The organism is Jiella pacifica (genome assembly GCF_010500815.1).
Classification (GTDB): Bacteria; Pseudomonadota; Alphaproteobacteria; order Rhizobiales; family Rhizobiaceae; genus Jiella; species Jiella pacifica.
The window spans coordinates 1-57,163 of sequence record NZ_JAAAMG010000025.1 but is presented as its reverse complement, the minus strand read 5'-3'; the positions used below and the strand labels follow the sequence as shown (position 1 = coordinate 57,163).

General features: G+C 65.0%; 50 protein-coding genes (1 of these 50 cut by a window edge). 26 read left to right on the top strand and 24 right to left on the bottom strand.

What is annotated here, in order from left to right; translation table 11 throughout:
- On the top strand, window positions 1-771 hold the 3' portion of the coding sequence (locus GTK09_RS22650; protein ID WP_163465680.1) for an undecaprenyl-diphosphate phosphatase. The gene continues 174 nt to the left of window position 1, outside the view; 771 of the gene's 945 nt are visible here — the last part of the coding sequence; the start codon falls outside the window, past its left edge; its stop codon occupies window positions 769-771.
- Here GTK09_RS22650 and GTK09_RS22645 read toward each other — a convergent pair.
- Window positions 755-1,513, bottom strand: coding sequence for a sulfite exporter TauE/SafE family protein (locus GTK09_RS22645; RefSeq protein WP_163465679.1), 759 nt, complete (start codon window positions 1,511-1,513; stop codon window positions 755-757). The two genes, GTK09_RS22650 and GTK09_RS22645, sit on opposite strands and share 17 nt — an antisense overlap.
- Window positions 1,514-1,543: 30 nt before the next feature.
- Complete coding sequence (locus GTK09_RS22640) at window positions 1,544-2,551, bottom strand: complex I NDUFA9 subunit family protein (RefSeq protein WP_163465678.1); 1,008 nt, start codon at window positions 2,549-2,551, stop codon at window positions 1,544-1,546.
- Between the two features lie 263 nt (window positions 2,552-2,814).
- Here GTK09_RS22640 and GTK09_RS22635 point away from each other — a divergent pair, with 263 nt between their 5' ends.
- Window positions 2,815-3,258: a RusA family crossover junction endodeoxyribonuclease gene (locus tag GTK09_RS22635; RefSeq protein WP_203561171.1), complete on the top strand. Its 444-nt coding sequence runs from the start codon at window positions 2,815-2,817 to the stop codon at window positions 3,256-3,258.
- Window positions 3,231-3,857 (top strand): hypothetical protein, encoded by a 627-nt coding sequence (locus GTK09_RS22630; protein ID WP_163465676.1) that lies wholly within the window; start codon window positions 3,231-3,233, stop codon window positions 3,855-3,857. The genes GTK09_RS22635 and GTK09_RS22630 overlap by 28 nt, the downstream gene beginning before the upstream one ends.
- Before the next feature lie 14 nt (window positions 3,858-3,871).
- Here the strand turns inward: GTK09_RS22630 and GTK09_RS22625 are convergent, their stop codons facing one another.
- From GTK09_RS22625 to GTK09_RS22600, 6 genes are all read right to left on the bottom strand, one after another.
- Entirely contained in the window at window positions 3,872-5,443 is a 1,572-nt protein-coding gene (locus GTK09_RS22625) for a SpoVR family protein (RefSeq protein ID WP_163465675.1), read from the bottom strand.
- Window positions 5,443-6,747 (bottom strand): YeaH/YhbH family protein, encoded by a 1,305-nt coding sequence (locus GTK09_RS22620; protein ID WP_163465674.1) that lies wholly within the window; start codon window positions 6,745-6,747, stop codon window positions 5,443-5,445. The genes GTK09_RS22625 and GTK09_RS22620 overlap by 1 nt, the downstream gene beginning before the upstream one ends.
- Window positions 6,748-6,779: 32 nt before the next feature.
- Window positions 6,780-8,717: a PrkA family serine protein kinase gene (locus tag GTK09_RS22615; RefSeq protein ID WP_163465673.1), complete on the bottom strand. Its 1,938-nt coding sequence runs from the start codon at window positions 8,715-8,717 to the stop codon at window positions 6,780-6,782.
- A 372-nt stretch (window positions 8,718-9,089) separates the two neighbouring features.
- Window positions 9,090-9,788, bottom strand: coding sequence for an NAD-dependent deacylase (locus GTK09_RS22610; RefSeq protein ID WP_163465672.1), 699 nt, complete (start codon window positions 9,786-9,788; stop codon window positions 9,090-9,092).
- Entirely contained in the window at window positions 9,785-10,417 is a 633-nt protein-coding gene (gene pncA, locus GTK09_RS22605; RefSeq protein ID WP_163465671.1) for a bifunctional nicotinamidase/pyrazinamidase, read from the bottom strand. The genes GTK09_RS22610 and pncA overlap by 4 nt, the downstream gene beginning before the upstream one ends.
- Window positions 10,418-10,549: 132 nt before the next feature.
- Window positions 10,550-10,900 (bottom strand): hypothetical protein, encoded by a 351-nt coding sequence (locus GTK09_RS22600; RefSeq protein WP_163465670.1) that lies wholly within the window; start codon window positions 10,898-10,900, stop codon window positions 10,550-10,552.
- A gap of 534 nt (window positions 10,901-11,434) precedes the next feature.
- Between GTK09_RS22600 and GTK09_RS22595 the strand changes: the two genes are divergently transcribed.
- The 7 genes from GTK09_RS22595 to GTK09_RS22565 all read left to right on the top strand — a co-directional run bounded on the left by GTK09_RS22595 (window position 11,435) and on the right by GTK09_RS22565 (window position 18,275).
- Entirely contained in the window at window positions 11,435-11,803 is a 369-nt protein-coding gene (locus GTK09_RS22595) for a hypothetical protein (protein ID WP_163465669.1), read from the top strand.
- A gap of 238 nt (window positions 11,804-12,041) precedes the next feature.
- The gene (locus GTK09_RS22590) at window positions 12,042-12,656 is read left to right on the top strand and encodes a hypothetical protein (protein ID WP_163465668.1); all 615 of its coding nucleotides are present in this window, start codon (window positions 12,042-12,044) and stop codon (window positions 12,654-12,656) included.
- A 456-nt stretch (window positions 12,657-13,112) separates the two neighbouring features.
- A complete protein-coding gene (locus GTK09_RS22585) occupies window positions 13,113-13,259 on the top strand; it encodes an ABC transporter (protein WP_163465667.1) in 147 nt (48 codons plus the stop codon).
- Window positions 13,260-13,567: 308 nt separating this feature from the next.
- Entirely contained in the window at window positions 13,568-14,197 is a 630-nt protein-coding gene (locus GTK09_RS22580; protein WP_163465666.1) for a hypothetical protein, read from the top strand.
- 154 nt (window positions 14,198-14,351) lie between these two features.
- Complete coding sequence (locus GTK09_RS22575) at window positions 14,352-15,149, top strand: enoyl-CoA hydratase (protein WP_163465665.1); 798 nt, start codon at window positions 14,352-14,354, stop codon at window positions 15,147-15,149.
- A 58-nt stretch (window positions 15,150-15,207) separates the two neighbouring features.
- Window positions 15,208-16,443 carry a lytic murein transglycosylase gene (locus GTK09_RS22570; protein ID WP_163465664.1) on the top strand — a complete coding sequence of 412 codons (1,236 nt, stop codon included), beginning with the start codon at window positions 15,208-15,210 and terminating at the stop codon, window positions 16,441-16,443.
- A gap of 908 nt (window positions 16,444-17,351) precedes the next feature.
- The gene (locus GTK09_RS22565; protein ID WP_163465663.1) at window positions 17,352-18,275 is read left to right on the top strand and encodes a Hint domain-containing protein; all 924 of its coding nucleotides are present in this window, start codon (window positions 17,352-17,354) and stop codon (window positions 18,273-18,275) included.
- Window positions 18,276-18,342: 67 nt separating this feature from the next.
- On the opposite strand, the gene folD is transcribed toward GTK09_RS22565, so the two are convergent.
- Together folD and GTK09_RS22555 are read right to left on the bottom strand one after the other, a co-directional pair.
- The gene (gene folD / locus GTK09_RS22560) at window positions 18,343-19,263 is read right to left on the bottom strand and encodes a bifunctional methylenetetrahydrofolate dehydrogenase/methenyltetrahydrofolate cyclohydrolase FolD (RefSeq protein ID WP_163465662.1); all 921 of its coding nucleotides are present in this window, start codon (window positions 19,261-19,263) and stop codon (window positions 18,343-18,345) included.
- A gap of 95 nt (window positions 19,264-19,358) precedes the next feature.
- A complete protein-coding gene (locus tag GTK09_RS22555; protein ID WP_163465703.1) occupies window positions 19,359-20,795 on the bottom strand; it encodes an alanine/glycine:cation symporter family protein in 1,437 nt (478 codons plus the stop codon).
- A gap of 444 nt (window positions 20,796-21,239) precedes the next feature.
- Between GTK09_RS22555 and GTK09_RS22550 the strand changes: the two genes are divergently transcribed.
- The gene (locus GTK09_RS22550) at window positions 21,240-21,626 is read left to right on the top strand and encodes a hypothetical protein (protein WP_163465661.1); all 387 of its coding nucleotides are present in this window, start codon (window positions 21,240-21,242) and stop codon (window positions 21,624-21,626) included.
- A 78-nt stretch (window positions 21,627-21,704) separates the two neighbouring features.
- On the opposite strand, the gene GTK09_RS22545 is transcribed toward GTK09_RS22550, so the two are convergent.
- The 8 genes from GTK09_RS22545 to GTK09_RS22510 form a co-directional block, all read right to left on the bottom strand.
- On the bottom strand, window positions 21,705-22,952 hold the full coding sequence (locus GTK09_RS22545; RefSeq protein ID WP_163465660.1) for a saccharopine dehydrogenase family protein: 1,248 nt from the start codon (window positions 22,950-22,952) through the stop codon (window positions 21,705-21,707).
- Between the two features lie 35 nt (window positions 22,953-22,987).
- Complete coding sequence (locus GTK09_RS22540; RefSeq protein WP_163465659.1) at window positions 22,988-24,091, bottom strand: carboxynorspermidine decarboxylase; 1,104 nt, start codon at window positions 24,089-24,091, stop codon at window positions 22,988-22,990.
- 134 nt (window positions 24,092-24,225) lie between these two features.
- Window positions 24,226-25,059 (bottom strand): ABC transporter permease, encoded by an 834-nt coding sequence (locus GTK09_RS22535; RefSeq protein ID WP_246218077.1) that lies wholly within the window; start codon window positions 25,057-25,059, stop codon window positions 24,226-24,228.
- A 96-nt stretch (window positions 25,060-25,155) separates the two neighbouring features.
- On the bottom strand, window positions 25,156-26,214 hold the full coding sequence (locus GTK09_RS22530) for an ABC transporter substrate-binding protein (protein WP_163465657.1): 1,059 nt from the start codon (window positions 26,212-26,214) through the stop codon (window positions 25,156-25,158).
- 49 nt (window positions 26,215-26,263) lie between these two features.
- Complete coding sequence (locus tag GTK09_RS22525; protein ID WP_163465656.1) at window positions 26,264-27,319, bottom strand: ABC transporter ATP-binding protein; 1,056 nt, start codon at window positions 27,317-27,319, stop codon at window positions 26,264-26,266.
- A gap of 4 nt (window positions 27,320-27,323) precedes the next feature.
- Window positions 27,324-28,166: an ABC transporter permease gene (locus GTK09_RS22520; RefSeq protein ID WP_246218076.1), complete on the bottom strand. Its 843-nt coding sequence runs from the start codon at window positions 28,164-28,166 to the stop codon at window positions 27,324-27,326.
- Window positions 28,163-29,431, bottom strand: coding sequence for a metal-dependent hydrolase family protein (locus GTK09_RS22515; RefSeq protein ID WP_163465655.1), 1,269 nt, complete (start codon window positions 29,429-29,431; stop codon window positions 28,163-28,165). Before GTK09_RS22515 ends, GTK09_RS22520 begins: the two co-directional genes overlap by 4 nt.
- A gap of 46 nt (window positions 29,432-29,477) precedes the next feature.
- Window positions 29,478-30,710 carry a metal-dependent hydrolase family protein gene (locus tag GTK09_RS22510; RefSeq protein ID WP_163465654.1) on the bottom strand — a complete coding sequence of 411 codons (1,233 nt, stop codon included), beginning with the start codon at window positions 30,708-30,710 and terminating at the stop codon, window positions 29,478-29,480.
- 192 nt (window positions 30,711-30,902) lie between these two features.
- On the opposite strand from GTK09_RS22510, the gene GTK09_RS22505 reads away from it, so the two are divergent.
- The 6 genes from GTK09_RS22505 to GTK09_RS22480 all read left to right on the top strand — a co-directional run bounded on the left by GTK09_RS22505 (window position 30,903) and on the right by GTK09_RS22480 (window position 37,455).
- Window positions 30,903-31,928 carry a CobW family GTP-binding protein gene (locus tag GTK09_RS22505; protein WP_163465653.1) on the top strand — a complete coding sequence of 342 codons (1,026 nt, stop codon included), beginning with the start codon at window positions 30,903-30,905 and terminating at the stop codon, window positions 31,926-31,928.
- 69 nt (window positions 31,929-31,997) lie between these two features.
- Complete coding sequence (locus GTK09_RS22500; RefSeq protein WP_163465652.1) at window positions 31,998-33,221, top strand: M24 family metallopeptidase; 1,224 nt, start codon at window positions 31,998-32,000, stop codon at window positions 33,219-33,221.
- A gap of 190 nt (window positions 33,222-33,411) precedes the next feature.
- Window positions 33,412-34,116 carry a GntR family transcriptional regulator gene (locus tag GTK09_RS22495; protein WP_163465651.1) on the top strand — a complete coding sequence of 235 codons (705 nt, stop codon included), beginning with the start codon at window positions 33,412-33,414 and terminating at the stop codon, window positions 34,114-34,116.
- A 104-nt stretch (window positions 34,117-34,220) separates the two neighbouring features.
- Window positions 34,221-35,162: a dihydrodipicolinate synthase family protein gene (locus tag GTK09_RS22490; RefSeq protein ID WP_163465650.1), complete on the top strand. Its 942-nt coding sequence runs from the start codon at window positions 34,221-34,223 to the stop codon at window positions 35,160-35,162.
- Window positions 35,163-35,182: 20 nt separating this feature from the next.
- Window positions 35,183-36,439, top strand: coding sequence for an NAD(P)/FAD-dependent oxidoreductase (locus GTK09_RS22485; protein ID WP_163465649.1), 1,257 nt, complete (start codon window positions 35,183-35,185; stop codon window positions 36,437-36,439).
- 14 nt (window positions 36,440-36,453) lie between these two features.
- Window positions 36,454-37,455 (top strand): 4-hydroxyproline epimerase, encoded by a 1,002-nt coding sequence (locus GTK09_RS22480; RefSeq protein WP_163465648.1) that lies wholly within the window; start codon window positions 36,454-36,456, stop codon window positions 37,453-37,455.
- A gap of 131 nt (window positions 37,456-37,586) precedes the next feature.
- Here GTK09_RS22480 and GTK09_RS22475 read toward each other — a convergent pair whose 3' ends face one another.
- Window positions 37,587-38,588, bottom strand: a complete 1,002-nt coding sequence (locus tag GTK09_RS22475) for an AraC family transcriptional regulator (protein WP_163465647.1) — start codon at window positions 38,586-38,588, stop codon at window positions 37,587-37,589.
- Between the two features lie 132 nt (window positions 38,589-38,720).
- Here GTK09_RS22475 and GTK09_RS22470 point away from each other — a divergent pair, with 132 nt between their 5' ends.
- Complete coding sequence (locus GTK09_RS22470; RefSeq protein WP_246218074.1) at window positions 38,721-39,815, top strand: DUF3047 domain-containing protein; 1,095 nt, start codon at window positions 38,721-38,723, stop codon at window positions 39,813-39,815.
- A gap of 87 nt (window positions 39,816-39,902) precedes the next feature.
- Window positions 39,903-40,436, top strand: coding sequence for a DUF2380 domain-containing protein (locus GTK09_RS22465; protein ID WP_163465646.1), 534 nt, complete (start codon window positions 39,903-39,905; stop codon window positions 40,434-40,436).
- Window positions 40,437-40,517: 81 nt separating this feature from the next.
- Here GTK09_RS22465 and GTK09_RS22460 read toward each other — a convergent pair whose 3' ends face one another.
- The gene (locus GTK09_RS22460) at window positions 40,518-42,104 is read right to left on the bottom strand and encodes a gamma-glutamyltransferase family protein (RefSeq protein WP_163465700.1); all 1,587 of its coding nucleotides are present in this window, start codon (window positions 42,102-42,104) and stop codon (window positions 40,518-40,520) included.
- Window positions 42,105-42,666: 562 nt separating this feature from the next.
- Here GTK09_RS22460 and GTK09_RS22455 point away from each other — a divergent pair.
- Complete coding sequence (locus tag GTK09_RS22455; protein WP_163465645.1) at window positions 42,667-43,998, top strand: L,D-transpeptidase family protein; 1,332 nt, start codon at window positions 42,667-42,669, stop codon at window positions 43,996-43,998.
- Window positions 43,999-44,246: 248 nt separating this feature from the next.
- On the opposite strand, the gene GTK09_RS22450 is transcribed toward GTK09_RS22455, so the two are convergent.
- From GTK09_RS22450 to GTK09_RS22440, 3 genes are all read right to left on the bottom strand, one after another.
- Window positions 44,247-44,978, bottom strand: a complete 732-nt coding sequence (locus tag GTK09_RS22450; RefSeq protein ID WP_163465644.1) for a proteasome-type protease — start codon at window positions 44,976-44,978, stop codon at window positions 44,247-44,249.
- 215 nt (window positions 44,979-45,193) lie between these two features.
- Window positions 45,194-46,147 carry an alpha-E domain-containing protein gene (locus tag GTK09_RS22445; RefSeq protein WP_163465643.1) on the bottom strand — a complete coding sequence of 318 codons (954 nt, stop codon included), beginning with the start codon at window positions 46,145-46,147 and terminating at the stop codon, window positions 45,194-45,196.
- Between the two features lie 3 nt (window positions 46,148-46,150).
- Window positions 46,151-47,545: a circularly permuted type 2 ATP-grasp protein gene (locus tag GTK09_RS22440; RefSeq protein WP_163465699.1), complete on the bottom strand. Its 1,395-nt coding sequence runs from the start codon at window positions 47,543-47,545 to the stop codon at window positions 46,151-46,153.
- Between the two features lie 278 nt (window positions 47,546-47,823).
- Between GTK09_RS22440 and GTK09_RS22435 the strand changes: the two genes are divergently transcribed.
- The 6 genes from GTK09_RS22435 (at window position 47,824) to GTK09_RS22410 (ending at window position 55,081) form a co-directional block, all read left to right on the top strand.
- The gene (locus tag GTK09_RS22435; protein WP_246218073.1) at window positions 47,824-48,777 is read left to right on the top strand and encodes a sugar-binding transcriptional regulator; all 954 of its coding nucleotides are present in this window, start codon (window positions 47,824-47,826) and stop codon (window positions 48,775-48,777) included.
- A gap of 296 nt (window positions 48,778-49,073) precedes the next feature.
- Window positions 49,074-50,396 (top strand): ABC transporter substrate-binding protein, encoded by a 1,323-nt coding sequence (locus tag GTK09_RS22430; RefSeq protein ID WP_163465642.1) that lies wholly within the window; start codon window positions 49,074-49,076, stop codon window positions 50,394-50,396.
- Between the two features lie 301 nt (window positions 50,397-50,697).
- Window positions 50,698-51,570 (top strand): carbohydrate ABC transporter permease, encoded by an 873-nt coding sequence (locus GTK09_RS22425; protein ID WP_163465641.1) that lies wholly within the window; start codon window positions 50,698-50,700, stop codon window positions 51,568-51,570.
- A gap of 13 nt (window positions 51,571-51,583) precedes the next feature.
- Window positions 51,584-52,414 carry a carbohydrate ABC transporter permease gene (locus GTK09_RS22420; protein WP_163465640.1) on the top strand — a complete coding sequence of 277 codons (831 nt, stop codon included), beginning with the start codon at window positions 51,584-51,586 and terminating at the stop codon, window positions 52,412-52,414.
- A gap of 11 nt (window positions 52,415-52,425) precedes the next feature.
- Window positions 52,426-53,451: an ABC transporter ATP-binding protein gene (locus GTK09_RS22415; protein WP_163465639.1), complete on the top strand. Its 1,026-nt coding sequence runs from the start codon at window positions 52,426-52,428 to the stop codon at window positions 53,449-53,451.
- Between the two features lie 157 nt (window positions 53,452-53,608).
- Window positions 53,609-55,081: a mannitol dehydrogenase family protein gene (locus GTK09_RS22410; RefSeq protein WP_163465638.1), complete on the top strand. Its 1,473-nt coding sequence runs from the start codon at window positions 53,609-53,611 to the stop codon at window positions 55,079-55,081.
- 159 nt (window positions 55,082-55,240) lie between these two features.
- On the opposite strand, the gene GTK09_RS22405 is transcribed toward GTK09_RS22410, so the two are convergent.
- Entirely contained in the window at window positions 55,241-56,920 is a 1,680-nt protein-coding gene (locus GTK09_RS22405) for a glycosyltransferase (RefSeq protein ID WP_163465637.1), read from the bottom strand.
- Window positions 56,921-57,163: the final 243 nt, after the last annotated feature.

Genomic DNA, 57,163 nt, shown 5'->3' with positions numbered 1-57,163 from the left:
CTGCTGGTCTATTTCGCCAAGCTTTGGCAGCTCTTCGTCACCCTGCCGACCAGCCCGCGCAGCCGGCATTTCGTCCTCGGCATCCTGATCGCCTTCCTGCCGGCAGCCGTCGTCGGCGTCATCGCCCACGACTTCATCAAGCGTGTCCTCTTCGAAACGCCGATGGTGATCTGCATCGCCCTCGTCGTCGGCGGCATCCTGCTCCTCGTCATCGACAAGCTGCCGCGCAAGGTGCGCTACGACGACGTGATGGATTATCCGCTGTCGCTGTGCCTGGCCATCGGCATCTTCCAGTGCCTCGCCATGGTCCCCGGCACGTCGCGCTCGGGCGCCACCATCGCCGGATCCCTGCTGATGGGCACCGACAAGCGCTCGGCCGCCGAGTTCTCCTTCTTTCTGGCGATGCCGACCATGGCCGGCGCCGTCGCCTACGACGTCTTCAAGAACCGCGACGTCCTGTCGATGGACGATGCCGGTCTGATCGCCGTCGGCTTCGTTCTCGCCTTCGTTTCGGCCTTGTTCGTCGTCCGCTCGCTGCTCGACTTCGTCTCCCGCCACGGTTTTGCGCCCTTCGCCTGGTGGCGCATCGCCGTCGGCACGCTCGGCATGGTGCTGCTCCTGACCGTCGCGCCGGCGGCCGATGCTGGTCGGCCTTCCCCCGTCCAGCTGGACGGCTCGCTCAGCGTCGAGGACGTGATCGGCGAGGAGGTCGGACTGCCGACGGACCATGCAGCGGCCGGCAAGAGCCCGCGCGTCACCAGAGCCCAGTGATCCCGCGGCGGATCAGGTCGGCCGCGAGAACGGCGAGGATGACCTTCAGGACGAGGCGGAAGATCCGCTCGTCGAGGCGCTGCAGGAGATGGGTGCCCGCCAGCGTTCCGGCAAAGCCCGCAACGACGAGAAGAACGATCAGGCCGAGATAGGCCGACAAGGCGACGCCGAGCGCGAAGAAGGCCACGGCCTTCAAGGCATGCTGGATGGCGGTGATCGCGGCGAGCGTCGCGACGAGCGACCTGCGGTCGGCGAAGATCTTCGAAAACATCGCGACGTTGATCGGCCCGGTGGCGCCGACGAACATCGACAGGAATGTCGTCGCAAGGCCGGTGAGCCCGAGGCCGAGCGGTCCGATCGCGGCAAGCTGCGGCAGTCTGGCGAAGGTGACGATCAGCAGGAACACGCCGAGCGTCAAATGCAGGACCGGCTCTGGCAGGGCGACGACGAAGCGGGCGCCGATCGCCGCCCCGATCACCGCGCCGACGAAGAAGGGCGTGATCACCCACCATTCGACCGCCCGGCGCTGGACCATCACCCGGCCGAAATTGGAGGCGAACTGGACGATGCCGTGGACTGGGACGAGCACCTGGATCGGCAGGAACAGGCTCAGGATCGCCAGCAGCGTCACCCCGCCGCCGAGCGCGAAGGCTGCCGTCAGCGCCGAGGTGAGGAAGCTGACGACGGCAAGGAAGATCGCGGCGCCGGGCGACAGGCCCGCGGGCAAGAGCGCTGCCGTCATCGCCGCATCATGCTTCGATCATGATCTGGATCAGGCGAGGCCGTCCTGATTCTCGGCGTCGAGACCGCCGGCCTGCGGCTGCGGCTGGGTGAACTGGCCCTGCGGGCGGAAGCGAACGAGATAGGTCGGCAGAATGGCGTCGAGGGTGCGCGGCATCCGTTCGAAGGCGTCGAGCGTCCGGCCTTCGGCCTTCGCCTCCTCCGAAACGACGTTGTCGCTCTTCAAGAGTTCGACCTGATCCTCGGTGAGCGGAGCCCCCGGCAGGAAGCGCATCAGCCCGGCCATGGTCGATGCGGCGCCGAAGGGAATCGTGACGAAACGGCGCTTGCGGCCGATCACCCGCAGCATCTCCTCCATCATCTCCTTGAAGGTCAGCACCTCCGGCCCGCCGAGCTCGTAGATCCGGCCGTTCGGCACCTTGCCTTCGACGGTGTCGGCGACCGCCTCGGCGACGTCGCCGACGAAGACCGGCTGATAACGTGTCTTGCCGCCGCCGATCAGCGGCAGGAACGGCGAAAACCGCGACATCTGGGCGAAACGGTTGAAGAACTGGTCCTCGGCACCGAAGACGATGGAAGGGCGCAGGATCGTCGCTTCGGGGATCGCTTCAAAGACGGCCGCTTCGCCGGCGGCCTTGGAGCGGGCGTAGCGCGACTTGGACCCGGCATCGGCACCGATCGCCGAGATCTGGGTCATGCCGGCGCCGACGCCTCTGGCGGCTTCCGCCACGGCCCGGGCGCCGGATTTCTGCACCGCGTCGAAGCTCTGGCGTCCGCTTTCGGCCAGAATGCCGACGAGGTTGACGACGTGGTCGGCGTCTTCCACCGCCCGGTCGACCGACCAGCGATAGCGCAGATTGGCCTGGATCGGCAGGATCTGCCCCATGTTTCCGGCGACCTGCAGATGATAGGCGAGATCCGGCCGGCGGCACGCCACCCGGACCCGGTGCCCGCGCCGACAGAGCGCCCGCGCGACGTAGCGCCCGAGAAAGCCGGACCCGCCGAACAGAACGACTGTTTGCTTCAAACCGATCGTCATCCAATCCGCTCCTTCGTCATCGCTGCCGCGGGGCCGCGCCAGTGCGACGACCCGCCTGCGTGCTGCGGCCGTTCCCATCTGATGGGATGATCTTCCGGCACATAAACTGAGATCGGCTCATAGCCGTTTCGCTCGGCGAGGTGAAGGCGCGATTTCGGCCTATCGCTCGCCTGTAGGGGGGCGATGCACGCATGAGGAATGGTTTGCCAGTGTGTAACCAGAACGTTAATCTCGGCGCATGTTCGATCGCAAAGGAGGTTCAATTGTCTCTCGAACCTCCTCTGCCGTTGGAGTTCCTTGTCCAGGGCACGCCGACAAGCCTGCAAGGGTCGGCGCGATCACGCGATGAGTGGCAGGAGCGCGTTCGGCAGGCGGCGCGTGCCGTCATTCCGCTCGATGCCTGGCTTTTACTTCAACCACTCGCGGTGACCATCTATATTTTTCCGGCAACGGTTCTTCCGGGAGACATCGACAACCGCGTGAAGCACATACTCGATGCGATGACGCGAGTTGTGTATTTGGAGGACAGGCAGATACATCGGATTGTTGTGCAAAAATTCGAACCTGACGCCATCTTCTCGTTCTCGGCCGCGAGCAGGGATCTTGCTGAGGCGATGAATTCGGAAGGGCCGGTCGTCTATCTGAGAATCACCGACGATCTTCACGAGGAGTTGCAGCGATGCTCGCCATTACCGAACGGGGCGTAATCGACGCGATGGAGCCCCACTGGACGGCGCGAGGCTATACCGTAATCCGGGAGCCGACGGAGGCGCAGGTGCCAAAGTTCTTCGGAGGATTTCGCCCCGATGCAATCGCCGTGGGGCGTGATCCATCGCTTTTGATCGAGGTCCAGCGGCCCGGCAGCAACGCAGCTGAGTACCAGCTTCGTATGCTTCAAGAACTTCTCAAGGGCCGCAACGATTGGCGGCTCGAAATTCTCTATGCACCATCCGAGACGCCGCTCGTTGAGCCGGTCGCGACCGAGTGGATCAAGAGCGCCTTTTTCTCTGCCGCTCAACTCTTGGCGCAAAATGCGCGGGCGGCGTTCCTTCTCGCGTGGGCCGCCTTTGAAGCGGCTCTCAGACAAAGGTTTCCGGCCGAGGCGAAAGGGCCGGTTTCGACGCGATTGTTGGCCCTTCTCGACGCTGGCGAGATCAGTCAGGACGAACACCGGCGGCTGCTGGAACTCTCCCGCAAACGGAATGCACTGGCGCACGGACAGCTTGATGCCCCGATTACGGGTCAGGACGTGTCAGTGATCGTCGAACTCGGCGACCGGATCGCCTCGGACCATCCGCAGCAGTAGGTTCGAAGCCACCCCTACCGGAACGCCCGCGACGGCGAGCCGTCGTGCGCCGCGACGGTCTCGCCGTCCTCGATCTCCAAGAGCTTGACGTCGTAGCCCCAGAGATTGGCGAGGTGGTGGAGCACCTTGGCGGCGTCCTTGCCGTCGAGGGTGATGCCGTCGACGACGTTGTGGTGGAGGATCAGCTTGCGGTCGCCGGCAAGGTCCACGTCGGCCACCTGGATGTCCGGATCCTGCCGCCCGACGTCGAACTGCCGCGACAGGGACTGCCGCACCGCCTTGTAGCCGCGCTCGTCGTGGATCGAGGCGACGACGATCTCGTCGTCCTCCGAATCGTCGACCAGCCGGAAGAGCTTCTGCTTGCGGATGACGTTGGGGCTGAGGAACTGCAGGATGAAGCTCTCGTCGCGAAAATTCTCCCAGGCGTCGCGCAGGACGCCGTAGCCGTCGCCGCAGCCGGCGAAGTCGGGGAAGAAGGCGCGGTCCTCCGGCGTCGGGGCGATGGCGATCCGCTCGATGTCCTCCATCATGGCGAAGCCCAGCGCATAAGGGTTGATCCCCGAATAGCGCGGGTCGTCATATTCGGGCTGGAAGACGACGCTGGTGTGGGAGTGCAGGAACTCCATGAAGGAGCCGTCGGTGATCTGGCCGCTCTCGTGCAGCCTCGTCATCAGCCGGTAATGGCTGAAGGTGGCGCAGCCCTCGTTCATCACCTTGGTCTGGCGCTGGGGATAGAAATACTGGGCGATCTGCCGGACGATGCGGATCAGTTCGCGCTGCCACGGGGCGAGGCGCGGGGCGTTCTTTTCGAGGAAATAGAGGATGTTCTCCTCGGGCAGGCCGAGCATCTGGCGCCGCCGCTCGTCCTCGCCGTCGCGCTTCTTGCGGCTGGCGGTCTTCGGCAAAGTGCGCCAGAGGTCGGAAAAATGCTTTTCGGCGAAGGCCTGGCGCTCTTCCAGCCGGCGCTGCTCGGATTTGAGGTCGAGCGCGTGCTTGCCGGGATAGCGGTGGACGCCGTGGCTCATCAGGGCATGGGCGGCGTCGAGGATCTGCTCGACGCTCTCCTGGCCGTAGCGGTCCTCGCAGGAGGCGACGAATTTCTTGGCGAAGGACAGGTAGTCGAGAATGCTGGTCGCGTCGGTCCACTGCTTGAAGCAGTAGTTGTTCTTGAAGAAGTGGTTGTGGCCGAAGGCGGCATGGGCCAGGACCAAAGTCTGCATCGTCGCGGAGTTTTCCTCCATGACGTAGACGATGCATGGCGAGGAGTTGATGACGATCTCGTAGGCAAGGCCCTGCCAGCCCTTGCGATAGAGCGTCTCGTTGCGCACGAAATGCTTGCCGAAGGACCAGTGCTTGTAGAACAGCGGCATGCCGGTCGAGGCATAGGCGTCGAGCATCTGTTCCGACGAGATCACCTCGATCTGGTTGGGATAGGTGTCGAGCTTCAGCTCGGTCTCGGCGATTTCCTGGATCGCGCCGTAGACGCGGTCGAGCAGGTTGAAATCCCAGTCCCGGCCGGTGAAGAGGGGCTCGCGCTTCGCTGTCGTCGGAGCCGCAACCGGGGGCGTCGTCTTGGCTCTTGCCATCAGCGTGCCTCCGCCGCCTCGTCGCGGCGCTCGAAGAGTTCGCGGAACACCGGATAGATGTCGCGCCGGTCGTTCACCTTGCGCATCGCCATCGGCAGGTTCGGCCGGATGAGTTCCTGATAGGCGCGCCAGAGCGTCGTCTCCTGGCGGGCGAAGACGCCGTCCTCGCGGTCGTAGTCGCCGCGCCCGACCTGCAGATAGGCGTAGTACTGCGCCATCGGCAGGATGGTCTCGCGCAGGATCGCCAGAGAACGGGCGTTGTCCGAGGAGAGGTTGTCGCCGTCGGACGCCTGGGCGGCGTAGATGTTCCACTGATCGGCCGGATAGCGAGCCTTGGCGATCTTCGCCATTTCGATCAGTGCCGAGGAGATCACCGTGCCGCCGGATTCGCGCGAGTGGAAGAAGGTTTCCTCGTCGACCTCCTTGGCCTCGTGGGTGTGGCGGATGAAGACGATCTCGACCTGCTTGTAGCGCCGGGTGAGGAACAGATAGAGCAGCGAAAAGAACCGCTTGGCGAGATCCTTCATGTGCTCGTCCATCGACGCCGAGACGTCCATCAGGCAGAACATCGCCGCCCTTGCGATCGGCTCCGGCGTCACCTCGATGCGCCGGTATCTGAGGTCGACCGGGTCGATGAAGGGGATGACCTTGGCGCGACGCTCCTGCCGCTCGATCTCGGCCTTCAGCGCCGCGATCCGCGTATGATCGTCCGCGTCCGCCTCGAGTTCGGCGAGTTCGCGGCGCATCGCCTCCAGCTCTCGCGGGTTCGGCCGCTTCAGCGCGACCCGTCGCGACAGGCTGCGCCGCATGGTCCGGCCGACGGACAGCGAGGAGGGCGGGCCGGAGGTCTTGAAGCCCGCGGGATGACGCCTCTCGATGGCATCACCCATCACCTGGCGCTTGGCGAGATTGGGCAGTTCGAGATCTTCCAGGAACAGGTCGAGAAACTCCTCCCGCGACAGGACGAAGCGGAAATTGTCCTCGCCTTCGCCGTCGGCGCTGCCCTGCGAGCCGGAGCCGCCGCCCTGTTTCGGGCGCTCGATGCGGTCGCCGGAGACGAACTTCTTGTTGCCGGGCAGGACGTAGTCGCGCATCCCGCCGTCGCGGCCGGCATGGAAGCTCGGCTCGTGGACGCCGTCGGCCGGGATGGTCACGGCGCCGCCGCCGTCGATCTCGCGGATCTTGCGGCTGCCGGAAGCCTCGCGCACCGCCTGCTTCACCAGAGCCCTCGCCCGCCGCATGAAGCGCTGGCGGTTGGCGAGGCTCTTGCCCCCGGGGTCGGGACGACGGTCGATGATGTGCATGGTTGATCCCGTGGAAAGCGTGAGGTTGCCGCTCAGCTCGCCTGCCTCACACGCATATACCATTCGACGAGACGTCGCACCTGCCTCGGCGTAAACCCGCGCTCGACCATCCGCTCGACGAACTCGTTGTGCTTCTTCTCGGTCTCCGAATCCTTCTTCGAACCGAAGGAGATGACCGGCAGGAGATCCTCGACCTGGCTGAACATCCGCTTCTCGACGACGTCGCGGATCTTCTCGTAGCTCGTCCAGGAGGGGTTGTGGCCGCGATTGGCCGCCCGCGAGCGCAGCGAGAACTTCACCACCTCGTTGCGGAAGTCCTTCGGATTGGCGATGCCCGCCGGCTTCTCGATCTTGGTCAGTTCCTGGTTGAGCAGATCGCGGTCGAGCAACTGGCCGGTGTCGGGATCCTTGTAGTCCTGATCCTCGATCCAGGCGTCGGCATAGGAGACGTAGCGATCGAAGAGGTTCTGGCCGTAGTCGTGATAGCTTTCCAGATAGGCCTTTTGGATCTCGTTGCCGATGAACTCGGCATAGCGCGGCGCGAGCTCGGCCTTGATGAATTCCAGATAGTCGCTCTCGACGTCTTCGGGGAACTGCTCGCGGCGCACCGCCTGTTCGAGCACGTACATCAGATGGACGGGATCTGCCGCCACCTCCTCGGTGTCGTGGTTGAAGGTCGCCGACAGCGCCTTGAAGGCAAAGCGCGTCGAGATGCCGTTCATGCCCTCGTCGACGCCCGCGGCGTCCCGGTATTCCTGCAGGGTGCGGGCCTTGGGATCGACCTCGCGCAGGCTCTCGCCGTTGTAGACGCGCATCTTGGCGTAGAGCGAGGAGTTCTCGTGCGGCTTCAGCCGGGAAAGGACGGCAAAGCGCGCCAGCATCGACAGCGTGTCGGGCGCGCAGGGCGCCTCGGCGAGTTCGGAGCCCGACACGAGCTTCTCGTAGATCTTGGTCTCCTCGTCCACCCGGAGGCAGTAGGGCACCTTGATCACGTAGATGCGATCGATGAAGGCCTCGTTGTTCTTGTTGTTCTTGAAGCTCTTCCACTCCGATTCGTTGGAGTGGGCCATGATCATGCCGGTGAAGGGGATCGCGCCGATATTCTCCGAGCCGACATAGGAGCCTTCCTGCGTCGCCGTGAGCAGCGGATGCAGCATCTTGATCGGCGCCTTGAACATCTCGACGAATTCGAGCACGCCCTGGTTTGCCCGGTTGAGGCCGCCGGAATAGGAATAGGCGTCGGGATCGTTCTGCGCAAAGGTCTCCAGCCGCCGGATGTCCACCTTGCCGACCAGCGAGGAGATGTCCTGGTTGTTCTCGTCGCCGGGCTCGGTCTTGGCGACGCCGATCTGCTTCAGCCGCGAGGGCGTCAGCTTGGCGACCTTGAACTTGGAAATGTCGCCGCCGAACTCGTCGAGCCGCTTGACGCACCAGGGGCTCATCAGGCCGGACAGCCGGCGGCGGGGAATGCCGTATTCGGCCTCCAGCATCTCGCCCATGGTTTCGGGATCGAACAAGGCGAGCGGGCTTTCGAAGACAGGCGAGAGTTCGTCGCCGGCCTTCAGCACGTAGATCGGCTGGTTCTCGATCAGCGCCTTGATGCGCTCCGCCAGCGACGACTTGCCGCCGCCGACCGGACCGAGCAGGTAGAGGATCTGCTTGCGCTCCTCGAGCCCCTGCGCCGCCTGGCGCAGGAAGGCGACGATCCGCTCGACCGTCTCCTCCATGCCGTAGAAGTCCGGAAACGCCTTGTAGGTCCGGATCGTGCGGTTCTGGAAGATCCGCCCGAGCCGGGAATCCGTGGACGTATCCACCAGCTCCGGTTCGCCGATCGCCGCGAGCAGCCGCTCGTGCGGGCCGGCATAGAGGATCGGATCGGTCCGGCAGTCGTCGAGATATTGGGACAGCGACATCACGGTCTCGCGTCGCTGCTCGTAGCTCCTGGCGTACTGGTCGAACAATGCGCTCATCACCCACCTCCATTCGCCTCGTCGGAAAGCGCTTGCGCCTCCGAAGCCCCCTCGGGGTTAGGCTAGTGTGGGCACAGGACGGGCTGAGCGCAAGTCAAATGACTGATTCAAATCATTAAATCGCAACTGTGTGAGGGCTGGTCGACACGCCTCGTCCGGGGGCGGGCAGGCGCTCCCCCCAGGCAACCGGGCGTTGGACCCGGCGCTTTGTGCGATGCGAAAGAGTCTCGCGTAGAGCCGGTGACAAATCAAGCTGGCGAAGCGTCGCACGGAAAAAGTGATCGCTGAAAGCGGCACTTTCGCGGCGTCGGCCGGCTGATCGGCTTGCTTTCGGAAGGGCAGCGAAGCGCGGCGACGGACACCACGGACCCGCTACGACGCGAGCGCCGCCTCGACGAACGCCGGCACCAGCTTCGAGGCGGGGCCGTGCCGGGCCTCGTCGAACAGGAAGGTGCCGTCCGACGGCTCGAGATTGAGTTCGAGGCTGCGGATCCCGGCCGTGCGCGCCTCGGCGACGAAGCCCGCCGCAGGATAGACCGCTCCCGACGTCCCGATCGAGACGAACAGGTCGGCATCCATCAGCCGGTCGTAGATCTCGTTCATTCGGTAAGGCATCTCGCCGAACCAGACGACGTCCGGCCTGAGGCTGCTTGCGGTGCCGCAGGCGGCGCAGGAAAGGGTGAGAGAAAGGTCGCTTTCGGCCTTGGCCCTGGCGCCGCAATGGGCGCAGAGGGAAAGGCTCAACTCGCCATGCATGTGGATGACCGACCGGGAACCGGCCCGCTCGTGTAGATCGTCGATGTTCTGGGTGACGAGGGTCACCTCGCCCTCATAGTCCCGTTGAAGCCGGGCGAGGGCGTAGTGGGCGGCGTTCGGCTCGACCTCGCGGAGGTTCGCCCGCCGGGCGTTGTAGAAGGCGTGTACCGCCGCCGGGTCGCGAAGAAAGCCTTCCGGCGTCGCGACGTCCTCCAGCTTGACCTTCGACCACAGGCCGCCCGCGTCGCGAAAGGTCGCGACGCCCGATTCGGCCGAGATGCCCGCACCGGTCAGGATGAAGATCGAAGCCGTCATGCCGCCACGAGGTCGCTCGCTCCGATCCGTCCGACGCCGAGCCGGGTCATGTCGTCCCATGCCTTGGCGAGCGAGCCGTCCAGATCGATCGCCCGGCAGGCGTCCTCGATGACGATGACGTCGAAGCCGGCGTTCCGCCCGTCCATCGCAGTCCATGCGACGCAGAAGTCGGTGGCGAGGCCGCAGATGAAAACGCGTTCGACGCCGCGCTCCCGCAGGTAGCCGACAAGGCCGGTGGGGGTCCGGCGATCGGCCTCCACGAAGGCGGAGTAGCTGTCCACCTGCGGGTGGAAGCCCTTGCGGACCACCATCTGGGCTGTCGGCACGGCGAGTTCGGAATGGAAGGCTGCGCCCTCAGAGCCCATGACGCAGTGATCGGGCCAGAGCACCTGGGGGCCGTATCCCAGTTCGAGCGTGTCGAAGGGCTCTCGACCGTGGGTCGAGGCGAAGGAGGCGTGGCCGGGCGTGTGCCAGTCCTGCGTCAGGACTGTGACGGGAAAGGCCGTGGCGAGGCGGTTGACGATCGGCACCACGGCGTCGCCGTCCGGCACGGCGAGCGCTCCACCGGCGCAGAAGTCGTTCTGGACGTCGACGATGAGGAGGGCGTCGCCGGAGCGGATCTCGATCATGGCCGAAGAATGCCAGCAAAAGTGCCGGGACGAAAGCGTCGTTGCGGGCGGGTGGCGCCGTCCGCGAAGAAGCCGGCCGGCGCGCGCCCCTTCGCGCCGGCCAGGAGGGAGTGGCGGCGTCGCCCCTCCCGATCAGTCGATCATCGCGGCGCGCAGGTCCGGGGCGCCCTCGACCACGACATGGTCGCCGACCCGCTTGAAGGTCAGGGCCTCGGCGTTGTGGTCCGCGGTCCGGGGAACTTCGATGACCATCGTCTGGCCGTCGGACAGGGTGGAGACGAAGCGGACGGAATCGCCGGCTTCGCCGCCGGCGACCGTCGCCACCAGCCGAAGGCCGTCGTCTTCGACGGTGTAATAGGCCGCGCCCTGGACGTTGCCGAGATGAATCGCGTGGCCGGCCGTCGGCTTCAGGTCGCCAGCGGCGGCACCCGTCGTCGCGGCGGCGATGATGAATGCAGTTGCGGTGATGAATTTCGTCTTCATCGGATACCTCGTTACTTCAGTGGGACGGTGTTGAAGCCAGAGATATCCCTTCATGCTGCGGTGCACAATGGCATGGCAGCCATGATATTTCGCCCGAACGGCCAATCTCTATTGGGTGATCGAGCCGATCGATCAAGCCGGGACGGCCGCTTCTGCGCGTCATCCCATTGCAAGCAAGGGCATCCCTCGATGATGCGGCGCAGCATGACGACCGGAAATTTCCTCTAGGGAAGATTGACTTTACGACCGCGAGCGCCAGCCTTGGCGCGGCATGAACCGGCCGGACGATGGAGCGATCGACCCTCGCGGGCGCTCTGCCGGTGGTGACCGCCGCTCGGCAAACTTACCTGCCACGAACTTGCCAACGGTCCCGTCGATCCCGACATTTGTCGGCGCTGATGAGGCCAAACCAAAGGTCGATGTCGCCTCGCCCGGCGAGGCAACGACGAGACGAAAGGTCCCCCCTTCGTGGGACGCAACACTGTATGGAGCGCGGAGGCGATGGACACGCTGATTGAGGATGGGCGGAAAAGAATGCCGCAAGCGCGCCGCCGGCTCGTTGGCGTGGCGCTGGCGTTCGCGTTCGCGGCATCGCCTGCCTCGGCCCAGACGGAGACGTCCTCGACGAGTGATCCCCTCGCTTCCGACGAGCAGTCGATGCTGGTGGAGGTTTCGCTCGGCGATTGGGGGGTGAAGACCTCTCTCGCCTCGAAGCTGTCGCGCAAGGTCTCCGAGATCCCGTTGACGGTCAAGGTGCCGTCGCGCGTCGCCCGCGAGGTCTGCCCGATCGATCGGGGGGACCTCGAGCAGCAGGCGGTCGTCAGTCCGACGCGCACCTGCGCCGCCAAGAAGATGACCGACGCGCTGGAATCAGCCGTGCGCGACGTGGTTCCCGCGCAATAGCCGAAGTTTTTCCTTTTGATTCAAGGCGCGGAGGCGTGCAGCGCCACACCTTCGCCGCAATGAACTTCACGAGGTCTGGCCCCGGCCGCCGACCCGCAGGGTCGCGGCTGTGTCCTGATCGCGCGGGCTTCGGGGCAGGGATCCAGGACGGCCATTCCCGAAGGGTGGCCGGCCGCTCGCCTCGTCTCGAACAACTGCTGGCCGTCGGAGGGACCGACGCCCCTATGGATTGACCGCCATGCGCCTGATGGCCTTCGCCGCCGCTTCCCTGGTTCTCTCCGGTGCCCTGTCCGGGTGCCTCGCCACTGGCGGCGATCTCGACGAGGTGATGAATCCCGAGGATCCGGCCGACGACGCCCATTGCCAGAGCCTTCTCATCCGACCCGGCGAACTGGTCTATGCCCAGTGCCGGCTGGCCCTGCGCAAGACCTATCTGAACGACTACAACGCCCGCAAGGCGCTGATCGCCCAGCGCTACGGCCCGGTGACGGGGGATCTCGACATCGCCCTTCGCGCCGACGCCTTCTGCAACTACGACGAAAGCGTCAAGCAGGTGACCTCGGGGCTTCCCGACGACGTCGTGGCGGCCACGGCCTATCAAAACTGCGCCAAGACCCGCGAGGAACTCGGCACCGCATTCACCGCCGCCACGGCTCAGCCCGCCGAGGTACTGCTCGCTGCCGAGCGCGACATGGTCCTCGACCAGAACCGGGCGGCCGTCCGCGAGGCGCATGTCGTCATCAAGGGACCGCCGGGCTCGGTGCTCACAACCGAAGCCGAAGTGGCCGAGCGGGGCGGGCTATCGCCGGCAGCGCCCGTCGAGATCCTGCCTCCGGCACCGCTTTCGCGCTGAGGCCGAAGCGCGGGCCGACAAATAATCGCCAAGCAAAAGAGCCGCCGTTGCTTGCCGCCGGTGTCGCCCTGTTGCGCGGCAACGCCCCGATTCGTCATGTTCTCGGCTTGCGTGCCAAGTTGTCGCAGCTTCTTTCGTCGCCGGTCAGGTCGTTGATTCGCAACGCGCGATTTGTCTGCCGCTGCGGCCCGCCGGCCACGCCCCGCCGGAGCGCCCCGAGCGCCGGCCAGACCGCGTAAAACCCCCGCGATGAGGGCTGTTCTGACGCCGAAAAGCAGGTCTGAAACAAATTGTTAACTACGCGTAGGTTAGAGTTCTGACGTTCGGCGGTAACTGTGGCTTTTGGGCACTTGCCGGTAGCGTGTTTTGGCAACAGGTTCCGAACGCACCGGCCGCAATCGCGTCGGGAATTTGAACTGCGGCAACCAAACCGACAGACACGAATAGGTAGTCACTATGAAGAAAGTCATCATCGCATCGGTCGCGTGCTTCGCTCTCGCAACCTTCGCTGGCTGCATGGGCAAGGGCATCGGCAAGGGCAAGGGCAAGGCCCCGGTCGCCGAGCCGGTCTACTCCGAGCCGGCTTACGTCACCAAGGGTTGATCCCCTACAGGCGTTGGGGGAGGTCGCTTGCGGCCTCCCTCATCTGATTTTCCGCCGTGGTCCCATGACCGGCGGTCGTCGGTGACGGAACCGACACGACTTGAGCGCATTCTTGGCCATGTGATCGGATGAGATCTTCGGCAAAAAGACTGCGCTGCGCTCCATGGCTGGAGTACCGATAGCGTGACATGACGCCACGCCGCACTCTCAAGTGACGGTAAACGCTATAGATGCGTCATGATTGTTGCTCGACAGACTGAAAGACCGGTCGGAGTAACCACGTTTCGTTTTCGAGAAAGGCGGGCACGATGCTTCCCTCATTCCTTCGGCTCGCGGCCGCGGCTCTCCTGAGCCTCGCCGTCGCCGGATGCACCTCCACGGCCTCTACCCACAGCAAGGTGATGGCGAATGCCCCCGTCACCTCCGCGAGCCTCATGCAGCCGGCGGCCTATGCGCCGACCGAGACCCAGGCCAAGCCGTATTTCATCTCCTTCCGCGCCCGAAACGCTCTGAGCTACGGCCACACTTTCGTGGTCTTCGGCAAGTTCGATGCGCGCGGCAACGTCCCCTATGATTCCACCGGTACGCTGATTCCGAGCATGACCGAGGTGGCGGGTCTCCACCCCGCCTCGACCAGCAACGTGCCCTACATGATCGGCCACATCCTGCCGGTTCCCTCGGAAACCGGCGCCAGCGACGGCGACACCGAGAAGGCCTATCTTCTGGCGGAATGGACCATCCCGCTGACCGCCGCCCAGTACAACGAGATCGTCGCCTATATCCACGACCTCCAGGACCGCAGCCCGGTGTGGAACGCCGTCACCTACAACTGCAGCTCCTTCGTCGGCGACATCGCCCGTCACATGGGCTTCAAGACGCCGAGCCCGTTGCACCTGCCTGAGCAGTACATCACCGATCTTCGTGAGATGAACACCTGAAAAGCAGGCGGCCCGAAAGGCTTATGCCGATTTACTGCGGCCCGGCATCCCTGATGCCGGGCCGTTGTTCGTCGGCTTGCCGGGTGGAACGATGCGTGCTGATGTCGTGAGCGGTTTTTGACGCGCCGCAGGCGCCGGGGTTCGAGGGGGGAAGATGCCGGACGAGACGCCCAGCCTTCAGACGCTCAGCTTCGAAAAGGCCGGTTCCACCGGCTGGATCACCCTCGACCGGCCGCAGGCGATGAACGCGCTGACCCTGCCGATGTACGAGCGGCTCGCCGAGATCTGCGAGGGAGTGACCCTGGACGGCGATCTTCGCTGCCTCGTCATCCTCGGCGCCGGCGAGAGGGCGTTTGCCGCGGGCACCGACATCGCCGCCTTTCGTGACGTCACGGAAGAGGCGGCGGTTCTCGCCTACGAGGCGCTGATGGAGCGGGTGTTCGGGGCGATCGAGGCCTGCCCGGTGCCGGTTATCGCGGCGATGGCCGGCGCTGCGACCGGTGGCGGCGCGGCGATCGCCTGCGCGGCCGACATCCGCATCGCCTGCGACAATCTCCGCTTCGGCTTTCCCATCGCCCGCACCCTCGGCAATGCGCTGTCGGTGGAAAATCTCGCCCGGGTGGGCGAACTGATCGGCATGGGTCTCACCCGCGAACTCCTCCTCACCGCCCGGCTGGTCGATGCGCGCGAGGCTGCAGCCTGCGGCCTCGTCTCGCGCGTCGTGGCCGACCGGGAGGCCCTCGTCGCGGCCGCCGCCGAAATGGCCGAAGCCATTGCCGGCCTCGCTCCGATCACGCTGTCGGCCACCAAGGAGGCGCTGCGGCGACTTCGCCGCGACGGCGCCGGGGCGAGCGACCGCGACCTGATCCTGAAGGCCTATCTCAGCGAGGATTTCCGCGAAGCCGTCGCCGCGTTCGGCGAGAAGCGAAGGCCGGTCTTCAAGGGACGTTGACCGGGCGCTCGCGGAAAGAGGCTTTCGGCGAGCCCGCCGCGCCGTTATCACTGCCGGCATGACCGATCGTCTCTGCCGCCTCTGTGCCGCCATTCTCCTCCTCGCGCTCTCGGCCGCCGCGCCGGTCCGCGCCGCCTCGCTCGACGCCGGCTTCCGCGCCTTTCTCGAAGCCGATATATGGCCAGCGGCCAAGGCCGAAGGCGTGTCGCGCGCCGTCTTCGAGGCCGCCTTCAGGGGCGTCTCGCCGAACACGAAGCTGCCCGACCTCGTCCTGCCCGGCGGCAAGGACACCGTTGCCGAGATCAACTTCCAGGCCGAGTTCAAGAGCGGCGCCGACTATCTGTCGGAGCGCGCCGTCGCCGGCAACGTCGCCACGGCACGAAAGCTGCGGTCCCGCCATGGCGACCTTCTGGCGCGGATCGAGCAGCGCTACGGCGTGCCGGCGCCGATCATCCTCGCCATATGGGGCCGCGAATCGGCTTTCGGCGCTGCGAAAATCCCGATGAACGCCTTCGAGGTGCTCGGCACCAAGGCCTATCTGTCGCGTCGCAAGGCGATGTTCCGCGCGGAACTGATCGCCGCCTTGAAGATCGTCGCCGACGGGCACCTGAAGGTGTCGGAGATGAAGTCCTCCTGGGCCGGCGCGCTCGGCCAGCCGCAGTTCATGCCGTCGAAATTCCTGAAGTTCGCGGTCGATTTCGACGGCGACGGGCGCCGCGACATCTGGAACTCGGTGCCCGACACGCTCGCCTCGATCGCCAACTACCTGCAGGCCGCCGGCTGGCAGCGTGGCCGGGACTGGGGCTTCGAGGCCGAGATCCCGGCGTCGCTCTCCTGCCGCGGCGAGGGGCCGGACAAGGCCTTCCGGATCGCCGATCTCGTCGATGCCGGCGCCTCGCGCGTCGCCGGCCGCAAGTTCCCGCAAGGCGAACTCTCGACCACCGGCCATCTCCTGTTTCCCGCCGGCCGCTTCGGCCCGGCCTTCGTCGCCACGCCGAACTTCTACGTCATCAAGGAATACAACAACTCCGACCTCTACGCCCTGTTCGTCGGCCATCTCGCCGATCGGATCCAGGGTGCCGGGCCGCTGGTGCGGCAATGGCGAAAGGCCGATCGCCTGACCCGCGGTGACGTCTACCGGATGCAGGAGAAGCTGGTCGCGCGCGGCATGGACGTCGGCGCGGTGGACGGGCTCGCGGGCTTCAAGACCCGCCGCTCGATCGGCGAGGCGGAGGCAAGGCTCGGCCTGCCGGAAACCTGCTGGCCATCGAAGGCGCTCGCCGGTCGTCTGTAAGGGCGGCCGCCCGTGCTGCCCCCGCTCCACATCGCCCTGGATGGCAGGGCCGGCAGCATTTGCCTGTGGATGAATTAGGCATTCATTAACGAGAGTTGCCAAATCCTTGGGGAAGGGGATTCCTGTCACTACCCCAGGGTGGCGGGCCATAGTATTGACGAGATCGTGGAAGCCCACGGAGAGCAACGAGCAAATGCGTTGCCGCGGCGGGAGTTGCCGGGGAGGCGACTCGGACGGTCCGGCCTCGAGGGGGCGGACCGTCCCCCTCATAGCTCGACTGGCTCGCGCCAAGGCGTGTGCGAGGCGTTTGAAGATCTTCTCACTTTATTCATGCCGCGCGGGCTGGGCCTTCATCGCTCCACGAGGCCGTTTCGTCCGATACGAAGGCCGTGCTTTCTGCAAGGGCGGTTCTCCGGTTCTTGTTGCCGCGTTTTGGGCCCGTCGGCACGGTCTCCTAATCTGGGGGCTAGAGGAGCTAGCCGATTCCTTTGCCGAATCGAGAACCGGTGGAAGAAGGTTGCCATGAGCGATCTATGAGTACCGTGTTGAACCGATGACGCCCACATCTCGATTCAGAGCGTGAGAGACGGTCGGAACACGCCGGGTGGTGACGCCCTACGAAGAGCCGAAACGACGCTGCGGGCGGGGTTTTTGCGATACAGCATCGTTGGCGATTCAACCCGTCCCCCTCTGCAAGAAGGTTTACATTTCGTAACAACAAGATAATATGCCGACATGAAAGTCTATGGCTTTAACTAAGATTGGCGCGGTGCTCGGCAATTTCGAACCTCAAGCCAGCAGTGCGACCCACAGCCACCTGTCTGGTCGAAAAACGGCAGCCGGTTCGCGCCATATCATTTTAAAATGTCAGCTTGCATCTACCGGGTCGCAGCAGCAGGAGGGGCAGGATGGCAACGAAATTCTACAATTTTTATGTCGAGTCAAACAATGACGGTACCTATACGGTTACGAGTTACTGGGGAATCCCTTACTATATCAGTGAATACGATGACGGAAATGGCGATGATTTGACTGTTATCGGCGATATAGTAAATGAACAGGTCGATCTTTCAGGAAGCGGCGCCGTTGACACCTATATTTTTAACTCAAACAGCTTATCTATTACTCCTATAAGTTCGCTAACTTGGATTTATTCCAAAGTGTACTACGCGAATGGTAATATCCTCACTTTGGATACGGATGCGGAGATTGCCATTTGTTTCTCCGCCGGCACCCGGATAGAGACCGTCAATGGTCCGAAACCCATCGAGGAACTGGCCGTCGGTGATCTGGCCGTCACCGCTTCGGGGGCACGACGTCCGATCGTCTGGATCGGCAGGCGTGTTCTCAACTGTGCCGGGGAACGGGCTCACATGGCACCGATTCGAATTAGGGCAGACGCCTTCGGTGCCGGCGTCCCTGAGCGCGACGTTTTCCTATCGCCCGGCCACCCTGTGCTGGTGAAGCAGGACGGCGTCGAGGTGCTGGTGCCGATCATGAACCTGATCAACGGCACGACGATCGAGCGAACCACGCTGAGCCGCGTCACCTATTGGCATGTCGAGCTCGACCAGCACGACGTGCTGCTCGCGGACGGCCTGCCGGCGGAGAGCTTCTTCGACATGGGCTCGCGGGCCTGGTTCGACAACGACCTCGACGACGTCCTCGCCAATCCAGACCTTGTCCCCGCCGGCCAGCACGGCCGCTGCCGGGACGTCGCCATCGACGGCCCGCTGGTCGAGGCTGAGCGCAGGCGCCTCGCCGACCTGTTCTATGCCGGTCTCTCGGCCCAGTGCGCCTGGCCGACGGCGGGACAATACGCCGCCCTTTGATCTTCCGGGTGCTCGGGCGGCGCGATCCTCGCTCGGCACGGGCCCTGTTGATCGTCGGTGAGCTCGATCAGAGTGCCGGCGGCTCCATCCCCGCCGACCGGCAGGCCGAGCGCAGCGTGTTGGCCATCAGCATGGCGATGGTCATCGGCCCGACGCCTCCCGGCACCGGCGTGATCGCCGCGGCCTTTGCGGCGGCCTCGGCGTAGTTCACGTCGCCGACGAGCTTCGTTTTCGGCGTGCCATCCTCCTTCAGGCCCTTTTCCGCCGCCTCGATGCGGTTGATGCCGACATCGACGACCACCGCCCCGTCCTTCACATACTCCGCGGTCAGCATCTCCGGCCGCCCGACCGCCGCGACCAGGATGTCGGCGCCGCGGCAGACGGCGGCGAGATCCTTGGTGCGCGAATGGGCGATGGTGACGGTGGCGTTGGCGGCGAGCAGCAGCTGCGCCATCGGCTTGCCGACGATGTTCGAGCGGCCGACGATGACGGCGCTCTTGCCGGAAAGATCGTCGCCCAGCACCTCGCGGATCAGCAGCATCGAACCCGCCGGCGTGCAGGGCACGAAGGCGGCGGCGGTGTCGCCGGTCGACAGCCGCCCGACATTGATCAGGTGGAACCCGTCGACGTCCTTGTCCGGATCAACGGTCTGGACGACCTTGGCCTCGTCGATGTGCTTCGGCAGCGGCAGCTGGACGAGAATTCCGTGGACCTGCGGGTCCGCGTTGAGATCGCGCACGACCTTCAGCAGCGTCTCTTCGCTGGTCTCGGCCGGCAGCTCGTGCTTGATCGACTTGAAGCCGCACTCGCTGGCCATCTTCGCCTTGGAGCCGACATAGACCTGGCTCGCCGGATCCTCGCCGACGATGACGACCGCAAGGCCGGGGACGAGCCCGGTCTTCTCCGTCAGCGCATTGGTGCCGGCCTTCACCGTCTCGATGATCCGCGCCGCCGCCGCCTTGCCGTCGATCCTCTGTGCCTCTGCCATGGCGCTCTCCCTGTCGTTTTGGTCCGTTGCGTGAGGGAGCGTGATAGGGGCACGCGGCCGGAATGAAAAGGCGGCGGCCGATACGGCACGGCCCCTCACGCCTTTTCGATGTCCCCCCGCTGCGTCCAGATCGTGCCGTCGATCTTGCCCCGCAGTTCCGGATAGTCGTCGTTGTCGAAGCGCGGCTCGAGCCCGCTCGCCTTCTGGCGGAAATAGTCGCGGGTGAGCTTCACCACGGTGCCGGACAGAGCGACGATGGCGATGAGGTTGATCGTCGCCATCAGGCCCATCGAGGCATCGGCGGTGTTGAACACCGTCTCCACCTTCACCAGCGAGCCCCAGATCACCATCGCGAGAAGGCCGATCTTGAGGATCGACAGCCAGATCCGGTTGCCTGCCCGCAGGAACGTCATGGCGTTTTCGGCATAGGAGTAGTTGCCGATGATCGAGGTGAAGGCGAAGAAGAAGATCGCCACGGCGACGAAGATCTGGCCCCAGTCGCCGATATGGGCCGACAGGGCGTTCTGCGTTAGCTCGGTACCGGTGACGTCCTGACCCGGGGTGTAGACGCCCGAGAGGAGGATCATCAGCGCCGTCGCGGTGCAGATCACCAGCGTGTCGATGAAGACTCCGAGGCCCTGGACGAGCCCTTGTGACGAGGGATGGTGCGGGTCGGGCGTCGCGACGGCGGCGATGTTGGGCGCCGAGCCCATCCCGGCCTCGTTGGAGAACAGGCCGCGCTTGACGCCGTTCAGCATCGCGGCGGTGATGCCGCCGGCAACACCCCAGGTGGCTTCCTGATAGCCGAAGGCGCTCTTGACGATCAGCCAGAGCATCGCGGGAATCTCGGTGAAGTGGACGGCGAGCACGTAGAGCGCCACGGCGAGATAGGCGATCGCCATGAAGGGGACGACGACCTCGGCGACGTTGGCGATCGAGCGGATGCCGCCGAAGATGACGACGGCCGACAGGACGGCGAGGGCGACGCCGATCCAGAGCTTCTCGAAGCCGAAGGCGGCCTCGACGGCGTCGGCGATGGAATTGGCCTGGACGGCGTTGAAGATCAGGCCGTAGGCCAGGATCAGGCTGAGCGAAAACAGCCCGCCGAGCCAGGGCAGACCGAGCCCGTGCGACATGTAGAAGGCCGGGCCGCCGCGATACTGGCCTTCGTCGTTGCGGATCTTGTAGAGCTGGGCCAGCGTCGATTCCGCATAGGCGGTCGCCATGCCGACCAGGGCGACCATCCACATCCAGAAGATGGCGCCCGGGCCGCCCAGCGTCAGCGCCACGGCGACGCCTGCGAGATTGCCGGTGCCGACGCGGCTGGCCAGCGAGACCGTCAACGCCTGCAGCGGCGAAATGCCCGCCTTGTCGCCGCCGCGGCTGCCTTTGACGACCCGGAAATATTCCGGGAAGTGGCGGATCTGGATGAAGCCGAGACGCAGCGTGAAGAAGATGCCGACGGCCAGCAGACCGTAGATGAGGACATAACCCCAGAAAATGTCGTTCATGAAATTGATGATGGGATCGATAAAGGCCATGCCGGTCTCCGCTGCTGGCCTCGCGGCCCGTCCTTACGTCAATAGGTTTGATCGACGGGAAGGGAAGAGTCCACCGCCGCCGAACGGCTTCTCCCCTGTGTAAAATCGGGGGCAGCGGTCGTTTGCGGGGTCGTTCCGGCAGGCGCGCGGGCGGGGCGGGCCCTGGGTGGCCGGGGCGAGGAGACGAATGGCGACCGGCAGGCGTGTCGGACGTTTCGCCGCGGGGGTAGACCCGGCGCGCCGATGGCGTTGGCATGATCGTTCGAAGGCGGTTCGCTTTCACCACCTCCCATTACCTCCCACGACCAGAGCGCCCGGTGCCGATGGGACCGGCCGGGCGGTTTGACGAGGGCCGGCACTGGGCCTTGCATTGCATGCCGCCGACGTGGAAAGGCTCGGGCCGAATCTGGAAGACTTCGAGAACAAGGACGCGACATGTATGAAACTCTGGTCAAGGCCCATGGCGGCCTCGCCATGCTGGCGCTGCTGCTGTCCATCGGCTGGACCGGCGTCGCACTGACCGCGCCGTCCGGTGCCGTCAGCGCCGTCGGCGGGATGCGCAAGGCGGTCTATGTCGGCGCCGTCGCGCTCACCAGCCTGGTCGGTGTTCTCGGCCTGGTCCTGGTGGCAATGATGCCGGAATGGATGGGTCAGGTCTTCACCTGGGTCGGCCTCGCCGTCCTCGTCGGCTATCCGATCCTCGGTGCAAAAAGTCGCCGGGCCTATGCGGCAGGTGAAAAGACGACGGCGATCGGTCTGTCGGTCGCCATGCTCGCCCTCGTCGTCTTCGTCTATTGGGTGATGGTGGCAAAGCCGTTCTGACTCTTCCGCCCGGGTCGATGCGAAAAGGGGCGGATCCATCGGACCCGCCCCTTTTCTCATTCCTCATGACGTCGCGGTCTATGCCGCGAGATCGATCGCGGCTTCCTCACCGTTCACCTTGACCTGCGTCGGCAGGCCCATCTTCCCCAGAAGATCGAGGAAGGGCTTGGGCGGCAGGTCCTCGACATTGACCATCTTCTTCACGTCCCACGTCCCGTCGGCGATCAAGAGCGCGGCTGCCACCGGCGGCACACCCGCCGTATAGGATATCCCCTGGCTGCCGACCTCGTTGAAAGCGTCCTTGTGGTCGGCGACGTTGTAGATGAACACTTCCGCGTCCCTGCCGTCCTTCTTGCCCTTGACGAGGTCGCCGATGCAGGTCTTGCCCTCGTATTCCGGCGCGAGTTCGGCCGGGTTCGGCAGGCAGGCCTTGACCACCTTCAAGGGCACGACTTCCTGCCCCTCGGCGGTCAGGATCGGCTGCTCCGATAGAAGCCCGAGATTCTTCAGGACGGTGAACACCTGCACGTAGCGCTCGCCGAAGCCCATCCAGAACCGGACGTCGGCTTGCGGATAGCGCGCCGAGAGCGAGTGGATCTCGTCGTGGCCGGTCATGTAGGTCGGGCGCTTGCCGACCACCGGCAGGTCCCATTCGCGCGGCACCTCGAACATCTGGTTGGTCTGCCAGGCGCCCTTCTGCCAGGAATAGACGACGCCGGTGAACTCGCGGAAATTGATCTCCGGGTCGAAGTTCGTCGCGAACCACTTGCCATGGGATCCGGCGTTGACGTCGACGATGTCGACCGCGGTGATCTCGTCGAGATACTCGTCCTCGGCAAGCCGCGCATAGGCGTTGACCACGCCGGGGTCGAAGCCGGCACCGAGGATCGCGGTGATCCCGGCCTTGGCGACTTCCTCGCGCCGGCGCCATTCGTAATTGCCGTACCAGGGCGGCGTCTCGCAGATCTTCAGCGGGTCTTCGTGGATCGCCGTGTCGATATAGGCCGCGCCCGTCTCGATGCAGGCCGAGAGCACCGACATGTTGACGAAGGCCGAGCCGACATTGATGACGATCGCGGCCTCGACCTTGCGGATCAGCGCGACGGTCGCGGGGATGTCCAGCGCGTCGAGGCGATGGGCCGCGATTACCCCGTCCTTCACCTTCATCGCGCCCTTTTCACGGACGGAGGCGACGATCGCGTCGCACTTCTCCACCGTGCGCGAGGCGATGTGGATCTCGCCGAACCGGTCGTTGGCCTGGGCGCATTTGTGCGCCGCCACCTGCGCCACGCCGCCGGCGCCGATGATCAACACGTTCTTCTTCATTGAGGATTTCCCCTTCAGGAGGTTTTGGCTCCGCCTTACGAGAGGCTGTTTTCAAAGTCGTCATAGGTGAAGTCGCGCACGACCTCGATCTCGCCATCGAGCCGCTTCACCGCGATCGCCGGCATCTTCACGCCGTTGAACCAGTTTTTCTTGACCATCGTATAACCGGCTGCATCCTGAATGGAGATCCGGTCGCCGATTTCCAAGGGCGCCTCGAAGGAAAACGTGCCGAAGACGTCGCCCGCAAGACACGACTTGCCGCAGATCATCACCTCGTGCGGCCCGGTGTTCGGCTCCAGCTTGGCGCTCTCGCGATAGATCAGGAGATCGAGCATGTGCGCCTCGACCGAGGAATCGACGATCGCCAGTTCCTTGCCGTTGAACAGCCGGTCGAGCACCGTCAGTTCCAGCGTGGTCGTCTTCGTGATCGCCGCCTCGCCGGGCTCGAGATAGACCTGGACGCCGTATTTCTCGGCGAAGTCCTTCAGCCGCCGGCAGAAGGCGTCCACCGGATAGCCCGCGCCGGTGAAATGAATGCCGCCGCCGAGGCTGACCCATTCGACCCGTTCGAACAGATGGCCGAACCGCGCCTCGACCGCGCCGAGCATGTCGTCGAACAGGGCGAAATCGCCGTTCTCGCAGTTGTTGTGGACCATGAAGCCGGAGATCTTGCCGAGCACCGCCTCGACCTTCTCCGCATCCCATTCGCCGAGCCGCGAGAACGGCCGGGCCGGGTCGGCGAGATCGAAGGAGGAAGTGGAAACGCCCGGGTTCAGCCGCAGGCCTCGGGTGATCCCGGCACTCGCCGCCTCGAAGCGCTCCAACTGCGAGATCGAGTTGAAGATGATCTTGTCGGCATTGGCGATCACCTCCGCGATCTCGTGATCGGCGTAGGCGACGGAATAGGCATGGGTCTCTCCGCCGAACTTCTTGCGGCCGAGCTTCACCTCGTAGAGCGACGACGAGGTCGTCCCGTCCATGTGCTCGGCCATCAGCGGAAATACCGCCCAGGACGCAAAGCACTTCAGCGCCAGGAGGAGCTTCGCCCCGGAGTTCTCGCGCACCTCGTCCATGACGCGCATGTTGGCGAGCAGCCGCGCCTCGTCAATCAGGTAATAGGGGGTCTGTCGCTCTGCCATGGCCCGCCCGCTTTGCCAGTTGTTCCGGATGAGGGCCGGTGTTTAGGCGAGGGGGGCAGGGGGCGCAAGGGATGGGCCCTCGGAGATGCCAGAAGCGGATCTTCAGCCGAGAGGCACTTTCACTGCCCCCTGGATCACCCCTCGCGGAACTTCTGCCTCGTGATGATCGCGACGAGGATCGTCAGAAGCAGCGTCGTCGCCATGAGGACGAAGGCGACGGCAGCTGCGCCGGGCCAGTTGTTCAGCTGGAACTGGCCGTAGACGAGCGGGGCCATCATGTTGAAGCTCGGTCCGCCGAGAAGCACCGGCGTGGCGTAGGCGTTCATCGCCAGGATGAAGGTCAGGATCGTCCCTGCGGCGATCCCCGGAAGCGCCAGCGGAAGCAGGACGCGGCGCGCCATGGTGAGCGGTGGCGCGCCCAGCGAGAAGGCGGCCTCCTCGACGTTGCGGTTGATGCCCTCGAGGACGCTCTGCAGCGACAGCACCATGTAGGGCAGATTCACCGCGACGATGCCGACGATCACCGTCCCTTCGGTGTACATGAAATCCGTCGGGCCGTCGGTGAAGCCGAGCTTCATCAGCGTGACGCTGAGAAGGCCGCGGCTGCCGAGAAAGCTCATCCAGCCGGCGGCGCGCACGGCGTTGCCGACGAACAGCGGCACGACGATGCCGATGATCATCAGATTCTTGAAGCGCGACCCCGAGCGGGCGAGGACGTAGGCGAGGGGAAAACCGGCGACGAGGCAGATCACCGTCGAGATCAGCCCGACGCGCAAGGTCGTCAGGTAGGCGCTGAGGTAGTACGGGCTGGTGAAGAACTCCACGTAGTTGCTCAGCGTGAAGGTCTCGATCATCAGCTCCATCGGGTCGTACTGGTTGAAGCTGTATCGCAGGAGATAGAGCATCGGACCGATGACCCCGAGGGCGGCGATGAAGGTCGCCGGCCCGATCAGGAATGCCGCGGTCAAGATCTTAGGCCTGGAAGCGGCATTCGCGCTCATCGCCCGTCCCTCTGATGTCGGATGGTTGTCACGTTGGATGATCGAGGGACGGGCGAAGCGCGGTCAGCCGACGAATTCGCGGTCCCACCAGGTCTTCAGGTCGAGATCGTTCTTGGTGAAGAACTCGAAGTCGATCGGATTCATCGCTTCGATCTGCTCGGGCGTGAAGCTGACGCGCTCCTGCAGCTCCTTGGGCATCTCGACATTGGTCGTGCCTGCGTAACCCATGTTCTCGGCGAAGCCGATCTGCGCCTCGGGCTCCAGAAGAGCGTTGAGATAGGCGTAGGCGCCGTCCTTGTTCGGGGCGTTCTTCGGAATGACGAAGCCCGAGACGTAGGGCACCATTCCCTCCGACGGCACGGCCGCGAGAACGTTGATACCCGCTTTCTGCCACTGCAGCGACCGCGCCTTCCACATCGGGCCGCCGTCGATCTCTTCGGTTTGAAGAGCTTGGGCGAAGGCTTCGTTGGTCGGGTAGATGCGAATGCCGGCCTTGCGCAGCTCCATGAGAAGCGCCTTGCCCTTGTCCACGGCGGTCACCGAACCGCCCGCGATCAGCGAGGCAACGGCGATGTTGTGCCGATACTGGATGTCGATGATGCCGATGCGGCTGGCCTTGCTCGGATTGAACAGGTCGGCATAGGCCGAAGGCGCGTCCATCTTGTCCGGATTGTAGAGGAGGACCATGCCCGAGAAGATCTGGGGAACTCCGTAGGGCAGGCGCATGTTGGGCAGAAGCTTGGAGGCGTTCGGGATCTTGTCGAAATCCAGTTCCTCGACCAGCCCCTGGGCGAAGACCTGGTACATCGAGCTGTCCTGGAGGGCGTTGGTGTCGATCGAGCCGCGTGGCAGGCGGCGCTCGGCCAGCATCTTGGCGCGGCGCTCCGGATCGCCCGCCTGGTCCTGGATGATCTCGTAGCCGAGCGGGTTCATGATCGGCTGGTCGATGTTCTCGGTCAGAAGGCGGGCATAGTCGCCGCCCCAGGTGCCGACCACCACCCGGCCGCCGCCCTGCGCGAAGGCGGGCATGCCGGGGAGGATGAGGGAGGACGCGGCCACGCCAGCCGTGCCGGCCAGAAAGCTGCGACGGCTGATCGACATGCTTTTCGATTCTCTGGTCATTTTCGTCTTCCTGTTGGTTGTTACACGTGAGGCATGGATCGTTCCCGCCTCAGGCGGGCGAGGCTGCAAATACGGGCACGTCGCGCGGGAAGGTGACGGAGACCTCGTCGCCGACCGAGGCGCCGCTGTCGCGACCCTTGTTGACGACCTGGGCGATGACGCTGTCGATCTCGTTCAGCTTCACCTCGACGTCGATCGAGCTGCCGAGATAGGAGATCGATTCCACCCTGCCGCGATAGGTGTTGCCCGCATCGCTCGCCGCATCTGCGCCGAGATGGATGCGCTCGGGCCGCAGCGCCACGACCGCCTCGCCCGTCAGGCGCCGCTCGGTCTCGACCGCCAGGCCGCCATGGCTGACGAAGCGTCCGCCGCTGAAGCGCCCCTTGATGAAGCTCGAACGGCCGACGAAGGAGGCGACGAATTCGCTCGTCGGATCGTCGTAGAGTTCGCGCTGGGTCCCGAGCTGCTGGATGCGCCCGTCCTTCATCACCACCATCCGGTCGGCCATGGTCAGTGCCTCCTCCTGGTCGTGCGTCACCATCACCGTGGTGATGCCGAGGCGCTGCTGGAGACTGCGGATCTGGTGGCGCACCTCGTGGCGCAGCTTGGCGTCGAGGTTCGACAGGGGCTCGTCGAGCAGGAGGACGTCCGGCTGGAAGGCGAGCGCGCGGGCGAGCGCCACGCGCTGCTGCTGGCCACCCGACATCTGGCGGGGATAGCGGTCGGCGAGGTGCCCGAGCTGGACGAGATCCAGCGCGGTTGCGACCTTGCTGCCGATCTCGGCCTTCGGGACCTTGTGCATCTCCAGCCCGAAGGCGACGTTCTGGGCGACGGTCATGTGCGGGAACAGCGCGTAGTTCTGGAAGACCAGTCCGGTGGAGCGCTTCCACGGCGGCAGCCGGGTAACGTCGGCGCCGCCGATCGTGACGGTGCCCGTCGTCGGCTCGATGAAGCCGGCGATCATGCGCAAGGTGGTCGTCTTGCCGCAGCCGGACGGCCCGAGCAGCACCAGGAACTCGCCATCGACGATGTCGAGGGTCACGTCCTCGGCGGCCTGAAAGTCGCCGTAGTGCTTGGACAGCCCTTGAAGTTTCACGCCAGCCATATCGCTACACCACTCGGCTAATTCGGACGAAACGGTCCGTGATCAGCATCGCGGCGATGATGATCAGAATCTGCAGGACGGAAATCGCCGCGATCGTCGGGTCGATCTTCCATTCGAGATATTGAAGGATGGCGATCGGCAGCGTCGTCTGGCCCGGCACGACGAGGAAGAGGCTGACCTCGAGATTGCCGAAGGAACTGACGAAGCCGAACATCGCACCGGCGACGATGCCGGGCAGGATCCCCGGCACGGTCACCCGCCGGAAAGCCGTGAACGGATCGGCGCCGAGATTCATCGCCGCCTCCTCCAGCGTCCGGTCGAAACCGATGAGGCTGGCGGTGATCAGCCTGACGCTCCACGGGATGACCAGGAGAACGTGGCCGAAGACGAGGCCCCAGAACGAGCCCATGATCGGCAGCTCGGTGGCGATCGTGGTTTCCACCTGAAAGATGTAGAGCGAGAAGCCGAGCACGATGCCCGGGATGACCAGCGGCATCAAAAGGAGATTGTTGATCGCCCCGCGACCGGTGAAGGCGTAGCGCGTCAGCGCGATCGACGCGGGGATGGCGACGAGGAGGCCGATTGCGGTCGCGACGAGGCCGACCTGAGCACTCAGAAAGAATGCGTCGATGAAGCGTTCGTTGGCGATCGCCCGCGCGTACCACTGCAATGAATAGCCCGTCGGCGGAAAGGACGGGATCTCCTGCTCGTAGAAGGACAGCCACGTCACGAAGATCAGCGGCAAAAGGGCGAAGACGAAGGCGAGGGTGGCGAAAGCGTTCAACGTCCAGCGGCCGAGCCGCCGGTTGGAGAACATTCCGCCGAGGCTCGACCCGGCCGTGCTCATGCGCCCTTCCCGAGACGGTTCTTGTAGAACGCGCCGCCCTTCATGATGGCGCTGAGGTGCCGGCCCTGTCCCTCCAAAAGGGTGACGTCGGCGAGCGGATCGCCGTCCACCACGATCAGGTCGGCCCATGCGCCGGGCGCGATCGTGCCCAACTGGCCGGGCCGGCGCACGATCTCGGCGCCGATCGTCGTCGCGGCGCGAATCACGTCGATCGTCGGCTGGATCTCAGCGCGGATCGAGAATTCGCGGCTCTGGTCCTCGGCCAATGCGCCGAGCAGGTCCGAGCCGTAACCGACCTTGACGCCGGCCGCCTTGCAGATCTCCAGCGAGCGGTAGCCGCCCTCGATGACCATCTCGTTCTTCTCGAGCATCTCCGGGAGCATCCCGTAGTCGGCGGCGCGCTCCTTCATGGCGACGTAGGCGACGAGATTGGCGACGACATAGGCGCCCTTCTCGGCCATCAGGGCGGCGGCGGCCTCGTCGATCAGGTTGCCGTGCTCGATGGTGCGCACGCCGAGGGTCACCGCCCGGGTGATGGCGCTCGCCGAATAGGCGTGGGCGGCGACGTAACGGCCGAACGCATCGGCCTCTTCCACCGCGGCGCTGATCTCGGCATCGGAGAACTGCTCCGACATCAACGGGTCGTAGGGCGAGGCGACGCCCCCCGAGACCATGATCTTGATGTGGTCCGTGCCCTGCCGCATCTGCTCGCGAACGGCCTTGCGCACGGCATCCTCGCCGTCGACGATCAACCGCAGGAAGGCCTGTCCGTTGCAGCAGAGGCAGGGGTAGCCGGGATTGGTGCGGCTGCGCCCGTCGCTGTGGCCGCCGGTCGGCCCGATCGAGCGCCCGGCGATGAACAGCCGCGGGCCCGGGATCAGGCCCTGCTCGACCGCCTGCTTCATGCCCCAGTCGGTGCCGCCGGCGTCGCGCACAGTGGTGAAGCCGCGATCGAGCATATCTTTCAGGCGCTTGGCGCCGCGGGCCGAGGCCAGCGTCAGCGGCACCTCTTCCAGCCGGCGCGTGAACACCTCCGAATGCATGGAATGGACGTGGCTGTCGATCAGGCCCGGCATCACCACCTTGCCGGCGCAGTCCACCAAATCGGCCGAGGCGCTCTGGATCGGGGTGTCGGAGACTTCGCGGATCTTCTCGCCCTCGATGAGAATCTCATATCCGCCACGGGTCTCGCCGAAGGACGGCTCGAGCAGGAGAAGGTTCTTCAAGAGGATCGGCGTGCCGGTCCGGCTGCTGGTCTTGCTCATTGTACGGCTACCTTACGGGTCGCACTGCAGATGCGATGGAAGCGGGTCAAAGGGTGCATTTGTGAAAGACGCCGTCCTTCATGATCGCCTTGAGATGGCGGCCTTGCCCCGCGAGGAGCTCGAGGTTCTGCAGCGGATCGCCATCCACCACGATGAGGTCGGCCAGGGCACCCTCGCGCAGGCACCCGAGTTCGCCCTCCTTGCGCAGAACCTGTGCGCCGATCGTGGTGGCGGAGCGGATGATGTCGATGGCCGGCAGCACCTGCGAGCGAATGGCAAATTCGCGGCTCTGGTCGATGCGCAAGGCCCCCAGAAGATCCGATCCGTAGGCCACCGGCACGCCGGCGCGCTTGCAGATCTCCAGGGAGCGCAGGCCGCCCTCGATGACCATGTCGTTCTTTTCCAGCATGTCCGCGGTCATGCCGAAATCGGCGGCGCGCTCCTTCATGGCGTAATATGCGATGAGGTTTGCCACCATGAACATGCCCTTTTCGGCCATCAGGGCGGCGGCAGGCTCGTCGATCAGATTGCCGTGCTCGATGCAGCGGACGCCGTTCCGGGCGGCCCGGGTGATGGCCTGCGGCGTGTAGGCATGCGCCGTGACGTAGCGGCCGAACGCCGTCGCCTCCTGCACCGCCGCCTGGATCTCCCGCTCGGAATACTGAAGCGAATCGAGCGGATCGTAGGGCGAGGCGACGCCGCCCGACATCATGATCTTGATGTGATCGCAGCCCTGGCGCATCTCCTCGCGCACGGCCTTGCGCACTTCCGTCTCGCCGTCGGCGATGCCCATGGCAAAGGACATCGCGTCGCAGCACGGGCAGCCGATCGAGGTGTCGGTGCGGCGCCGGGCGTCGCTGTGGCCGCCGGTGGGCCCGATGGCGCGGCCGGAGATGAACAGCCGGGGGCCGGCGATTAGGCCCTGTTCGACGCCCTGACGAAGCCCCCAATCGGCCCCGCCGGTATCGCGCACGGTGGTGAAGCCGCGCCCGAGCATCGCCCGCATCTCGGCCATGGCGTTCGCCGTCATCAGGGTGATCGGCGTGCTCTCCATGTTGCGGATGAAGACTTCGCTGAGAACCACGTGAACGTGGCTGTCGATGAGGCCGGGCATGAGGGTGCCGCCGCCGCAATCGATCACGTCGGCGCCGTTCGCGCTGATCTCGCCTTCGCGAACTTCCCGGATCCTGCCGCCTTCGACCAGAAGCGAATGCCCCTGGCGGATCTCGTCCTGCTCCGGATCGAGCATCGCGAAGTTCTTAAACAGCGTCGTTCCCAAGCTACGCCTCCTCGAAGCCACGAGCCCTCGGCCTGCCTGACGGCGCCGAGGACGTGCGGGCAAAACTTCCATCGCCGGACCCGTCGGTCGGGTTCAATTGGCGTCTTGCGCGGATTATGCATACAGATAATATGCAAAGCAAGAGCTGAGCTGCATTGGAATTTTGCACTGTGCAAAAGAAAGGCAGAAGTTGTGAGCCCTGATCGAGACCCACTGCCCGCGACCGTTCTGACAGGGTTTCTCGGAGCGGGGAAGACGACCCTCGTCCGCGAAATCCTGGCCAATCCGCGCGGCCAGCGAATAGGCGTCCTGGTCAATGATTTCGGCGAGATCAACATCGACGCGGCACTGATCGTCGAGGGTTCCGCCAACAGCGTCACGCTCAGCAATGGCTGCGTTTGCTGCACGATCCAATCCGAACTGGTGACGGCGATTCGCGACTTGATCGCGTCGCAACCGGATCTCGATCGCATCGTCATCGAAGCCAGCGGCGTCTCGCGATCGCTTCCCCTCGCGGACACGATGATCTCGGAAGAGCTGCAGGGCCTCGTGAGGCTCGACGGCATTTTCTGCCTCGTCGACGCCGCCGCGTTTCCCGATCTCGACTACGCGACGACGGAGCTGGCGATCGACCAGATCACCGGCGCCGACCTGCTCATCCTGAACAAGGTCGACCTCGTCACGTCAGAGGAGGAAGAGAGGTTGCGCACCCAGCTCGGCGGGCTGACGCCGCATCTGCGCATCGTCCCCTCACGGCATGGCGACGTTCCGCTCGACGTCCTTCTCGGCCCCGCCCGCGGCGAGCGCGTCGCGCAGGAAAGCGGCGGTCATCACGACCATGGCAGCCATGATCACGGGGACCATGATCACGTTCACGGGCCCGACTGCGGCTGCGACGCAGCCCATTTGGCCGAGTCTCACACGAAGGACTTTTCCTCCTGGTCGTGGCGAAGCGATGCTCCGTTGGACGAGAAGCTGTTGCGCCCGGCCCTGAAGCGGGTCGGCGCCGGCCTCCTGCGCGGCAAGGGGGTGCTTCGCGTGCGGGGCGAGAGCGGTGCGGAGGAAATCTTCGAATTCCAGCAGGTCGGCAAACGCCGGCAGATGACCGCGATTGCCGACGTCGAAGCGGCCGAAAGCGTGTTCGTGGCCATCGGCCTCAGCGGGCAGGTGGACGATGCCGCTTTCAAGGCGGAGCTCGATGCCTGTCGGTTGAACTGATCCGGGGCCGAAAAACCGTCGCCCGGCCAGAGCGAAACTCAAAATTCCATCGAACGAGGAAAATCCACGATGACCATTGGTGTGGGCGGATCGACGCCTGAGCAGGAACTGGCGAAGATGCAGGACATGTCCGGCGGCGTCGAGTTCATCGACAATGCCGACCGCGAAGCACGGCTGGACAAGGCCCGGGCGCTGATGCGCGAGCAGAAGATCGACGCCCTCTATCTCGATACGACGGTCAATCTCAATTACTTCACCGGCCTGAACCTGAAGCTCACGGAACGGCTTCACGGCGCCATCCTTCCCGCCGACGGGCCGCTGGTCTATCTCAGCCCCGCCTTCGAGGAGCCGAAGACGCGGTCCATGCTCAAGATCGACGGCGACATCCGGGTCTGGGAAGAGCACGAGGATCCGAGCGCGCTGGTCATCGAAACCGTCGAGAGTCTCGGCATTTCGGCCGGCCGGCTCGCGATCGACCCCAATGCCCCGTTCTTCAACGTCGACGGCCTGCGCCGGTCGGGCAACCGCTACGAACTGGTCAACGGCGCCGCGATCACCGGCGCCTGTCGCTCGGTCAAGACCGCCCGCGAGATCGCCCTTTTGCAGCGTTCCAACGAGATCACGCTGGAGGTCCACAAGGCCGCGGCCCGCATCATGCGCGAGGGCATCGGCACGGTCGAAGTCGAGGAGTTCATTCTCGAAGCCTTCCGGCGCCTGGGCGGCAAGGCGCCCCAGGCCGGCCGGCCGATCGTCCTGTTCGGCGAGGCCACGGCCTATCCGCACGGCGTCGACTATCCGCAGACCCTGAAGGATGGCGACATGGTGCTCCTGGATCTCGGCTGCTTCCTCGGCGACTACCGGTCCGACATGACCCGCACCTACGTCTTCGGCAATGCGAATGCGCGCCAGCGCGAGGTCTGGGATCTGGAGAAGGCCGCGCAACTCGCGGGCTTTGCCGCCGCGCAATTGGGCGCGCCCTGCGAAGCGGTGGATGCCGGCGCCCGCGGCCTGATCGAAGCCGCTCCCGGCTTCGAGAAGGACTACAAGACCCCCGGCCTGCCGCATCGCACCGGCCACGGCATCGGCATCGAAGTCCACGAAGAGAGCTACATCGTCAGGAACAACAAGCGGCCGCTGGAGGTCGGCATGTGCTTCTCGATCGAACCGATGATCTGCATCTACGGCGAGTTCGGCATCCGTCTCGAGGATTGCGCCTACATGGCCGAGGACGGGGTTCGCTGGTTCACCACGCCCAGCCACAGCGTCGACGACCCGTTCGGCTACGAGGCCTGAGCGGCTTCCCCATCGAGGTCGTCGATCGAGACGCGGGTCTGGCTTCCCTGTTCTGACGCAACGCTTCGTTGCGCTGGCATTGAGGGAAGTTCGAGTGTAACGCGCATATGACGTCCGTGGCGAGGCTTCCTCGATTTTGGAGCGCCTCGCCACAGCTAGAAGTTCGTACGCGATCCCGCCAGGAGGCCTCATGGAAGACAAGGACAATAGTCCCCCGACCGAGCGCAAGCGCGGCTCGGGCGTCAAAAGGGTCTATGACGTCCTGCGCGACGAGATCCTCGAACTGGCCCTGCCGCCGGGCACTCCCGTCGACGAGGTTCAGTTGGCCGAGCGCTTCGGCATGTCGCGCACGCCGATCCGGGAGGCGCTGGTGCGGCTCGCGGGCGAGGGGCTGGTCGAGACGCTGCCCAATCGTTCGACGATGGTCTCGAACATCGACTTCCTGAATCTCAACACCTTCTTCGATGCGATCACCTTGATGTACCGGGTGACGACCAGGCTGGCGGCGCAGAAGCACAGCGCTGCCGATCTCGATCGCATCCGGGACCTTCAGGAGAAATACGCCCAGACCGTCGCGTCACAGGACGCGCTCGGCATGATCGCCGCCAACCGCGAGTTTCATGCTGCCATCGCCAAGGCCGGGCGCAATCCCTACTACCACTCGTTGATGATCCGCCTGCTCGACGACGGGCGACGTCTCCTGCGGCTGTATTACCAGTCGTTCGACGACCGGTTGCCCGAACGATACGTCGACGAGCACGCGCAGATCATCGACGCCATCGCCCGTGGCGACGTCGAGGCGGCGGACAGGCTTGCCCGCGTTCATGCCGACCAGATCGTCGCGCAGATCCAGCGCCTGCTCGCGACGGACGCCCGTCAGCATCCGGCGCTCTGAACGGTTCGAGAAGGGTGCATATTTTTTGTCGACAATGAATATGCAAAATCTGTAAGGTCTATGAATGAGCACGGATTGCCGTGTGCCGGCCAAGGAGCGCCCCTATGTCATCGAATGTATTTCAAGGTGTCATCCCGGCCTTGATGACGCCGTGCAAATCCGATCGCTCGCCCGATTTCGTCGCGCTGGCTCGCAAGGGACGCGAACTCGTCGACCTCGGCATGAACGCGGTCGTCTATTGCGGCTCGATGGGCGACTGGCCGCTTCTGACCGACGAGCAGCGCATGGAGGGCGTGCGACATCTCGTCGAAGCCGGTGTGCCGACCATCGTCGGGACGGGTGCGGTCAACACCAAGATCGCCGCGGCACATGCGGCGCATGCGGCGAGCGTCGGCGCGAAAGGGCTGATGGTCATTCCCCGCGTCCTGTCGCGCGGCACCTCGCCGGCAGCGCAAAGGGCGCACTTCTCGGCCGTGCTGGAGGCCGGCGGCGACCTGCCGGCGGTCATCTACAACAGCCCCTATTACGGCTTCGCCACCCGCGCCGACCTCTTCTTCGAGCTGCGTCGCGCCCATCCGAACCTCGTCGGCTTCAAGGAGTTCGGCGGCGCGCAGGATCTCTCCTACGCCGCCGAGACCATCACGTCGGGCGACGACGCCCTGACCTTGATGGTCGGCGTCGACACCAACGTCGTCCACGGCTACGTCCGCTGCGGCGCGCGCGGCGCGATCACCGGCATCGGCAACGCCTTGCCGCGAGAGGTGCTCCAGCTCGTCTCGCTCTGCGAGAAGGCCGCCGCCGGCGATCCCGTGGCGCGCCGGCAGGCCCAGGAGCTGGACGAGGCGCTGATGGTTCTGTCGCGCTTCGACGAAGGCACCGATCTCGTCCTGTACTACAAGCACCTGATGGTGTTGAACGGCGACGAGGAATACCGACTGCACTTCAACGAGACCGATGAACTGAGCCCCGCACAAAAGGCCTTCGCCGAGGCGCAATATGCCCTCTTCAAGGCCTGGTACGCCGATTGGTCGGGCAAGAGCGCCTGACGCGTCTCGAGGGTAGGCCGATGAAGAGAGCGCTCGACCGAGATGCCGAAACCGTCGTCATCGGCGGCGGCATCGTCGGCATCTGCTCCGCCCATGTGCTGGCGGAAAGGGGTTCGAGCGTCATCCTCGTCGAGCGCGGCGAGATCGCCAGGGGTGCCAGCTTCGGCAATGCCGGCGCCTTCGCCTTTTCCGACATCCTGCCGCTCGCCTCTCCGGGCATCATGCGCCGGGCCCCGCGCTGGCTCGCCGATCCGCTCGGCCCCTTGAGCGTTCGCCCCGCCTATCTGCCGAAGATCGCGCCGTGGCTCTGGCGCTTCTGGCGCGCCAGTTCGGCCGAGGCATGCCGCCATTCCACCCGCGCCCAGGCGGGACTGATGCGGCTCGCCCGCAGCGAGACCCATCGGCTGATCGAGGCGGCTGGTCTGCAGTCGCTTCTGCGCTCCGACGGCAATCTCGAACTCTACGAATCCAGCCGGGAGCTCGATGCGACTCGGGCGAGCTGGGCGGCGCGCGAGCGCGAGGGCATCGAATTCCGCCATCTTGCCGGCGAGGCCATTGCCGAGTACCAGCCGGGCCTGTCGCCGCGCTTCACCCATGCGACATTCGTGCCGGGATGGCAGTCGATCTCCGACCCCTACGACTATGCCAATGCGCTCTGGCAGAGCGCCGCCGCTGCCGGCGCCATGCATCGGCTGGGCGAGGTCTCCGGCATCGAGACCGATGAAGACGGTGTGACGGTCGCTTTGGCGGACGGATCGCGCATCCGCGCCCACCACGCCGTCGTTGCGGCCGGCGCCTGGTCGAAGCCGCTCGCCGCCATGCTCGGCGATCGCATCCCGCTGGACACCGAGCGCGGCTACAACACGACGCTGCCGGCCGATGCCTTCGACGTGAAACGTCAACTCACCTTCGGCGGGCACGGCTTCGTCGTCTCGCGGCTTTCCTCGGGCATCCGGGTCGGCGGCGCCGTGGAATTTGCCGGGCTCGATCTGCCGGCGAACTTCCGGCGGTCCGAGGCGATGCTCCGCAAGGCGAAGAGCTTCCTGCCCGGCCTGCGGACCGAGGGCGGGCGGCAGTGGATGGGCTTTCGCCCCTCGCTGCCGGATTCGCTCCCGGTGATCGGCCGCTCCACCGCCAGTCCGCGCGTCGTTCACGCCTTCGGCCACGGCCATCTCGGCCTCACCCAATCGGCGGCGACCGCCCGCCTCGTCGCCGACCTCGTGACGGACCGCCCGCCCGCCATCGATCTTTCACCCTTTCGCCCGAGCCGCTTCTGACAGGATCCGATCCCATGGCCCGCCATTCCTTCTTCTGCATCGACGGTCACACCTGCGGCAATCCGGTCCGCCTCGTCGCCGGGGGCGGGCCGAACCTTTCGGGCGCGACGATGATCGAAAAGCGCGCGCATTTCCTCGCCGAATTCGACTGGATCCGGACCGCGCTGATGTTCGAGCCACGCGGCCATGACATGATGTCCGGCTCGATCCTCTACCCGCCGACGCGCGCCGATTGCGACGTCGCGATCCTCTTCATCGAGACCTCCGGCTGCCTGCCGATGTGCGGCCACGGCACGATCGGCACGGTGACGATGGCCATCGAGCACGGGCTGGTCACGCCGCGCGAGCCCGGCGTCCTGCGGCTCGACACGCCGGCGGGCGTCGTCGTCGCGACCTATCGCCAGGAGGGCGCGCATGTCGAGGAGGTGCGCCTCGTCAACGTGCCCGCCTTCCTGCATTCGCAGAAGCTGGAGGTCGAAAGCGACGCGCTCGGGAGGCTCGAGGTCGACGTCGCCTATGGCGGCAATTTCTACGCCATCGTCGATCCGCAGGAAAACTTCCGCGACATGGCGGACTTCACGGCCGGCGCGCTCGTCGCGATGTCCGGCCAGCTGCGCCGGGCGCTGAACGAGCGCTACACGTTCGTCCATCCGGAAAAGCCTGAGATCTCCGGCCTGTCGCACATTCTGTGGACCGGTGCGCCGACCGTCCCCGGCGCTTCGGCGCGCAACGCGGTCTTCTACGGCGACAAGGCGATCGATCGCTCGCCCTGCGGCACGGGCACCTCGGCGCGCATCGCCCAATGGGCGGCGAAGGGCCAGCTGAAGCCGGGCGACGACTTCGTCCATGAATCGATCATCGGTTCGCTCTTCAAGGGCCGCGTCGAATCCGTAGCAAAGGTCGGCGACCGCGACGCCGTCGTGCCGTCCATCGCCGGCTGGGCCCGCATGACCGGCCTCAACACCATCTTCGTCGACGACCGCGACCCCTTCGCCTTGGGTTTCCAGGTGGTCTGACGCCGACGGACATCAAACGGGAGGTTCGCCGCCGCCCGTCCGAGGCAACCGGCAGCGATCGACCTCGCGATTATGGGAAGGCATCGGTTCAGCGGCATACGGGCGGCTGTCGGCGTCCTTGCCTGTCCATCTCAGCCAATGACCGCCGCGCGCCAGGTGCGGGGCGACACGCCTTTCCAGCCGAGGAACGCCCGGCTGAAATGTGCGGCATCGCCATAACCGAGTTCGAAGGCCGCTCGTGCGATCGAGCATCCTCGGTCGGCGAGGAGGCGTTCGGCTTCGCGTTCGAGCACTGCCGTGAGAAGCGTTTCGAATGTGAGACCATGTTCGGTGAGGCGCCGCTGCAGCGACCGCTTCGGCATGCCGAGACGGTTGGCGACCCAATCCACCGTCGGGCGGCATTCGAGCAGCCTCAGGCCGATCAGATGTTCGACGCAGGCGACGACGTCGTTGACGATCGGATCGTGGCGATCGTCTTCCGGGGCCTGGGCCGTGGTCGTCGCCGAAACGGACGGATTGGCTGCGGCGAGCCCCGTCGCGGGAAAGACGAGGCCGGCGATGGTGCCGAGCGACAGGTCCGTCGAGAGGACGAGTTCGACCGAACGTCTCGATTGCAGCACCGGCCCGGAGAGGAGCGTTTGCGCCGGCGTCCAGTTGCGGCCGAGAAATCGACGGGTGAGATCCAGCATGTAGCCGAGCGCCAGGATCTCGTTCTTCTGTCGCCCGACTTCGCAGCGCTCGGTCACGACGTAGAACCAGTGAGCCAGGCCATCCCGGACGAAGAACTGCATGCTGGTCGAGGATTGCAAAAGCGATCCCATCGTCAGGCTGGCGCGCGCGATCGCGGCTTCCAGGCCCTTTGCGGCCAAGGCGTACTCGCCATAGGCACCGAGCCCGGAGACGCCCGCCTGAAGCGACAGGCGCGCCGGCAGCGCGAGATCTCCGACTTCTCGGGCGGCACATTCCAGCAGGGTGAGCTGATCGCGCAGCGGGATCATTCGCTCGGGCTGGTCGATCAGCTTGAGCGGCAGCTCGGCCCTGGCAAACACCCGAGCGACGTTGCCGCCGGCCCGCTCGACCGCATCCGCGACAGGCCCCATGGATCGGGCCTTGGTCAGGCCCGGTAGCGTCATCTGGCCTGCCCGAGCCGGAAACTCGCCCAGTGGCGCGAAATGGCAAGAAACGCCGTGCGTTCCGGCTCAGTCTTTGGCCGGACCGGTGGTGGGAGGAGCCAGCGCCGCTTCGACGGGACGGGAGGATGACGGATGGAACCGTTGCGCCAGACGCACGACCATGAGGCGGTCGAGGAGAAGTTGAGCCTCGCCTTGCGAGCGGTTCCCGACGTCGTCGGGACATCCGCCGTCATGCGGCTGCCGGCTTGCGAAGGCGAATGGCGGGCGACGGGCATCGACTTGCTCGAAGGGCAGGAGGTTTCTCTACTGTCGCATGGTGTCCTGTGGATCGCCCGCGAGGCTAACATCGGCGTCGGGCCAAACCTAGCCCTGTGGTACAGGATCGGCGACGGCCCCATCGCCAAGGTCGTCGCCGCGACGTTCAGCTTTCGGGCGGAGCGCAGCGGGCCGTTGTTCCTCATCAACCATCTCGCCGGCCAGTGGCTGGACGAGCGCGGCAGCTTCCACCCTTCGTCCGTTCTGGCCGAGGGAGCCCTGTCGGTCGCCGCGATCGTCTGGAATGGCGGTGCCGGGGAGGGGCTCGCCGCGCTGGCGGAACACGACGCAACCAAGCTCGCCGCAGGCGAGATCGAGCGCCTGGCGACCGAGCGGCCGGTGCCGAAAGGATGGTCGGCGCTGTGGCGGGTGGGCCGGGCGTCAATCTTCTGCGAAGAGGTCGGCGAGGGCCCTGCCAGGATCACCTGCCGGTGCCGGGCCGACGCCGGCATCCTCAAATATCCGATCGACGTCTCGCTGACCCCGGACACCCAGCTTGCATGGTCCTGGCGCGTCGAGAGCCTTCCCTCCGCCGTCGCCGAGGATCAGGCGGCGACGCACGACTATCTGTCCATCGCCGTCGAGTTCGATAACGGTCAGGATCTCACCTATTTCTGGAGTTCCTGCCTTCCGCCCGAGACGTCGTTCCGCTGCCCGCTTCCTTGGTGGGACGCGCATGAGACGCATGTCGTCATTCGGTCCGGAACGGCGGATCTCCATCGCTGGCTCGATGAGCGGCGCTCCATTCTTGCCGACTATCGCAAGGCCGTCGGCGGCGAGGCCCCCTCCCGCATCGTCGGCGTCTGGCTGATCGCCCTCAGCCCATTCCAACGCGGAACCGGGATCTGCGACTACGCAAAGATCCGGATCGAAGATCCTGGAGGCGACGTGTCGGTCGGGCCGCGGCCGTGACGCGGCGCTCCGCCGGAGAAGCTCTCTATCCCCTGTACGACCCCTTCGGACAGGATCGATGAACGTCATCTGCACTGGGAGGACACAGTGAAATCGACGAAACAGGTCAGAGCGGCCCTTGCATCGCTGTTGATGACGGGCGCGATGCTGATGTCAGCAAGCGTATCGGCAGCAAGTGGGACACACAAGGTCGCCGTGATCGCGTTCGACTATTCCGACTCCTCCGGAGAGCCGGAGGATCAGACGGCGGAACATGCCGCCCGCCTCGCGCTGTTTCGAAAGACCCTCGAAGCCGATCTCGACGAGGCAGGGTCGCTCGATACGGCGACTATCCCCTGCATGGCACGCGATTGCACCATCTCGACCATGCGGGCCGCCGATCTCTTGGCAGAGTGCCGGGCGGCCGGGTTGGATTTTCTGGTCTTCGGCGGCGTCCACAAGATGAGCACGCTCGTCGGCGGGGGCCGGGTCCTGGTGCTTGACGTGGCCGAGAACAAGTTCGTCTTCGAGCGTATGATCTCGTTTCGCGGCGACGACGACGAGGCCTTCGTCCGCGCCGCCAGGTTCAGCGCGCGGGAGATCGTGCGCACCGTCGCCGCGGAAAAATCCGACGGGCATTGAGCCGGCCGGCACGGACGCGTCCCGCTCGTGGAACGCACGGCGCCTTGTCCGGCGACGGGGCAGGGCGCCTGCCGGCGACCGTCAGAACGCCAGCGCCGCGCCGTCGGCGCGCGGGTCGCTCGCCCCTTCGAGAACGCCGGAGGGATGGCGCACCACGGCGCCGGCATGGCCGGCCATGTCGGAAAAGGCGGCGATGATCTCGGTCTCGTGGCCGGCGGCCTTCAGTGCCGCGACGAGGGCGGGATCGAAGCGGTCCTCGAGCTTCAGCGTCGTCGTCGCGTCGCCCCAGGTCCTGCCGAGCAGCCAGCGCGGCGCCGTCACCGCCTCTTGCAGTCCCTGGTCGAACAGCGCGTAGCGGGTGAAGATCGCGGATTGCGTCTGCGGTTGGCCCTCGCCGCCCATCGTGCCATAGGCCATCACTCGCCCGTCGGACAGTTCGGCCAGCGCCGGGTTCAGCGTGTGGAACGGCTGCCGCCGCGGGCCGATCTGATTGGGGCCGGGGGTGAGCGAGAACCCCGCCCCGCGGTTCTGGAAGAACACGCCCGTCTGCGGACAGGTCAGGCCCGAGCCGAACTCCCAGAAGACGCTCTGGATGAAGCTCACCACCGTGCCGTCCCTGTCGGCCGCGCCCATCCAGATGGTGTCGCCGGCCTTGGCGACGTGCGGCCAGGACAGGGCCGTCTTCGTGTCGATCCTGGCCGCGAGCTCGCCGATGATCTCCTCGCTCAGCCATTCGGTCGCCGGCCGCGCCATGTGGTCCGGATCCCCGAGTTCGGCATTCCTCACGATGAAGGCCTGCTTGGTCGCCTCGATCAGCCCGTGGACATGGTCGAAGCTCTCGCCGGCCGTCACGCCGAGCTTGTCGAACAGGGCGAGGATCATCAGCGACGAGGCGCCCTGCGTCGGCGGCACCATGTTGTGGAGCCGGCCGGCGGAGATCGCCACCGACAGCGGCTCGACCGTCTCGGCCGCGAACGCCTCGAAGTCGGACAGCCGCAGCGGCGAGCCGACGTCTTCGAGGAACGCTGCATGGGACCTTGCGATCGGCCCGCGATAATAGGCGTCGAGGCCCTCTTCGGCGAGGCTCCGCAGCGTCCTCGCGAGCGCCGGCTGCCGCAGGATCGCGCCCGCCAGCGGCGGCCGCCCGTCGACGAGGAACGTCTCGGCAAAGCCCGGCACGTCCTTCAGGCCGTCGAGCTTCGCCGCCGTGCAGTCGGCCTGGTTGCCGGTGACCACCATGCCGTTTTCGGCATAGCCGATTGCCGCTTCGAGCAGCGCTTCGAGCGGAAGCCGGCGGGCCGGATCGACGAGACCCAGCGCCGTCTGCCACCCGGAGATCGTGCCGGGCACGGTCAGCGCCGCATGCGGCCCCCGCGTCGGCATCGCCTCGCCGTGGCCGCGCGTCGCATACCACTCCGGCGTTGCGAGCCCGGCCGCCCGACCGCAGCCGGAGATGCCGACCGGTTTCTCGCCCGGCCGGTGGACGATCCAGAAGCCGTCGCCGCCGATGCCGTTCATGTGCGGATAGACGACGGCGATGGTGGCGGCGGCCGCGACCATCGCCTCGATGGCGGTGCCCCCCTTGGCGAGAACCGCCTGCCCGGCGAGCGCCGCGGCAGTGTGAGGGGCGCTGATGCATCCATTCAGCCCCCTGGCGCTATTCAGCATCATCGTTCCTCCTCACCAGCCGATAGCATCCGGCAGCTACGATGCCGCTTATGGCAAGAGCTATAGCAGAGAAAGTCCGCGGCGCTGCGTCACCCAGCCGGACGCTTGCGCCGGGAAATCACGGCAGCTTGTTCGCAAACAGGCCATCTTCGCCCCGGTCTTCACGCTTTGGCCATATTGCATGGCTTAACCCTGAGGCGAAGGTGGAAACCTTTCGGGGTTGCCTTGGTCCGGGATCGGATGGCGCCGTTTGCCTGCGACGCGACGAGGGGACTTTCGGGTCGCGGCGAAGGGACATTGGATGCCGGCGTCGTGGCGGTAAACTGTTGCCGTCGCGCCAGGACAGGCCGCGGCGCTCCGGAAGATCACGGTCACGTTGGATCGTGGCGAAGGATCCAGGTTCCGCCAGAGCGAATATGCATCTCGGCCGCGCATGACGTCTCGGATGAGGCAGCGCGGACGGGGATCGATGGCTTGGCTTTTCGATGGCGGCTCCGTGGAAGCGGCTTGGCAGGATTCGGGCAGGCTCTGAAGGCCATCTTGACGTGAAACGGGGGCATGAATGACGACCGATCGCACTTCTTCGACGCGCAGGCAGTTTCTACTGGGTGCGGCAACGGCCGGCGCGGCTTTGGTGCCTGGGGCGGCCTTCGCGCAGAATGCGCTGGTCGATCTCCTCAACACGCCGTCGCGCGGCAACTGGGACGACCAGTTCGACACCCGCGGATCGAATGTCCGGCAGGTCGCCTCGAACACGCCGATCTTTTCGCAAGACACGCTGATGTCGACCCAGAGCGCCGTCAATGCCTATCAGGGCATCGTGGCCTCGGGCGGCTGGCCCGAGCTGCCGGCCAACGAAAAGCTGCGGATCGGCTCGGAATCGGGGGTGGTTCCGTTGCTTCGCCGGCGCCTCGCGATCGCCGGCGATCTCTCGGCCTCGGCCGGCGCCTCGACGGTCTTCGACAGCTATGTCGACGCGGCGGTCAAGCGGTTCCAGGCAAGGCACGGCATGCCGGCGGACGGCGTCGTCGGCGAGACCACCTACAAGGCGCTCAACGTTCCGGCCCAGCTGCGCCTCAACCAGCTGATCACCAACGTCGCCCGGCTGCAGGAGATGGTGGCCAAGGATCTCGGCCATCGCTTCGTCGTGGTCAACATCCCAGCCGCTTCCGTCGAGGCCGTCGAGAACGGTCAGGTCGTCCAGCGCCATACGGCGATCGTCGGCAAGATCGACCGCCAGTCGCCGATCCTCGAATCGAAGATCACCAACCTCAATCTCAATCCCTACTGGCACGCGCCGGCCTCGATCGTCCGCAAGGACATCATCCCGCTGATGCGCAAGAATCCGAAATATCTCGAAGAATCGAACATCCACATCTATGACGGCCAGGGCAACGAGATCCCGCCCGAGACGATCGACTGGAACACCGAGGACGCGGTGAAATACCTGTTCCGCCAGGATCCGGGCAAGAACAACGCCATGGCTTCAGTGAAGATCAACTTCCCGAACCCGCATGCGGTCTATATGCATGACACCCCGCAGCAGGGCCTGTTCTCCAACCTCATGCGGTTCGATTCCTCGGGCTGCGTGCGCGTCCAGAACGTCCGCGATCTGATCGTCTGGATCGCCCGCGACGAGCCGGGCTGGGACCGCCAGCGCATCGAGCAGGTGATCGCCTCGCGCCAGCGCCAGGACATCGACCTGACTGCGCCGGTGCCGGTCTTCTTCACCTATGTCACGGCCTGGGCGACCGATCCGAACGTCGTGCAGTTCCGCGACGACATCTATCACCGCGACGGTTCCGAGCAACTGGCGATGAGCGAGCTGACCGCCACGGCCTACAGCGGCGGCGAGCAGAACCCTTACGCCCAGGGCGACGACATCTTCCAGTAAAGGCAGAGCTGAGGCTTTAGCCATCGCCGATCACGTCGAAAGGCGCCCGCGGGAAACCGCGGGCGCCTTTTTTCGTACGATCTCGAAAATGACCGGCGTTGTGAGCGTGTCGCCATGCCGTCAAATGCGGCCTCAGGAAGCGGGGCCTACGCTCCCGAATTAGCTCTGCCGGGCTCGACCAAGGGGTTTGGCGGTCGTCTTGTACAGCCCGAAGCAGGTTCGGGTTTCAGCGTCTTTCGGCGCCTCGTTCACCGCTCGAAAGCGGGCAGGGCGTCGAAGGCGCTCTTCAGCGCGTCGGACCAGCCGTCGGAGATCGTGCGATAATATTCGTCCCGCTGGTCGAAGCGACGGCGGTAGCCTTTGACGCAGCTGTCCTTTTCGTAGAACTGCATGTCGATCGGCAGGCCGACCGAGAGGTTCGACTTGATGGTCGAATCGAAGGAGACCAGCAGAAGCTTGGCGCAGTCCTCCAGCGACATTTCCGGGTCGTAGGTCCGGATGATGATCGGCCGGCCGTATTTGTGCTCGCCGATCTGGAAGAAGGGATTGTCGCGGCCCGCCTCGATGAAGTTGCCTTCCGGATAGATCATGAACAGGCGCGGGCGCCCGCCCTTGATCTGGCCGCCGAGGATGAAGGAGGCGGAGAACACCGCGTCGGCGCTCTGGCCGCCCTGGGCGCTGCCGGAGATCACTTCCTTGACGGTCTCGCCGATCAGGGTCGCCGTCTGGAACATCGATGGCTGGGTGAGGATGCTCGGCTGGCGTTCGGCCGGCGCCAGCTTGCGCTCGTCGAGCAGCGAGACGGTCGCCTGGGTCGTCGCCAGATTGCCGGCCGAGAGCAGACAAAGGAAGCGCTCGCCCGGCACTTCCCAGGTCTTCATCTTGGAGACGACGGAAATGTTGTCGAGGCCGGCATTCGTCCGCGTGTCGGACATGAACACCAGGCCGCGCTCCACCAGAAGCCCAACGCAGTAGGTCATCGAAGTCAGTTGCCTCGCAGTGCAGAGGACGTCGCCCCTGCTCGGGGCGATCATTCGGCGAAAAAAAGCCTGGTGACAACTAACAGATCAGACTTGCCCAAAACCTTTTTGATGCCCTGCGGCGACAATGTGTCACCTACCGTGCCGGAAACGATCGCCGGCGGTCGGCGGAGGCCGCCGACGAGGGCGGCCGAGCGCGGTTCAATGCTTCCCGTTCAAGCGGTCGGATAGAAGCGGTAGTTCTGGCCGATCTCCTGGGCGAGGCGATTGTTGTCGCGGATGAACACCTCGATGAATTCGTGCAGACCGCCGTCGATGGTCTGCCGGACGCTCGTGTCGGAAAGCCGCTGGTTGATCTCTGTCGCCGTCTCGAAGCAGGGGTGGCGGACCTCGTAGTTGCGGTTGAGGTACTTCAGGCTTTCCTCGATCACCGTGTAGCAATAGGCCAGCGAGCGCGGCATGCGGCGATTGAGCATCAGGAAGTCGATGATGTTCACCGCCCGGTACTCGCCGTCATACTCCCAGGCATAGGAGCGGTGCGCGGAGACCGAGCGCAGGATCGAGCGCCACTGGAAGTTGTCGAGCGCCGAGCCGACCTGGCTATGCTCGGGCAGGAGCAGCCAGTATTTGACGTCGAGGATGCGGGCGGTGTTGTCGGCGCGCTCGATGAAGGCGCCGAGATTGCAGAAGTCGAAGATCTCGTTGCGCAGCATCGTCGTCTGGAACGTGCCGCGGATGAGTGCGCCTTGCCGCTTGACGAGGTCGATCACGGCAGGGAGCTCGCGCGCCGTCACGGGAGAGGAGAGCCGCCGCTGGATCACCAGCCAGCTTTCGTTCACCGCCTCCCAGAGCTCGCGGCTGAGCGCCGTGCGCACCATGCGCCCGTTGGTGCGGGCGGTTTCCAGCGAGGCGCGCACGCTCGACGGGTTGTCCCGGTCGCGCAGCATGAAGTCGACGACGGTGTCGGGATCATGGTCCTGGTGCTTGGCGGCATAGGCGGCCTCGACCCCGGCCGAGACCAATACCGATTGCCACTCGTCGGGCTCGGAGGACAGGTTGGTGAGGGCGATGCGCTGGCCGGCGTCGAGCAGGCGGGCGGTGTTTTCGGCCCGCTCGATGTAGCGGAACATCCAGAACAGGCCGTTTGCGGTGCGTCCGAGAAGTGCCATCGCTCAGTCCCTCAAAACCCAGGTGTCCTTGGTGCCGCCGCCCTGGCTGGAATTGACCACCAGAGAGCCCTCCTGGAGGGCGACGCGGGTCAGGCCGCCGGGAATGATGCGGACCTTGTCGGAAACGAGGACGAAGGGGCGCAGGTCGACGTGGCGCGGCGCCAGCCCGCCGTCGACGAGGATCGGCACGGTGGAGAGCGCCAGCGTCGGCTGGGCGATGTAGTTGGCCGGCCGCTTCTTCAGCTTCTCGGCGAAGATCTCCCGCTCCTCCCGCGTCGAGGTCGGGCCGACCAGCATGCCGTAGCCGCCGGAGCCGTGCACCTCCTTGACCACTAGCTCTTCCAGATGTTCGAGCACGTATTTCAGGCTGTCGTCCTCGGCGCATCGCCAGGTCGGCACGTTCTGCAGCTTGGCCTTGTCGCCGGTGTAGAACTCGACGATCTCCGGCATGTAGGAATAGATCGCCTTGTCGTCGGAAATGCCGGTGCCCGGCGCGTTGGCGATGGTGATGCCGCCGTTCTTGTAGACCTCCATGATGCCGGGAATGCCGAGCACCGAATTGGGATTGAACACCTTCGGATCGAGGAAGGCGTCGTCGACCCGGCGGTAGATCACGTCGATCGGCTTGTAGCCCTCGGTGGTGCGCATCTGGATGCGCCCGTCGATCTCGGCGACGTCCGAGCCCTCGATCAGCTCGACGCCCATCTGGTCGGCGAGGAAGGCGTGCTCGAAGAAGGCCGAGTTGTAGATGCCGGGGGTGAGCACGGCGATCGTCGGCGTGCCTTCGCAGGCCGGCGGCGCGACCGCGGCGAGCGAGCGGCGCAGGTGGTGAGGATAGGTCTCGACCGGCCGCACCCGGTTCTGCGCGAACAGCTCGGGAAACATCTGCATCATCGTCTCCCGGTTCTCGATCATGTAGGAGACGCCGGAAGGGGTGCGTGCATTGTCCTCCAGCACGTAGAACTCGTTCTCGCCGCAGCGCACGATGTCGGTGCCGATGATGTGAGTGTAGACGCCGCCGGGCGGCCGAAACCCGCGCATTTCCTCCAGAAACGCCTCGTTGCCGGCGATCAGCCGTTCCGGCACGATCCCGGCCTTGATGATTTCCTGATCGTGGTAGAGATCGTCGAGAAAGGCGTTGAGCGCGGTGACGCGCTGTTCGATCCCCTCGGCCAGGTTGTCCCATTCGGCCTTCGCCATGATGCGGGGCACGAGGTCGAACGGGATCAGCCGTTCCGCCGCTTCCTCCTGCCCATAGACGTTGAAGGTGATCCCGGTGCGCCGGAAGAAGGCTTCCGCCTCGCCGGCCTTTTCGCCGAGCGCGTCCGCGTCCTGTTCCCTGAACCATTCGTAGAATCGCGCATAGGGATCGCGGACGTCTCCCTCCGGAATCAGCATCTCGTCGAATGATTTCACTGGCACCCTCCGTCCACGGTCACAGTCAAAGAGAAAGCCATTTGGCGGAAAATCAAGCCATCCCTTCGATTTGTGTGAGATTGATTAAGATCTGATCATATTGCAGTGCCAGAACGACCGAGTGTGCCAAGGTTTATAGCAGTTCGATGCAGCAGCGACGACCTCGCCGGATGGTGGCGCCGCTGCGGCTCTGGCTGCAAAGGTTTGCCAGCGGCCGTCCTCCCACATTACACATGCCCGGTTTGGAGGACCGGCAGGCGATGGGAAAAATGCGGGACGAGGGAACGACGCGGCTGGACGAGGCGGCACGGGCCGGCTGGCTGTACTACGTCGCCGGCAACACCCAGGACCAGATCGCCGCCAAGCTCGGCATTTCCCGGCAGGCCGCCCAGCGGCTGGTCTCGCAATCGGTGTCGGCGGGCCTCGTTCGCGTGCGCATCGACCACCCGATCGCCGCCTGCCTCGAGCGGGCGGAGAGCCTGAAGCAGCGCTTCGCCCTCAATTACTGCGAGGTCGTGCCGTCCGATCCCGCCTCCGCCTCGACGACCCTCGGCGTCGCCGAGGCCTGCGCCGCCGAGATGGAGCGGCACCTGAAGCGGGAGGCGCCGACGATCCTTGCCGTCGGAACCGGCCGGACGCTGCGCGCGGCGGTCGAGCACCTGCCGCCGATGACCGCGACCCAGCACCGCATCGTCTCGCTCACCGGCAACATCGCCCCGGACGGCTCGGCCTCGGTCTACAACGTCATCTATTCGATGGCCGAACAGGTCAATGCGCGGCATTATCCGATGCCGCTGCCGGTCGTCGTCTCGACGCCGGAGGAGCGCCAGCTCCTGCATCAGCAGAAGGTGGTCGAGATGACCCTGCAGCTCGCGGCAAAGGCCGAGGTGACTTTCGTCGGCGTCGGCGAGATCTCCGCCAAGGCGCCGCTCGTCCTCGACGGCTTCATCACCGGCCAGGAGCAGGAAGACCTGACACGGCAGGGCGCCGCCGGCGAGATCGTCGGTTGGGTTTTCGATACGTCCGGCCAGCTGATCGACTGCCGCTTCAACGAGCGGGTGGCCAGCGCTCCCATTCCCTCGACCCGCCACGGCGACGTCATCGCCGTCGCCATGGGCCCGGCCAAGACCTCGGCGATCCGGGCCGCCGCGACTGGCGGGCTGATCAACGGCCTGATCACCGACGAGGCGACGGCCGAGCGGCTGTTGGGCTGAGCCGTCGCAAAATCGGGCGCAAATGCGTGGTTGTGGCCAGGGCAGGGAGGGACGGGCGAGACGGTTCGGCGCTGTCATGAGCCTCGCTGGCGCGGGGCTGCTTTGGCGCCGCGGGCACTCGCATCTATCGCACTGCACGATTGCATCTGACCCGCACGTCTGGTTCCCTGTTTGGGCAGAGGGTCGAAGGCTCGGCTGCTGCACTGCCGCATGGAATTCGATTGACATTCCGCCGCCGACGGTGAAGTTTTGCCCCGCCATTGAACAAATGCTCATCTCAGAGCTGGGAGGCTTCCATGAGATTTTCCATGCTGACGGCGAGCGCATGCGCGCTGATCGCCGTCGCGGCGACGTCCGCCCAAGCGCAGACGACGCTGACGATCGGCACCGTCAACAACTCCGACATGATCCGCATGCAGGGTCTGACGCCCGAATTCGAGAAGGCGCATCCGGACATCAAGCTGAACTGGGTGACGCTGGAGGAAAACATCCTTCGCCAGCGCGTCACCACCGACATCGCCACCGGCGGCGGCCAGTTCGACGTCATGACCATCGGCACCTACGAAGTGCCGATCTGGGCCAAGCAGGAATGGCTGAAGCCGCTCGACGGCCTCGGCGACGACTACGACGTCGACGACCTGATCCCGGCGATCCGCTCGGCGCTGTCCTCCGACGACAAGCTCTATGCCGCGCCGTTCTATGCCGAGAGCGTGCTGACGCTCTACCGCAAGGATCTGTTCGAGAAGGCCGGGCTGACCATGCCCGAGAAGCCGACCTGGGACTTCATCGCGGAAGCCGCCGAGAAGGTCACCGACAAGGATGCCGGCGTCTATGGCATCTGCCTGCGCGGCAAGCCGGGCTGGGGTGAGAACATGGCCTTCCTCGGCAACATGGCCCGCGAGTTCGGCGCCAACTACTTCGATGCCGACTGGAAGCCGCAGTTCGAGAGCGAGGGCTGGAAGAAGGCCGTCACCCTCTATGTCGACCTGATGACCAAATACGGTCCTCCGGGCGCCGCCTCCAACGGCTTCAACGAGAACCTGCAGCTGTTCGGCCAGGGCAAGTGCGGCATGTGGATGGACGCCTCCGTCGCGGCCTCCTTCGTGACCGATCCCAAGCAGAGCCAGGTGCCCGATCAGGTCGGGTTCGCGCCGGCGCCCTGCGGCGTCGAAGGCTGCCCGAACGACGGCTTCAACTGGCTGTGGGCGTGGTCGCTGGCGATCCCGAACTCCTCGCAGAAGGCCGAGGCGGCGCAGACCTTCATCTCCTGGGCGACGTCGAAGGAATATCTCGAGCTCGTCGCCGAGAAGGAGGGCTGGGCCAACGTGCCTCCCGGCACCCGCACCTCGCTCTACGAGAACCCGAAATACACCGAGGCGGCGCCTTTCGCCGATGCGACGCTGAACGCCATCCAGCACGCCGATCCCTCGCCGACCGACGACAAGCCCTATTACGGCCTGCAGTTCGCGGCGATCCCTGAGTTCCAGGGTCTCGGCACGGCGGTCGGCCAGCAGATGGCGGCGGCGCTTTCCGGTTCGACCTCGGTCGAACAGGCGCTGACGCAGGCCCAGGCGCTCGCCACCCGCGAAATGACCCGCGGCGGTTACATCAAGAACTGATCGCGAGACGATCACCTCGTCGATCACGAGACGGGTACGGGCGGCCGCCAAACGAGCTGCCCGGCCCCAGACCTTCAGGGAGGAAGGCCGAGTTCTGAAAGCGCTGCCGAATGGCGGCCCCCGAATTCGTTCCCGACATCGCCATCCTCCCAATACGCTTGCGTCCCCGCCCTTCGGCATGTCGAATGCCCGAAGGGTCGGAGGCGAGGCGAGATGCAGACCGGCGGCCGCCTTTCGATGCGCGGCTGCCTCTCATCCGCGCTCTTCAAGCCGGCGCGCGGCGGCAGAACGGGCAAGTGGCATGGCGACCCTGCATACCAAGAGCGCGGCGCGCGCGATGATGGCGCCGGCGGTGATCGTCCTCCTGATCTGGATGATCGTGCCGCTGGCGATGACGCTGTATTTCTCGACGCTGAACTACACGCTCTACAACCCGTTCTCGACGCCCTTCGTCGGCTTCGAGAACTACAGCTACTTCCTCACCGATCCGACCTTCCTCGCCGCGCTGGCCAACACGCTGGTGCTGGTTCTCGGCGTCCTCGCCATCACGGTGGGCGGCGGCATCCTGATCGCATTGCTGCTCGACCAGGACTTCTACGGGGTCAACATCGTCCGGCTCCTGGTGATCGCCCCCTTCTTCGTCATGCCGACGGTCGCCGCGCTGGTCTGGAAGAACATGATGATGAACCCGGTCTACGGCGTCATCGGCCAGCTTCTCCAGTCGATCGGCCTCGCTCCGATCGACTGGATGACCGACGTGCCGCTCCTGTCGATCGTCATCATCGTCGCCTGGCAGTGGCTGCCCTTCGCCACGCTCATCCTTCTCACCGCGCTGCAGTCGCTGTCGATGGATCAGAAGGAAGCCGCGGAGATGGACGGGGCCAAGGCGCTGTCGATCTTCTGGTACATCACGCTTCCCCACATGAGCCGGGCGATCACCGTGGTGATCCTGATCCAGACGATCTTCCTGTTGTCGATCTACGCCGAGATCCTGGTGACGACGCAAGGCGGGCCGGGCTCGCAGTCGACCAACATCACCTATCTCGTGGCCCAGCAGGCGACCTCATACGGCGACATCGGCGCGGCGTCGGCCGGCGGCATCGTCGCCGTCATCCTCGCCAACATCGTCGCGATTTTTCTCGTCCGCCTCATCGGCAAGAACCTGGACGCGTGAGGGAGGACTGAAGATGGCACGCAACGTCACCAAGGGGCGCAAGATCGGCACGACCATCCTCGCCTGGTTCGTCGGGCTGGTGATCTTCTTCCCGATCCTCTGGACCTTCCTCACCTCCTTCAAGACCGAGCTGCAGGCGATCTCGATCCCGCCGGTCTTCGTCGGCTTCGACTGGACACTGGAGAACTACGCGACCATCCAGACCCAGTCGAACTACTTCCACTTCATGGCGAACTCGATCTACCTGTCGCTCGGCTCGACGGCGCTCGGGCTGATCTTCGCCATCCCCGCCGCCTGGGCGATGGCATTCTCGCCGACGAAGCGCACCAAGGACGTCCTCCTCTGGATGCTGTCCACCAAGATGCTGCCCGCCGTCGGCGTGCTGATCCCGGTCTATCTGATGTTCATCCGATTCGGCCTCCTCGATTCCCGGCTGGGGCTGATCGTCGTCCTGTTCCTGATCAACCTGCCGATCATCGTCTGGATGCTCTACACCTACTTCAAGGAGATCCCCGGCGAGATCCTGGAAGCGGCGCGCATGGACGGGGCCAGTCTGCGCAAGGAGATCACCCAGGTGCTGGCGCCGATGGCGGTGCCGGGGATCGCCTCGACGATCCTCCTCAACGTCATCCTGTCGTGGAACGAGGCGTTCTGGACGCTCAATCTGACGACCTCGAACGCTGCGCCGCTGACCGCCTTCATCGCTTCATTCTCCAGCCCCCAGGGCAATTTCTACGCCAAGCTCTCGGCCGCCTCGATGCTCGCCATCGCCCCGATCCTGATCGTCGGCTGGTTTTCGCAGAAGCAGCTGGTGCGCGGCCTCACCTTCGGCGCCGTCAAGTAAGGAATTCCGCCATGGGACAGATCCATCTCGAAAAGGTCCGCAAGGCCTTCGGCGACGTCGTCATCATTCCCGAACTCGATCTTCAGATCGAGGACGGCGAGTTCGTCGTCTTCGTCGGCCCGTCCGGCTGCGGCAAGTCGACCCTGCTCAGGCTCATCGCCGGGCTCGAGGACGTCACCGGCGGCAAGATCGTCATCGACGGCAAGGACGCGACGACGCTGCCTCCGGCCAAGCGCGGCCTCGCCATGGTGTTCCAGTCCTACGCGCTCTACCCGCATATGAGCGTCCGCAAGAACATCGCCTTCCCGCTGAAGATGGCCGGTATGGACAAGGCCGAGATCGACAAGCGGGTCGACTATGCGGCGAAGACGCTGAACCTCGACAACTACATCGACCGGCGGCCCGGCCAGCTCTCCGGCGGCCAGCGCCAGCGCGTTGCCATCGGCCGGGCGATCGTGCGCGAGCCGGAGGCGTTCCTGTTCGACGAGCCGCTGTCGAACCTCGACGCCGCCCTGCGCGTCGGCATGCGGCTGGAGATCTCCGAGCTGCACCAGCGGCTGAAGACGACGATGATCTACGTCACCCACGATCAGGTCGAGGCGATGACCATGGCCGACAAGATCGTCGTCCTCAGGGCCGGCAACATCGAGCAGGTCGGCTCGCCGCTGGAGCTCTATCTCCATCCGCGCAACACCTTCGTCGCCGGCTTCATCGGCTCGCCGAAGATGAACCTCCTCGGCGGCAATGAGGCCGCGAAGTATCAAGCGGCGACCATGGGCGTGCGTCCCGAGCACATCAGGCTGTCGACCGCGGACGGCGCCTGGAAGGGCACGGTGAAGGTTTCCGAGCATCTCGGCTCCGACACCTTTCTGCACGTCGAATCGCCGGTCCATGACGAGCCGCTGACGGTGCGCGCCGGCGGCGAGTTTCCGGTGCATGCCGGCGACGTCGTCTATCTGACGCCGGAACCGGACAAGGTTCACCGCTTCGACGACAAGGGTCTCGCCATGAAGGGCAACGGCCGGGCGATCGGCTGACGCCGCGCCGTCTCCTTGAGCGGGCTCTTCCCGCGCCAGTTCCGTCGAGCCCGGCTGCCGAGCGAGCCTTCCCCCGGGCGGCCGCGGCGTCTATCGAATTCTCCCCCGCGCGGGATCGTCCCGCCGCGGCAACGACAAGATCCTCAGGAGACCTGCCATGAGCGTTAGGCTTTCCGCCGCCACCCTCGAAGACATCGCCGGCAAGGCCGCCGTGCCCGGCTACGACCGCGCCAAGCTCGTCCCCGGCATCCTGCATTTCGGCGTCGGCAACTTCCACCGCGCCCATCAGGCGGTCTATCTCGACGATCTGTTCGAGACCGGCGAGGGGCACGACTTCGCCATCGTCGGCGCCGGCGTCATGCCGTCCGACGCCGCGATGCGCGACAAGCTCGCGGGCCAGGACTACCTCACCACCGTCGTCGAGCAGGACAACGCCCGCACCAGCGCCCGCGTCACCGGGCCGATGGTCGACATGCTGCCCGTCGGCGATGCCGCGGCGATCGTCGAGAAGCTGGCAGACCCGGCGATCCGCATCGTCTCCATGACCGTCACCGAGGGCGGCTACTTCATCGATTCCGACGGCGTCTTCGACCCAAGCCATCCGGCGATCGCCGCCGACGGTCAGAACCCGGACCAGCCGAAGACGGTCTTCGGCCTGATCGGCGCCGGCCTGAAGCTGCGCGGCGAGCGCGGCATCCAACCCTTCACCGTCATGTCCTGCGACAACATTCCGCACAACGGCAAGGTCTGCCGCAACGCCGTCGTCGGCACCATGCGGCTGTCCGATCCCGCCTTTGCCGACTGGATCGACCAGACCGTCGCATTTCCGAGCGGCATGGTCGACCGCATCACCCCGGCCACCAGCCAGCGCGAGATCGACCATTGCCGGGAGACCTTCGGCATCGACGACGCCTGGCCGGTCTATTGCGAGGAATTCAAGCAGTGGGTGCTGGAGGACGATTTTCCCGCCGGCCGCCCGGCGCTGGAAAAGGTCGGCGTCCAGTTCGTGCCGGACGTCTCACCCTACGAGACCATGAAGATCCGCATCCTCAATGGTGGCCACGCCATCATCGCCTATCCGGCGGGCCTCATGGACGTCCATTTCGTTCATGAGGCGATGGAGACCGACCTCGTCGCCCGCTTCCTCGACAAGCTCGAGGCCGAAGAGGTCCTGCCGATCGTCCCGCCGGTGCCGGACACCGACCTTGCCGACTACTACGCGCTGATCAAGCGCCGCTTCGCCAATCCGAAGATCGGCGACACCGTGCGCCGGCTCTGCTTCGACGGCTCGAACCGCCAGCCGAAATTCATCATCCTGTCGATCCTCGACAATCTGAAGGCCGGCCGCGACCCGGTGGGCCTGGCGCTCGAGTCGGCTCTCTGGTGCCGCTACTGCCGCGGCGTGACCGACAGCGGCAAGACGATCGAGCCGAACGATCCGAACTGGGGCCACCTCGTCGAGCGCGCCAAGGCGGCCGAGACCGATCCGATGGCCTGGCTGGCGATGAGCGAGGTCTATGGTTCGCTGAAGGACGAGCCGAGGTTCGCCAAGCCCTTCGCCGATTGGCTGGCGATGCTGGCGGAGAAGGGGACGGCGGCGACCTTGAAGGCCTATCTCGGCGAGGGATGATCTCTCCGACCATGCGCGGTCGAAACTCCTGCGGCGGGTGAGGATCTGACCCGCCCGCCGGGTTGAGCCGCAGTCGATCGAGGACGCCGACGCCCCTGCTTTCTCGATTTTGGCCGTGACCTCCGACAACAGTCTGACGACCCGACGAAGGCCACTGAATCATTTCAGCTGGAACTGCCACGATTTCGCGGTCGATTTGTAGTCGAGTTGCGGAGAAAAGACATGCCGGGTGTAAAGAGGCATCGGGATGAGCCAAGGCAAGCTGTTCTCCGGGCCAAGTACTGCCCTGGCATGGAGACGCGCGAATGCGATCGAGAACAAGCCGGGCCCGGTGTTCCACCAGATTCGGCCGTTGAACAATTCCTCCTCCGGCATGCCTATGACGATCTCCATGGCTTCATGCAGCAGGGGATCCTTCTTCGCCAAACTCAAATACATATTCGGCAGTTCGACCGGCGCAACGATGCGTTGAAGCCTGACGCACCGCAGGGCTTTTTCGAAGAAGGGCGGTAGTGACTTGCAGAATTCGTCGGCGTCGATGTAGATCCCGCCATTCTCGTACAGGTAGAATATCCTGAACAGATCGGCTTTCATGGCCGGATGCCCGGCGCGCCTGAATCGCGCGCTGACCTCGCTTCCATAGGTGCGGGCCAGCCAGTCTTCGGCATCCTCTTCGTTGAACAGGGAATAATGAAAGCCGCGCTGTGCCACGGCCTTCCATGTCCTACAGCAACGCTCGACATCGCCCGGGAGGGTTCGACTATCCCAAAACTGCACGATTGCGCGCGGCACTTCCTCGGCGGCGGCGGTATTGGGAAGCATCCGCTGTTTGATGTGGTCGGTGTCGACGACATGCGACAGGTAGAACTGTGAGAGAGAGACTCTCTCTTCATGCGTCCGGCAATTCCTGTCGTGGGCGAGATATGATTTCGATCGCTCTTCCAGCGATTCTTCAGACGTGTCCCGAATGAGTTCGATCGCTGAAAGGAATGACCGAGCGTAGACGTTGCGAAACCGATCGGTCGCAGAGACGGCAGGTTGACGGTCATTGGTATTGCTGACCGACAGAGAAGCATCGATTTCCGTCAGCGCGTGTTCCATGCTTGGACCGTCGAGCCGATACATCGCGGCATAAAGTTCGTGATTCCACGCCGCTTTCCGAAACGAGGCCCGGCCGCTCCGTTTCGCCTTCTCGATAAGTTCTTCATCGTCGATATCGACCATCGATGTGCGAGCTCTCGCGTCAGCGAGGTGCAAACGCAAGCCGAGGGCGTCGTCATCTTGCACGATCAAGGTTCGAGCGTCGTCGAACCAGCCGTTGTTGATGGCGTGGTTCGCAAGTAACGTTCGGATTGGCCCCTCGTGATTCACGGTGCCGACAGCCAATTCGGCTCGTTTCAATTTGTAGAGGGCTGTCTCCAGGCCAAGGAAGCCGAGGATCTGGAAATTGATCGTCCATATGCGGAGCGAATGACGGGATAGTTCTTCCTCTGAGAAAGTGGCAAGCAGGCCCTCGAAGACGGATACGGCCGCGTCGGGATTTCCCCCCCGCAGAAACGCTCCGACTTCATGGGAGACGATGCCAATCAGGTTGTCGATCGCCAGAGATCTCCAATTCGATGCCGGTCCAGTCGCTAAGTATTTTAGAAGAACGTGGCGGGCTTCAGAATGCCGGGATAGTTCACGAAGGGAAATCGCAGAGTCGATCCAGGAACGTTGATCGCCAGGGTGAAGACGAAGCAGCTCTTGAAATTGCGCTAGCGACTTTTCATGATCTCCTTCGTTGCGAGCGTCCAAGGCGCTTTGACGAAGATTGTCGATTTCCTCGGGTGTCGGCATTGGGACTCCATGAAAGTCGGTTTCGAGCAGTGACGGTGCGGCGGTCGTCGCCGACCCAAAGCATCCACCCCTCCCATCGCTGCTGCATTTGATGTTTGGCATATGCCGGCCGCACGGCGTGTCCTCTTAATCTTCTTTCCATGCTATTTTTGGGAAGGAGGACCGAACCATGGGACCGTCACCATCAAGGAAGTCCGCAGGGCCGCGTGATGCGGCCACCAAGGTTGCGCATCATCGCCTGAG

Bases quoted from the DNA above. Each gene is read 5' to 3' on its own strand.
- GTK09_RS22645 (WP_163465679.1), bottom strand. From the start codon at position 1,513: ATGACGGCAGCGCTCTTGCCCGCGGGCCTGTCGCCCGGCGCCGCGATC.
- GTK09_RS22640 (WP_163465678.1), bottom strand. From the start codon at position 2,551: ATGACGATCGGTTTGAAGCAAACAGTCGTTCTGTTCGGCGGGTCCGGC.
- GTK09_RS22630 (WP_163465676.1), top strand. From the start codon at position 3,231: ATGCTCGCCATTACCGAACGGGGCGTAATCGACGCGATGGAGCCCCAC.
- GTK09_RS22625 (WP_163465675.1), bottom strand. From the start codon at position 5,443: ATGGCAAGAGCCAAGACGACGCCCCCGGTTGCGGCTCCGACGACAGCG.
- GTK09_RS22620 (WP_163465674.1), bottom strand. From the start codon at position 6,747: ATGCACATCATCGACCGTCGTCCCGACCCCGGGGGCAAGAGCCTCGCC.
- GTK09_RS22615 (WP_163465673.1), bottom strand. From the start codon at position 8,717: ATGAGCGCATTGTTCGACCAGTACGCCAGGAGCTACGAGCAGCGACGC.
- GTK09_RS22610 (WP_163465672.1), bottom strand. From the start codon at position 9,788: ATGACGGCTTCGATCTTCATCCTGACCGGTGCGGGCATCTCGGCCGAA.
- pncA (WP_163465671.1), bottom strand. From the start codon at position 10,417: ATGATCGAGATCCGCTCCGGCGACGCCCTCCTCATCGTCGACGTCCAG.
- GTK09_RS22600 (WP_163465670.1), bottom strand. From the start codon at position 10,900: ATGAAGACGAAATTCATCACCGCAACTGCATTCATCATCGCCGCCGCG.
- GTK09_RS22595 (WP_163465669.1), top strand. From the start codon at position 11,435: ATGCCGCAAGCGCGCCGCCGGCTCGTTGGCGTGGCGCTGGCGTTCGCG.
- GTK09_RS22590 (WP_163465668.1), top strand. From the start codon at position 12,042: ATGCGCCTGATGGCCTTCGCCGCCGCTTCCCTGGTTCTCTCCGGTGCC.
- GTK09_RS22585 (WP_163465667.1), top strand. From the start codon at position 13,113: ATGAAGAAAGTCATCATCGCATCGGTCGCGTGCTTCGCTCTCGCAACC.
- GTK09_RS22580 (WP_163465666.1), top strand. From the start codon at position 13,568: ATGCTTCCCTCATTCCTTCGGCTCGCGGCCGCGGCTCTCCTGAGCCTC.
- GTK09_RS22575 (WP_163465665.1), top strand. From the start codon at position 14,352: ATGCCGGACGAGACGCCCAGCCTTCAGACGCTCAGCTTCGAAAAGGCC.
- GTK09_RS22570 (WP_163465664.1), top strand. From the start codon at position 15,208: ATGACCGATCGTCTCTGCCGCCTCTGTGCCGCCATTCTCCTCCTCGCG.
- GTK09_RS22565 (WP_163465663.1), top strand. From the start codon at position 17,352: ATGGCAACGAAATTCTACAATTTTTATGTCGAGTCAAACAATGACGGT.
- folD (WP_163465662.1), bottom strand. From the start codon at position 19,263: ATGGCAGAGGCACAGAGGATCGACGGCAAGGCGGCGGCGGCGCGGATC.
- GTK09_RS22550 (WP_163465661.1), top strand. From the start codon at position 21,240: ATGTATGAAACTCTGGTCAAGGCCCATGGCGGCCTCGCCATGCTGGCG.
- GTK09_RS22545 (WP_163465660.1), bottom strand. From the start codon at position 22,952: ATGAAGAAGAACGTGTTGATCATCGGCGCCGGCGGCGTGGCGCAGGTG.
- GTK09_RS22540 (WP_163465659.1), bottom strand. From the start codon at position 24,091: ATGGCAGAGCGACAGACCCCCTATTACCTGATTGACGAGGCGCGGCTG.
- GTK09_RS22530 (WP_163465657.1), bottom strand. From the start codon at position 26,214: ATGACCAGAGAATCGAAAAGCATGTCGATCAGCCGTCGCAGCTTTCTG.
- GTK09_RS22525 (WP_163465656.1), bottom strand. From the start codon at position 27,319: ATGGCTGGCGTGAAACTTCAAGGGCTGTCCAAGCACTACGGCGACTTT.
- GTK09_RS22520 (WP_246218076.1), bottom strand. From the start codon at position 28,166: ATGAGCACGGCCGGGTCGAGCCTCGGCGGAATGTTCTCCAACCGGCGG.
- GTK09_RS22515 (WP_163465655.1), bottom strand. From the start codon at position 29,431: ATGAGCAAGACCAGCAGCCGGACCGGCACGCCGATCCTCTTGAAGAAC.
- GTK09_RS22500 (WP_163465652.1), top strand. From the start codon at position 31,998: ATGACCATTGGTGTGGGCGGATCGACGCCTGAGCAGGAACTGGCGAAG.
- GTK09_RS22495 (WP_163465651.1), top strand. From the start codon at position 33,412: ATGGAAGACAAGGACAATAGTCCCCCGACCGAGCGCAAGCGCGGCTCG.
- GTK09_RS22490 (WP_163465650.1), top strand. From the start codon at position 34,221: ATGTCATCGAATGTATTTCAAGGTGTCATCCCGGCCTTGATGACGCCG.
- GTK09_RS22485 (WP_163465649.1), top strand. From the start codon at position 35,183: ATGAAGAGAGCGCTCGACCGAGATGCCGAAACCGTCGTCATCGGCGGC.
- GTK09_RS22480 (WP_163465648.1), top strand. From the start codon at position 36,454: ATGGCCCGCCATTCCTTCTTCTGCATCGACGGTCACACCTGCGGCAAT.
- GTK09_RS22475 (WP_163465647.1), bottom strand. From the start codon at position 38,588: ATGACGCTACCGGGCCTGACCAAGGCCCGATCCATGGGGCCTGTCGCG.
- GTK09_RS22470 (WP_246218074.1), top strand. From the start codon at position 38,721: ATGGAACCGTTGCGCCAGACGCACGACCATGAGGCGGTCGAGGAGAAG.
- GTK09_RS22460 (WP_163465700.1), bottom strand. From the start codon at position 42,104: ATGCTGAATAGCGCCAGGGGGCTGAATGGATGCATCAGCGCCCCTCAC.
- GTK09_RS22455 (WP_163465645.1), top strand. From the start codon at position 42,667: ATGACGACCGATCGCACTTCTTCGACGCGCAGGCAGTTTCTACTGGGT.
- GTK09_RS22450 (WP_163465644.1), bottom strand. From the start codon at position 44,978: ATGACCTACTGCGTTGGGCTTCTGGTGGAGCGCGGCCTGGTGTTCATG.
- GTK09_RS22445 (WP_163465643.1), bottom strand. From the start codon at position 46,147: ATGGCACTTCTCGGACGCACCGCAAACGGCCTGTTCTGGATGTTCCGC.
- GTK09_RS22440 (WP_163465699.1), bottom strand. From the start codon at position 47,545: ATGCTGATTCCGGAGGGAGACGTCCGCGATCCCTATGCGCGATTCTAC.
- GTK09_RS22435 (WP_246218073.1), top strand. From the start codon at position 47,824: ATGGGAAAAATGCGGGACGAGGGAACGACGCGGCTGGACGAGGCGGCA.
- GTK09_RS22430 (WP_163465642.1), top strand. From the start codon at position 49,074: ATGAGATTTTCCATGCTGACGGCGAGCGCATGCGCGCTGATCGCCGTC.
- GTK09_RS22425 (WP_163465641.1), top strand. From the start codon at position 50,698: ATGGCGACCCTGCATACCAAGAGCGCGGCGCGCGCGATGATGGCGCCG.
- GTK09_RS22420 (WP_163465640.1), top strand. From the start codon at position 51,584: ATGGCACGCAACGTCACCAAGGGGCGCAAGATCGGCACGACCATCCTC.
- GTK09_RS22415 (WP_163465639.1), top strand. From the start codon at position 52,426: ATGGGACAGATCCATCTCGAAAAGGTCCGCAAGGCCTTCGGCGACGTC.
- GTK09_RS22410 (WP_163465638.1), top strand. From the start codon at position 53,609: ATGAGCGTTAGGCTTTCCGCCGCCACCCTCGAAGACATCGCCGGCAAG.
- GTK09_RS22405 (WP_163465637.1), bottom strand. From the start codon at position 56,920: ATGCCGACACCCGAGGAAATCGACAATCTTCGTCAAAGCGCCTTGGAC.